Annotated in this window: 48 protein-coding genes, 1 tRNA gene and 1 pseudogene; 38 read left to right on the top strand and 12 right to left on the bottom strand. The window is 44.8% G+C overall.

Going from position 1 to position 57,671, the window contains the following annotated elements; translation table 11 throughout:
• Window positions 1–150 precede the first annotated feature (150 nt).
• The gene (locus tag AB4Z45_RS10880) at window positions 151–1,725 is read right to left on the bottom strand and encodes a catalase (protein ID WP_441909226.1); all 1,575 of its coding nucleotides are present in this window, start codon (window positions 1,723–1,725) and stop codon (window positions 151–153) included.
• Between the two features lie 214 nt (window positions 1,726–1,939).
• Here AB4Z45_RS10880 and AB4Z45_RS10885 point away from each other — a divergent pair, with 214 nt between their 5' ends.
• The 11 genes from AB4Z45_RS10885 to AB4Z45_RS10935 all read left to right on the top strand — a co-directional run bounded on the left by AB4Z45_RS10885 (window position 1,940) and on the right by AB4Z45_RS10935 (window position 17,873).
• The gene (locus AB4Z45_RS10885; protein ID WP_441909227.1) at window positions 1,940–2,614 is read left to right on the top strand and encodes a tetratricopeptide repeat protein; all 675 of its coding nucleotides are present in this window, start codon (window positions 1,940–1,942) and stop codon (window positions 2,612–2,614) included.
• A gap of 125 nt (window positions 2,615–2,739) precedes the next feature.
• Window positions 2,740–4,494 (top strand): sensor histidine kinase, encoded by a 1,755-nt coding sequence (locus tag AB4Z45_RS10890; RefSeq protein WP_441909228.1) that lies wholly within the window; start codon window positions 2,740–2,742, stop codon window positions 4,492–4,494.
• A gap of 169 nt (window positions 4,495–4,663) precedes the next feature.
• Window positions 4,664–6,274: an SWIM zinc finger family protein gene (locus tag AB4Z45_RS10895; RefSeq protein WP_441909229.1), complete on the top strand. Its 1,611-nt coding sequence runs from the start codon at window positions 4,664–4,666 to the stop codon at window positions 6,272–6,274.
• On the top strand, window positions 6,271–9,171 hold the full coding sequence (locus AB4Z45_RS10900; protein WP_441909230.1) for a DEAD/DEAH box helicase: 2,901 nt from the start codon (window positions 6,271–6,273) through the stop codon (window positions 9,169–9,171). The genes AB4Z45_RS10895 and AB4Z45_RS10900 overlap by 4 nt, the downstream gene beginning before the upstream one ends.
• Window positions 9,172–9,180: 9 nt before the next feature.
• On the top strand, window positions 9,181–9,372 hold the full coding sequence (locus tag AB4Z45_RS10905) for a hypothetical protein (RefSeq protein ID WP_441909232.1): 192 nt from the start codon (window positions 9,181–9,183) through the stop codon (window positions 9,370–9,372).
• Between the two features lie 193 nt (window positions 9,373–9,565).
• Window positions 9,566–10,936, top strand: a complete 1,371-nt coding sequence (locus AB4Z45_RS10910) for an extracellular solute-binding protein (RefSeq protein ID WP_339204019.1) — start codon at window positions 9,566–9,568, stop codon at window positions 10,934–10,936.
• 94 nt (window positions 10,937–11,030) lie between these two features.
• On the top strand, window positions 11,031–11,912 hold the full coding sequence (locus AB4Z45_RS10915) for a carbohydrate ABC transporter permease (protein ID WP_076270206.1): 882 nt from the start codon (window positions 11,031–11,033) through the stop codon (window positions 11,910–11,912).
• Window positions 11,912–12,757, top strand: coding sequence for a carbohydrate ABC transporter permease (locus tag AB4Z45_RS10920; RefSeq protein ID WP_076270205.1), 846 nt, complete (start codon window positions 11,912–11,914; stop codon window positions 12,755–12,757). Before AB4Z45_RS10915 ends, AB4Z45_RS10920 begins: the two co-directional genes overlap by 1 nt.
• Before the next feature lie 19 nt (window positions 12,758–12,776).
• Window positions 12,777–14,588 (top strand): cache domain-containing sensor histidine kinase, encoded by a 1,812-nt coding sequence (locus AB4Z45_RS10925; protein WP_076270204.1) that lies wholly within the window; start codon window positions 12,777–12,779, stop codon window positions 14,586–14,588.
• Window positions 14,585–16,225 (top strand): response regulator transcription factor, encoded by a 1,641-nt coding sequence (locus AB4Z45_RS10930; RefSeq protein ID WP_441909234.1) that lies wholly within the window; start codon window positions 14,585–14,587, stop codon window positions 16,223–16,225. The genes AB4Z45_RS10925 and AB4Z45_RS10930 overlap by 4 nt, the downstream gene beginning before the upstream one ends.
• A gap of 31 nt (window positions 16,226–16,256) precedes the next feature.
• The gene (locus AB4Z45_RS10935; RefSeq protein ID WP_441909235.1) at window positions 16,257–17,873 is read left to right on the top strand and encodes a glycoside hydrolase family 3 protein; all 1,617 of its coding nucleotides are present in this window, start codon (window positions 16,257–16,259) and stop codon (window positions 17,871–17,873) included.
• 55 nt (window positions 17,874–17,928) lie between these two features.
• Here the strand turns inward: AB4Z45_RS10935 and AB4Z45_RS10940 are convergent, their stop codons facing one another.
• Window positions 17,929–19,071 (bottom strand): YfbR-like 5'-deoxynucleotidase, encoded by a 1,143-nt coding sequence (locus AB4Z45_RS10940; protein WP_441909236.1) that lies wholly within the window; start codon window positions 19,069–19,071, stop codon window positions 17,929–17,931.
• A 115-nt stretch (window positions 19,072–19,186) separates the two neighbouring features.
• Here AB4Z45_RS10940 and AB4Z45_RS10945 point away from each other — a divergent pair, with 115 nt between their 5' ends.
• From AB4Z45_RS10945 to AB4Z45_RS10955, 3 genes are all read left to right on the top strand, one after another.
• Window positions 19,187–20,164, top strand: a complete 978-nt coding sequence (locus tag AB4Z45_RS10945; RefSeq protein ID WP_441909237.1) for a bile acid:sodium symporter family protein — start codon at window positions 19,187–19,189, stop codon at window positions 20,162–20,164.
• Between the two features lie 38 nt (window positions 20,165–20,202).
• The gene (gene pnpS / locus AB4Z45_RS10950) at window positions 20,203–21,978 is read left to right on the top strand and encodes a two-component system histidine kinase PnpS (protein WP_441909238.1); all 1,776 of its coding nucleotides are present in this window, start codon (window positions 20,203–20,205) and stop codon (window positions 21,976–21,978) included.
• Window positions 21,979–22,087: 109 nt separating this feature from the next.
• Complete coding sequence (locus AB4Z45_RS10955; RefSeq protein ID WP_076270199.1) at window positions 22,088–22,810, top strand: response regulator transcription factor; 723 nt, start codon at window positions 22,088–22,090, stop codon at window positions 22,808–22,810.
• Between the two features lie 102 nt (window positions 22,811–22,912).
• On the opposite strand, the gene AB4Z45_RS10960 is transcribed toward AB4Z45_RS10955, so the two are convergent.
• On the bottom strand, window positions 22,913–23,779 hold the full coding sequence (locus AB4Z45_RS10960) for an AraC family transcriptional regulator (protein ID WP_339204013.1): 867 nt from the start codon (window positions 23,777–23,779) through the stop codon (window positions 22,913–22,915).
• A 174-nt stretch (window positions 23,780–23,953) separates the two neighbouring features.
• Here AB4Z45_RS10960 and AB4Z45_RS10965 point away from each other — a divergent pair, with 174 nt between their 5' ends.
• Entirely contained in the window at window positions 23,954–24,805 is an 852-nt protein-coding gene (locus AB4Z45_RS10965; protein ID WP_441909240.1) for a lipoate--protein ligase family protein, read from the top strand.
• 6 nt (window positions 24,806–24,811) lie between these two features.
• On the opposite strand, the gene AB4Z45_RS10970 is transcribed toward AB4Z45_RS10965, so the two are convergent.
• The 4 genes from AB4Z45_RS10970 to AB4Z45_RS10985 form a co-directional block, all read right to left on the bottom strand.
• Window positions 24,812–25,288 carry a threonine/serine exporter family protein gene (locus tag AB4Z45_RS10970; protein ID WP_441909242.1) on the bottom strand — a complete coding sequence of 159 codons (477 nt, stop codon included), beginning with the start codon at window positions 25,286–25,288 and terminating at the stop codon, window positions 24,812–24,814.
• Between the two features lie 76 nt (window positions 25,289–25,364).
• Entirely contained in the window at window positions 25,365–26,123 is a 759-nt protein-coding gene (locus tag AB4Z45_RS10975) for a threonine/serine exporter family protein (RefSeq protein ID WP_441885909.1), read from the bottom strand.
• 47 nt (window positions 26,124–26,170) lie between these two features.
• On the bottom strand, window positions 26,171–27,358 hold the full coding sequence (locus AB4Z45_RS10980; RefSeq protein ID WP_441909244.1) for a M20 family metallopeptidase: 1,188 nt from the start codon (window positions 27,356–27,358) through the stop codon (window positions 26,171–26,173).
• Between the two features lie 594 nt (window positions 27,359–27,952).
• Window positions 27,953–28,801, bottom strand: a complete 849-nt coding sequence (locus AB4Z45_RS10985) for an AraC family transcriptional regulator (RefSeq protein ID WP_441909245.1) — start codon at window positions 28,799–28,801, stop codon at window positions 27,953–27,955.
• Window positions 28,802–28,922: 121 nt separating this feature from the next.
• Here AB4Z45_RS10985 and AB4Z45_RS10990 point away from each other — a divergent pair, with 121 nt between their 5' ends.
• From AB4Z45_RS10990 to AB4Z45_RS11055, 14 genes are all read left to right on the top strand, one after another.
• Window positions 28,923–30,992, top strand: a complete 2,070-nt coding sequence (locus tag AB4Z45_RS10990) for a beta-galactosidase (RefSeq protein WP_441909247.1) — start codon at window positions 28,923–28,925, stop codon at window positions 30,990–30,992.
• A 235-nt stretch (window positions 30,993–31,227) separates the two neighbouring features.
• Window positions 31,228–32,481, top strand: a complete 1,254-nt coding sequence (locus tag AB4Z45_RS10995; protein ID WP_441909248.1) for a methyl-accepting chemotaxis protein — start codon at window positions 31,228–31,230, stop codon at window positions 32,479–32,481.
• Window positions 32,482–32,581: 100 nt separating this feature from the next.
• A complete protein-coding gene (locus tag AB4Z45_RS11000) occupies window positions 32,582–33,577 on the top strand; it encodes a PstS family phosphate ABC transporter substrate-binding protein (protein ID WP_441909249.1) in 996 nt (331 codons plus the stop codon).
• 189 nt (window positions 33,578–33,766) lie between these two features.
• Window positions 33,767–34,630 carry a phosphate ABC transporter permease subunit PstC gene (gene pstC / locus AB4Z45_RS11005; RefSeq protein WP_256711019.1) on the top strand — a complete coding sequence of 288 codons (864 nt, stop codon included), beginning with the start codon at window positions 33,767–33,769 and terminating at the stop codon, window positions 34,628–34,630.
• A 1-nt stretch (window position 34,631) separates the two neighbouring features.
• A complete protein-coding gene (pstA, locus tag AB4Z45_RS11010; protein WP_441909250.1) occupies window positions 34,632–35,507 on the top strand; it encodes a phosphate ABC transporter permease PstA in 876 nt (291 codons plus the stop codon).
• A 12-nt stretch (window positions 35,508–35,519) separates the two neighbouring features.
• Complete coding sequence (gene pstB / locus AB4Z45_RS11015) at window positions 35,520–36,275, top strand: phosphate ABC transporter ATP-binding protein PstB (protein WP_308999341.1); 756 nt, start codon at window positions 35,520–35,522, stop codon at window positions 36,273–36,275.
• Between the two features lie 108 nt (window positions 36,276–36,383).
• Entirely contained in the window at window positions 36,384–37,043 is a 660-nt protein-coding gene (gene phoU / locus AB4Z45_RS11020) for a phosphate signaling complex protein PhoU (RefSeq protein WP_076270305.1), read from the top strand.
• A gap of 190 nt (window positions 37,044–37,233) precedes the next feature.
• Entirely contained in the window at window positions 37,234–38,772 is a 1,539-nt protein-coding gene (locus AB4Z45_RS11025; RefSeq protein WP_441909252.1) for a GGDEF domain-containing protein, read from the top strand.
• Window positions 38,769–39,989 carry an EAL domain-containing protein gene (locus AB4Z45_RS11030; RefSeq protein ID WP_441909254.1) on the top strand — a complete coding sequence of 407 codons (1,221 nt, stop codon included), beginning with the start codon at window positions 38,769–38,771 and terminating at the stop codon, window positions 39,987–39,989. The genes AB4Z45_RS11025 and AB4Z45_RS11030 overlap by 4 nt, the downstream gene beginning before the upstream one ends.
• A gap of 104 nt (window positions 39,990–40,093) precedes the next feature.
• A complete protein-coding gene (gene polA, locus AB4Z45_RS11035) occupies window positions 40,094–42,772 on the top strand; it encodes a DNA polymerase I (protein ID WP_441909256.1) in 2,679 nt (892 codons plus the stop codon).
• A 48-nt stretch (window positions 42,773–42,820) separates the two neighbouring features.
• Window positions 42,821–43,663 carry a DNA-formamidopyrimidine glycosylase gene (mutM, locus tag AB4Z45_RS11040; protein WP_441909258.1) on the top strand — a complete coding sequence of 281 codons (843 nt, stop codon included), beginning with the start codon at window positions 42,821–42,823 and terminating at the stop codon, window positions 43,661–43,663.
• Between the two features lie 140 nt (window positions 43,664–43,803).
• A complete protein-coding gene (locus AB4Z45_RS11045; RefSeq protein WP_441909260.1) occupies window positions 43,804–44,526 on the top strand; it encodes an MntP/YtaF family protein in 723 nt (240 codons plus the stop codon).
• 15 nt (window positions 44,527–44,541) lie between these two features.
• Entirely contained in the window at window positions 44,542–45,138 is a 597-nt protein-coding gene (gene coaE / locus AB4Z45_RS11050; protein ID WP_441909262.1) for a dephospho-CoA kinase, read from the top strand.
• A complete protein-coding gene (locus AB4Z45_RS11055; protein ID WP_441909528.1) occupies window positions 45,135–45,701 on the top strand; it encodes a lytic transglycosylase domain-containing protein in 567 nt (188 codons plus the stop codon). The genes coaE and AB4Z45_RS11055 overlap by 4 nt, the downstream gene beginning before the upstream one ends.
• Window positions 45,702–45,808: 107 nt before the next feature.
• On the opposite strand, the gene AB4Z45_RS11060 is transcribed toward AB4Z45_RS11055, so the two are convergent.
• Window positions 45,809–46,027, bottom strand: coding sequence for an alpha/beta-type small acid-soluble spore protein (locus tag AB4Z45_RS11060; protein WP_053377233.1), 219 nt, complete (start codon window positions 46,025–46,027; stop codon window positions 45,809–45,811).
• A 143-nt stretch (window positions 46,028–46,170) separates the two neighbouring features.
• On the opposite strand from AB4Z45_RS11060, the gene nrdR reads away from it, so the two are divergent.
• The 8 genes and pseudogenes from nrdR to AB4Z45_RS11100 all read left to right on the top strand — a co-directional run bounded on the left by nrdR (window position 46,171) and on the right by AB4Z45_RS11100 (window position 50,296).
• Window positions 46,171–46,653: a transcriptional regulator NrdR gene (gene nrdR, locus AB4Z45_RS11065; RefSeq protein ID WP_053377232.1), complete on the top strand. Its 483-nt coding sequence runs from the start codon at window positions 46,171–46,173 to the stop codon at window positions 46,651–46,653.
• 116 nt (window positions 46,654–46,769) lie between these two features.
• Window positions 46,770–46,846: transfer RNA gene (locus AB4Z45_RS11070), tRNA-Ala, on the top strand.
• Between the two features lie 55 nt (window positions 46,847–46,901).
• Window positions 46,902–47,405, top strand: a pseudogene (locus AB4Z45_RS11075) (ABC transporter permease); the annotation flags it as partial.
• A 21-nt stretch (window positions 47,406–47,426) separates the two neighbouring features.
• On the top strand, window positions 47,427–47,744 hold the full coding sequence (locus AB4Z45_RS11080) for an ATP-binding cassette domain-containing protein (protein ID WP_441909529.1): 318 nt from the start codon (window positions 47,427–47,429) through the stop codon (window positions 47,742–47,744).
• 10 nt (window positions 47,745–47,754) lie between these two features.
• Window positions 47,755–48,234 carry a DUF4265 domain-containing protein gene (locus AB4Z45_RS11085; protein ID WP_441909263.1) on the top strand — a complete coding sequence of 160 codons (480 nt, stop codon included), beginning with the start codon at window positions 47,755–47,757 and terminating at the stop codon, window positions 48,232–48,234.
• 377 nt (window positions 48,235–48,611) lie between these two features.
• Window positions 48,612–49,133, top strand: coding sequence for a DUF4303 domain-containing protein (locus AB4Z45_RS11090; protein ID WP_441909264.1), 522 nt, complete (start codon window positions 48,612–48,614; stop codon window positions 49,131–49,133).
• A 762-nt stretch (window positions 49,134–49,895) separates the two neighbouring features.
• Window positions 49,896–50,051, top strand: coding sequence for a helix-turn-helix domain-containing protein (locus AB4Z45_RS11095; RefSeq protein WP_430061641.1), 156 nt, complete (start codon window positions 49,896–49,898; stop codon window positions 50,049–50,051).
• 23 nt (window positions 50,052–50,074) lie between these two features.
• Entirely contained in the window at window positions 50,075–50,296 is a 222-nt protein-coding gene (locus AB4Z45_RS11100; protein WP_441909532.1) for a DDE-type integrase/transposase/recombinase, read from the top strand.
• Window positions 50,297–50,471: 175 nt separating this feature from the next.
• Here the strand turns inward: AB4Z45_RS11100 and AB4Z45_RS11105 are convergent, their stop codons facing one another.
• The 4 genes from AB4Z45_RS11105 to AB4Z45_RS11120 all read right to left on the bottom strand — a co-directional run bounded on the left by AB4Z45_RS11105 (window position 50,472) and on the right by AB4Z45_RS11120 (window position 56,144).
• The gene (locus AB4Z45_RS11105; RefSeq protein WP_441909265.1) at window positions 50,472–52,115 is read right to left on the bottom strand and encodes a M56 family metallopeptidase; all 1,644 of its coding nucleotides are present in this window, start codon (window positions 52,113–52,115) and stop codon (window positions 50,472–50,474) included.
• Between the two features lie 2 nt (window positions 52,116–52,117).
• Entirely contained in the window at window positions 52,118–52,510 is a 393-nt protein-coding gene (locus AB4Z45_RS11110) for a BlaI/MecI/CopY family transcriptional regulator (protein WP_441909266.1), read from the bottom strand.
• Between the two features lie 307 nt (window positions 52,511–52,817).
• Window positions 52,818–54,143, bottom strand: coding sequence for an MFS transporter (locus AB4Z45_RS11115; protein WP_441909268.1), 1,326 nt, complete (start codon window positions 54,141–54,143; stop codon window positions 52,818–52,820).
• Window positions 54,144–54,161: 18 nt separating this feature from the next.
• A complete protein-coding gene (locus AB4Z45_RS11120; RefSeq protein ID WP_441909533.1) occupies window positions 54,162–56,144 on the bottom strand; it encodes a beta-N-acetylhexosaminidase in 1,983 nt (660 codons plus the stop codon).
• An 88-nt stretch (window positions 56,145–56,232) separates the two neighbouring features.
• Here AB4Z45_RS11120 and AB4Z45_RS11125 point away from each other — a divergent pair, with 88 nt between their 5' ends.
• Window positions 56,233–57,444, top strand: coding sequence for a helix-turn-helix domain-containing protein (locus AB4Z45_RS11125; RefSeq protein WP_441909269.1), 1,212 nt, complete (start codon window positions 56,233–56,235; stop codon window positions 57,442–57,444).
• Window positions 57,445–57,671: the final 227 nt, after the last annotated feature.

Consider the following 57,671-nt stretch of genomic DNA (forward strand, 5'->3'; position numbering starts at 1 on the left):
TTTAGTGAGTAACACGCCAATTTCATGTGATTGATCGTTTTAATCGATAAAATGATGTTTAACACCATTCATTTGAATATTAACATCATATGAATGTAAAACGCTTTCGTCAAGAGGGTATTCACTTGAAAAATATCACTTTCATCATTTTCAATAACCGTCAGTGGAGTGACCGAGCTCCTCAGAAAGCTCCATTCCTTCGTTTGCAGGCGTTGTTCCAACGTGTTTTGTGCTGTTGCCGAGCTTATCGTTTGTCTTCAGCCCTTCCTTCACACGTTTGCCATATTCGGGATCCGCTTCTGTAAAATGCTGAATCATTTGATCACGAATAACGGTGCTGCATGTGCTGAGTGCATCTACCAAATTTTCGATGAGCTCATCCTTCTCCCAGTCCTCGAATTTGCGATAGGTCTCCCCAGCTTGTTTGAAATTGTTTTGACGATCGATAGGCTGTTTTACAAGTTTTGCGGAATAGGAGGGCTCATGAGGCTCACCCGACTTTGGAGCTTCCGTTAATCCGCCCATTGTAGACGGCTCATAATTGACATGCGGATTTTGGCCGGGTGCAATGTCAATATAGAAAGCCATTTGTCCGTCACGCTGATTGGTAGCGACACGTTTCTTCGGTGCGTTGATCGGCAATTGAAGGTAGTTGGAGCCGACGCGGTGGCGCTGAGTATCGGAATAGGAAAACGTCCGGCCCTGCAGCATCTTATCGTCAGAGAAATCTAGACCATCAACGAGTACGCCTGTGCCAAAAGCCGCTTGCTCGACTTCAGCAAAGTAGTTTTCCGGATTTTTGTTTAAGACCATCTTCCCAACGGGCAGCATCGGGAATAATTCAGGGTCCCAAAGCTTTGTGTCGTCCAGCGGGTCAAAATCAAGCTCTTCATGCTCGTCGTCGCTCATCCACTGCACTTGTAATTCCCAAGCGGGATATTCACCACGTTCGATGGCTTCATATAAATCTTGGGTTCCGTGATTGAAATTTTTCCCTTGAATTTGCTCTGCTTCACTTTGTTTTAGGTTGCGAATGCCTTGAAGCGGCTCCCAATGGTATTTGACGAGTACGCCTTCGCCTGCGGCATTAATCCATTTGTATGTATTGACGCCGGAGCCCTGCATTTGCCTATAGTTCGCGGGTATTCCCCAAGGCGAGAACAAAAAGGTAATCATATGGGTAGCTTCCGGCGATTGAGATACAAAATCAAAAAAACGTTCCATACTTTGTACATTGGTGACTGGGTCGGGCTTGAATGCATGAACCATGTCAGGAAATTTCATCGCATCCCGTATGAAAAATATTTTCAGATTGTTGCCGACAAGATCCCAGTTGCCATCTTCAGTATAAAACTTGGTAGCAAACCCGCGTGGATCGCGCAGCGTTTCTGGTGAATGGCCTCCGTGAATAACGCTGGAAAAACGAACGAATACGGGCGTACGCTTGCCCGGCTCTTGAAATAGCTTGGCTCTCGTATATTTTGCAATGGGCTCTTCGCCAAGCTTGCCGTAAGCCTCGAAATAACCGTGCGCACCTGCGCCGCGGCCGTGCACAACACGTTCTGGAATACGTTCTCTGTCAAAATGAGATATTTTCTCGATGAAATGATAGTTCTCCAGTGTAGACGGACCACGATTGCCAACGGTACGAATATTTTGATTGTCTGAGATCGGGTGACCTTGCCGATCAGTTAATGTCGAATCTGGTGTCTCATTCGTCGCCATGATGTTTTCATCCTCCAATTTAATGCAATTGATATTTCTAGCGTTTAGTTTAAGTCATACAAGTTTTTATTATTCATACATTAGATATAGTAATGAAATGCTATTTTTGCTCAAAAAATGTGAAGATTATGGTATGATAGAACCATATTTGTACAATAAATGATGGATTAGCTTACGAATTGAATGTTAATTACAAAGCGTGCAGGAGGACCATATGTTAAAATTTAGTCTTTTAATATTTTTATTTTGGTTGTTTGGCAATCCGTTTATAGCCATTCTTGTCATGCTTCTCCTGCTGTATGTGCTTGATCGTCGGTTTGTCGGGTTAATGCCAAGCATATTTAAACCACTAAAAAGAATATCCAGAATTAAAAAACTGAAACAGCAAATTGATCGTTCGCCAAATGATGTGTCCTCCAAGCATGAGTTGGCTCGTCTTTTAATGGAGAGAAAGAAGTATAAAGAAGCTTTAACCTGGCTTGTTCCGCTGCAGCCTATGCTTGATGAATCAGCTGAATTTTGGGATGACTTAGGGACTAGTTATTTATATTCCGGTGATGAGGAAAAGGGGGCAGCAAGCATACTTCGGGGACTGGAGCTTAATCCACGCGTCAAATACGGTGCACCATACTTGAATCTAGCGGCTCATTTCTCGAATGGCCAAACGGAGCAAGCGCTTAAGCATATCCAATCCTTTCAATCGATAAACTCCTCATCCTGCGAGGCATATGATCAACTTACTACGATTTATAAGAAATTAGGGAATACGGCTGAAGCCAAAAACGCCATTGAAGAAGGACTTCGAATTTATCGTATGCTTCCGCGTTATAAGAAGCGGCAGGAGCGCAAGTGGGCCGTTCGATTGTTTTTCAAAAAATGGACGGTTTAACCTAGAACGAAATACTAGCGCTTTGGTTGATATTCATGTATTTGTAATCATTTGTTAGTGATTGTCATATTGTCGTTTAGTTTAGGATGATCCATAATGGAAGCTATAATAAATAGAAGGGCAAGATGCTTGAGATGCAACGCAACATTTGGCTTGTGGCGATTAGTATTATCGTCGTTTTAGTTTTATTAAATAATACGGCTTATTATTTTCTCACAAAAAAAACGCTGGAAGATTCCTTTAATGAAGAGCTTCTGACACATGCCAAGCGGCTGGAGATTTCGCTCGAGCAATCCCGCGAAGGCTCGGAACAGTTTCAAAACCAAATTGGACGTGAACTTCGCGCCGCCTCGATTGCAATTCAATATGCGCTTGATCCCGATATTGAGAAAGTAACGACGGAGCAGCTCATGGAGCTGCGCGATAAGCTGGACCTAAGCCACATTACCCTTCTCAAAAAATTGCCTGATGACATTGTTTTATACAAATCATCCAACGCTAAGCAGACCAATATTAGTACAAAAGAATGGAAGCCATGGTACGAGGTGTTCAACCAGCTATTCGAAAACAAAAATGCATCGGTTAACTGGCTTGGACAATCCCTTCCGAACTTCTGGAGCGGACCTTATGAGGTTTCGGCAACAAATGTTGATAAGCTTAACAAATGGGGTTACTACTACGACGGAGCTACAAACTATATTATTGATCCTTATGTAGATTATGAGCGACAACAAAAGTATGAGAATGCGACAGGTGTTCACCGCATGATTGAAAATTCAATTCAAAGCAGCGATTCATTGCTTGAAATTGCTTTTATTAATCCGGAGACATTTCCTGATGGGAAAAATACGATTAATCCGCAAGGCGAGGTTCAAGGCCATAAAGTGCAGGAACCGATCTTTTACGGCACGTATAATATTAAATCAAAGCAGGATACGAATTTAGTCCGCAAAGCTTACTTCTCCAAGAAGACGGTTACCATAAGAGAGAATATCGGCGGCAAAGAGATATTCAAAATGTATATTCCGGTATTTGTTAATGAGCATGGTATTAATATTACCGATCGTGACGGTCAGCCTATGAATAGCTATGTGCTAATGATGACCTCTGATTATCACGTCATTCAGGATAAGCTGGACTCTCAGTTTCTGAATTTAGGCATTATCATTTTAAGTGTTACCTTTTTCAGTTTGTTGATAGCTGTATTTGCAATGAGATATTACAGGCATTCTCGCGACAAGGTTGTTCGCGTCACGCAGGAGACCTATGTCGAAGAGATTAATCAAATGTTCCAGTCTATTCGAGCGCAGAGGCATGATTTCTTGAATCATGTCCAGACCATTCACTCTCTCGCAGAGCTTAACAAATCGCATGAGCTCGTTGCTTATACGAAGGAGCTGACCGGTGATATTCGATTAATGAACGATATTATCAATATTGGCAATCCGGCCATAGCAGCTTTGGTTCGTTCCAAAATTTCACAAGCAGAAAGCAACAAAATTCAATTCAGCTGCTCCTTTACCGGACTGAATATGCAGGAAATGGGCGTTAGAACGCTTGATGTCAATCGTATGCTTGGCAATTTGATCGATAATGCTTTTGATGAGGTATTGAAATACTCGGAGGATCGACGCCATGTTACGCTTATCGGCAAACAAACGGCGGATATGCTGGAATTTACGGTAACAAATAATTGTGACGATGCGGAGCTTGCCATTTCGAATCCTATATTTGAAGCGGGTTATTCCACTAAGCAGCAGGATCATCAAGGCTTAGGTTTATCGATTGTAAAAACGATTGCAAAGCAATATAAAGGTGATGTTTATGTGGCTGCAGAGCCGGCTGGGAAATTAACATTTACTGTGAAGATGCCATTATAATATTGTTTTATGCCTTGCCGAGCGAAGATCTTCGTCGGTAAGGCTTTTTTTATCCTGCTGCTTATTTCATTTGCAATTGTAATCCAGCTTTTAACGTCAAATGATGGCACCAGCCTTTCTGGCTTGGTATAATAGAAAGAATGCAAGTGAACGGAAAGGAAGCGGGTGAATGTCTATGATGCACCTCAATGAAAAGCTGCACGCGCTAATTGAGCAACAACTGAACGTCCATGTTGAGACAACGATTATGAAGCGGGGCTGGCATTATTACATGGAAGGTAAAGTGAACAGCGCGAATGAGGGAAGCCATGATCATCTTTATGGGGTCGTGCAAGGATCGGATCTTTATGCGGTCATCCTTGATGCTGGTCAGTTGCGTTATAGCTCATGTACTTGTCCTTATACAGGATTTTGCAAGCATATGGCTGCTGTTTATTTTCAATATTGCAGTCAGCAGGAGGGGGGACATACACTGGCGGAGCGATCCTATTTTCGCTTGCTGGGGTTGTCTTCCGCGAGTGCGCTGCTCAAAAATACACAGGCTGCAGCACCGCCGCCCGAAGCTGCCCCTGTTTTGCCTCGTGAACCCGGTGAACAAGCGTCAGCTGAGGAGTGGCTGGAATGGATGGAAGCGACACATGGCGACGTATGGCGGAAATGCCGGCACTCTCTCCATGCCCTTCAACCATTATTGTCCTCATTAAAGGGGCTGGCTAAGGATTGGGAAAAAAGGATGCAGCGTTTGCATTGGTCAACAGCCATCATCTTTGTGCTGGAGCAAGCAGAGCGAGCGATCAATACGGTGGACTCGTTCAGCAGATATTATCATGAAATGTCGTTCATCCGGATGGCAGAGCCTTGGGTGGAGCATTTATATACATTGGTATCCGAGCTAACTCCCGAAGCAATGGAGCTGCGGGAAGAAGCTTGGGCGGATGCATTAATCGCTCGAGTGAAAGTATGGGCATCGAGTACCGAAAAGCAGCTTTTTGACTGGGAGTATATCTATTTAGTTTTATGCGAGAAGCTTTCAGAGAGCCGCAGCTGGTTTGAGCGGGAGTTAGCTTCTATGGTTGAGCTGTCGATGAATGAAAATGTCGAAGACGTCAATAAGGCATTTTTGCATACTGCGATTGGCATCATGTATTTTTTTGACAAGCAGGATGAGAAGGCAATTGCTCATTTTGCATTAACAAGCTTTGAGCGCTCTCAGAAAGTGATGTATCCTTGCGCCGCACAGCGGATGGAAGAAGGGAAATGGGAGCTTGTAGAGCAGTGGATGAGCTTCTTGTTCGAGCGAATCAATAAATCGAAAAATGGCCGTTCGGTGGGACCGTTCGTTACATTATGCCGAAGAGCAGATCTTGACCGGCCTGAAATGCCGATATGGACCGATTATATGAAACAATTGCTGCCCCATTCTTATTCAGAATTATCTGACCATTGGCTGGGTCAGAAGCGTTATGATGAATGGGCTGATTTACAAATGCTGATTGGATCAAGCCCTGAGGATGTCGGCGCTCATGCGCTTCGAGAAATTGCTAAGCTTGCGCCTCGCGCGCTAATGCCCATGTATCATCAATCGGTTGAATCGTCCATCCAATCACGGAACCGTCAAGGCTACCGAATTGCGGTAAAGCAGCTTAAGAAGCTGGAGCGGTTATATAAAGCAGATAAAGATGAAGTGAGATGGAATCAATATATTTCTGGACTTGTAAGTAAGCATCAGCGATTGCGAGCATTTCAGGAAGAGCTGTGGAAAGGGAAAATAGTTACATGAGAACTTACATTGGCGCGCGCAAGTTGACGATAGACGGATTTTGGAGCGAAGAAGAGGGTACGTCCATTTGGTTAAGCGCTGTCGATCGCAAGGATTCCGCGGATGGCAAGCTGCGATCCCTATTGTTCGCATGGCACAAGGCATCTTGGTATGGAGCGGATGTAGAGGAAGTCAGTGTTGGTGAGCGTAAGATGCTGAAGGTTCCGCCGCTCCTTGCCATTGATTATTTATCCTCGCCTCAGCATGTTCGCCTGCTTCAAGTAGAGTGGACGGAGCGTTTGACGGTCTTGATGCAAATGGCAGAGTTAATAAGAATTGCGCTTCTTAACGGTTGGTATATGCCTGATTGGGAGCGTTGGACGGAAGAGAAGCGAAGCTGGAGAATGGCTATTCCTGAGCAGGATACCGAGCGCAACCAGCAATGGAATGCTATTGTAGCAGCTGCTAATCAGAACGGCGATAAAGGAATTGAACAGTGGATTAGCGGAGCAATTGAACAAATGATTGAAGAAAACGAACAGGCGGCACAGGCTTGGAGGGAAATAGGAAATGCTTCTGGAGAAGCGGTGCTGAGGAGAAAAGCGGTTGATGAGGAAGATTGGCTCATTGCCATTGGGCTTAGGAAGGATGTCCTTCCATTCCGAATTGCGCTTCAGCTAGTGGAGCCGCAGGAGTCATCCATTTGGAGGCTTCGACCCGCTCTGCAAAATCGTGATGGCGGACCGTGGCTGCCTATTCGCCAGAATATCAGTGAGGACGGCTGGGAAGCGGATACGGATGATGGACAAATCATTCCGCAAGAATGGCTTCCGCTTCTAGATGGCAAACTGGCTAAGGAGCAGCAGAAATGGATGAATGCTCTTCCTGATCTAACAGAAGCGGAAAACGACGACAAGCTAAGATACACCTTATCGGATAATGAAGCATGGAAGTTTCTTGAGCATGCAAGCGTTCAACTGCTGGAGGCAGGTTGTCCGGTCTTATTGCCTAGCTGGTGGGAAGCGGTTCGCAATCGCAAGCTTCGTTTGAAGGCGAAGATGAAATCTTCAGTAGGCTCAGCGGCCCAGCCCATGTTTGGACTTGATCAAATCGTACAATTTGATTGGAAGCTGGCTCTTGGTGATGTGAATTTGACCGAAGCCGAATTTCTGCAGTTGGCAGAGCAAAACCGTCGTCTCTTCAATGTCGGCGGCGAATGGGTTCATTTGGACCCACAGGATGTGACGCAAATTAAACAGTGGCTGAAGCGGATGGGTAAACGCAAAGGACTATCTTTCCGTGATGTGCTGGAAATGCATTTAAGAGGCGGCATCCCGCTCGATGACAGCGGTGAGCTTGATTCGTCTATGGACACGGAAGTTGAGCTGAATGACCATTTAACGGCATGGCTCACGCAGCTGCAGCAAATTAAGGAAATACCGCAGGCGGAAATTCCAGCTACGTTTTTGGGAGAGCTTCGACCATACCAGTATGAAGGCGTATCGTGGCTGCTTTTTCTTAGGAAATTCGGGCTTGGCGGTGTGCTTGCAGATGATATGGGACTCGGAAAAACGATTCAATTTATGGCTTACCTTGTCTATATTAAGGAGAAGAAGCTTCAAATGGGAGGGCCTTCGCTGCTTATTTGCCCAACTTCAGTAATAGGCAACTGGGAGAAGGAGCTCGAGCGTTTTGCTCCCTCGCTTAATGTCATGCTGCATTACGGCAACAAACGGGAGAAAGGCGAATCATTCCGCGATTCCGTTTCAGGGGCAGATTTGGTCATAACTTCTTACTCCTTGGCACAGCTGGATGAAGATGATTTGTGTTTAGTGGATTGGGATGCTCTTTGCCTCGATGAAGCGCAAAATATTAAAAACGTATATACAAAACAATCTACAGCAATAAGGAGACTGCCTTCGAATCATCGCCTGGCTCTGACAGGAACGCCGATGGAAAATCGATTAACAGAGCTCTGGTCGATCTATGATTTTATAAATCCGGGTTATCTTGGCAATATGACCGAGTTCCGCAAGGAGATCGTCACACCGATAGAGAAAACACGAGATGAGAAGCTTATTGCTGGCCTTCAAAGCTGGGTAAAACCATTCATGCTGCGAAGAATTAAGAAGGACCCTTCAATTCAGCTGTCTTTGCCGGATAAAAATGAAACGAAGCTGTATATGACGTTGACAGCTGAACAAGGCGCGATGTATGAAAATTTAGTCGCAGATCTCCTTGAAAATTTGGATAAACTAGGTCCAATGCAGCGCAGAGGTCTCATTCTTGCAGCTTTAACCAAGCTGAAACAATTATGTGATCATCCTTCCCTGCTTAATCATGAGGATACCGCGGCTTTATGGGAAATAGAACGTTCGAATAAAGTAGCAAGGCTGCTTGAAATGTGCGAGGAAATAGCTGCCGAAGGTGAACGCTGCCTTATCTTTACCCAATATATCGATATGGGGCACCAACTGAAGCAACTGCTTGAGGAGCGAATAGGTTTGCCGGTTCCTTATTTGCATGGCGGCGTGCCTAAGGTCAAGCGGGATCAAATGATTGAGCAGTTTCAAAATGCGGAGGAGCCGTGCTGCGCATTTGTCCTTTCACTAAAAGCGGGGGGAACGGGTCTTAATCTGACCGCTGCAAACCATGTTTTCCATTTCGACCGGTGGTGGAATCCTGCCGTTGAGAACCAAGCGACCGACCGGGCATTCCGAATCGGCCAGACGAAGAAGGTTCAGGTGCATAAGTTTATTACACTCGGAACGCTTGAAGAGAAAATTGACGAGATGATTGAGCGAAAGCAGTCGCTTAACGATCAAGTGGTCGGTCAATCGGAGCAGTGGATTACGGAAATGTCTACTGAGGATCTTAGGGAGCTTTTTGCACTGCGCAAAGGCTGGCTAAAGGGATGAGGGATAAAATTGTCGGATGGCAGTTTACGTGCAAAGCAAGAAAAATTGCAGCTTGAAGGTCAAAAAACGAATAGTGAAGATAAAACATCACATAATGAAAACAATATTATAGTGGAAAATAACCATATACAAGGTTCTATTCCAGAATGGCAGCGATTTTATGAGGTTGTTAGAGGGATAACAAAGGATATGCGTTACTAAAACGTGAAATTAATTTACATAGCCCGTCGGGAAAAGTAACCCGACGGGCTATAAGATTTTATCCCTCTTTTGAAAAATGAGAGAATTGTCTCCCTAACTCGTCGTTTTTTTGACCTCCTTTGAATTGGTTCTGCAGGACTATAATAAATGTGCGAGGCAAACAAGCAACACCATAAACGAGGAGGTCTTCCCAATGAAAAAGAGATCTACACTAATTGCCACTACGCTGCTTTCCCTTATGATTGTCGCATCGGCGTGCGGCGGTAACAATGCTGGTAAAGGAAATGAAGGCGCTGCAACAAATGCACCAACGAATGCAGCAACTGATGCACCAGCAACCGATGCACCAGCAAAGGACGTAACATTGTCCCTTCGCCACACTCAAATTAAAGAAACAAGCAAAACTCGTTTGAAAATTCTTGAAGATGTTGTTGCAAAAACACAAGACGAAAATAAAGGTCTTACTTTCAAGCTTGAAGGTATCGACGAGATCGTTAACCGCGATCAAAAGCTGAAAGCTGAAATGGCTGCTGGCAACCCTCCTGATATTTTTGAAGTATTCGGTGGAGCAGACCTTAACCTTTACGTAAAAGCTAACCGCATGCTTGACTTGACACCAATCATTGCAGAACTTGGCCTTACAGACAAATTTGCAAGCTTGGACGAGTTCACTGTAGATGGCAAAGTATATGGCCTTCCTTTCGGCGGCTATAGCGAAGCGATTTTCTACAACAAGAAAATTTTCTCTGAGCTAGGCTTGGAAATTCCTACAACTTGGACGCAATTGGTTGAAATCTCCGAAAAAATCAAAACAGCTGGCTACACACCACTTGGTTTGGCTGCTAAAGACGGCTGGGTAAACGGTATGCTTTGGAACACAGTTATGGAGCGTAACGTTGGCATCCAAGCATTCAGCGATGTTGTTGCTGGTACTGCAAAATGGACTGATCCTAACTTCGTTAAAGGTCTAGCTTCTTATGCTGAGCTTGTTAACAAAGATTTCTTCACTAAAGGTGCTCTAGGTCTTGCATACGCAGATCAAGGTGCGCAATTGCTTTCCGGTAAAGCAGCAATGGTATTCACAGGAACTTGGGATGCTAACCGCTTCTCAGGCGACGAAGCAGGCGACCTTAAAGGTCAAATCGGTTACTTCGCATTCCCTTCAATCGAAGGCGGCGCTGGCGACCAAACATCAATCAACGCATCATACTCAAACGGCTTTGGTTTCTCTGCTACGCTAACTGAAGATCAAATTGCAGCAGTTAAGAAATTTATCGCTAACTTCTATTCCGAAGAGGTTCAAAAACGTACTTTGGTAGAAGACAAATTGCTTCCTTCTTTGAAACTAAGCGATCTATCTGGTGTTGACCCGCTTACAACTGAAATCTTGACGGTTATGGCTAACGCTTCCAGCTCATGGAAAGCTTATGATGCAATCGTTCAACCAGCAGTAGGCGCTGACATTAACGTTGGTATTCAAGAGCTTATCGGTAAAGTAAGCACACCAGAAAAAGTAGCTGCAAAAATTCAAGCATCGCAAGATAAAGCGAACGCAGCTAAGTAATCGCAACACATTACATTCGATCCTGCTATGCAAGAGGGTGTGCTTCCTTCCTGGAGGGCACCCTCTTTTAACGCTAGGACAAAAGGAGGACATTATGAACAGAGCGCTCAAAAATCCGATTACTTACGTGGCGTTCATTATTCCGACGCTTGCTTTATATGCTTTGTTTTTTGTTTATCCCGTTATCGTATCTTTTTTTTACGGTTTCTTTCGTTGGGATGGCATTACTGAGAAGGTGTTTATCGGATTTGATAACTTTACGAGATTGTGGCAGGATGAAATTTTTAGAAAAGCACTTTTAAACAACTTTTATTTCATGGCGTTTTCCCTAATCGTGAACATTCCGCTCGTCTTCTTGATTTCGATCATTATTAGTAAAGTTAGACGGATGCGTGACTTTTACAAATCGGCCGTATTTGTGCCGGTTGTTATATCGACGGCTACTGTAGCCATATTGTTCGGCGTTTTGTACAACTATGATTCAGGAATGATCAATCAATTAATTCGTCTTGTTGCACCAGAAAGCTGGGCGCGCGAATGGTTGTCGGATCCTAAGCTTGCAATGCTCTCGATTCTTATCGCGAATGCATGGCAAAATATCGGCTTCTTCATAGTACTTTGTTTGGCAGCAATTCTAAACATTCCGAAAGAAATTATCGAAGCTTCTAAGCTGGATGGCGTAACCGGCTGGCAAGAAACATGGATGATCACATTGCCGCTTGTAAGACCAATCCTATTTGTAATGCTGCTTCTTTCTGTTTCGGGAACGATGAAGGTGCTTGATATCGTACAAATCATGACGAACGGCGGTCCTTTCCAATCCACAGAAGTTATGGCGACTTATATGCTTAAAGTTGGCTTCCGCTCTCTTGAACTTGGATATGGCAGCGCGATCGGTGTTGCGATGTTCATTATTATTTTGATTCTTACGGGTATTTTACAGCGCATCACAAAAAGCGAGGAGGTGCAGTACTAATGGAACGTTCCCGAGGCACACAATGGTGGATGCATACATTTTTAATGGGGTATGTTGCAGTAGTGCTCTTCCCTCTGTTATGGTTATTCATGTCATCATTCAAAACAAACCGTGAAATAACTGTAAATACATGGTCTTTGCCAACTAGCTTTAACTTCGATAACTATATCGCTGCTTGGGAAACGGCTAATATTGGTAAATATGCGCTGAATAGTACAATTGTAACCGTTGCAGCTTGTGTATTGACGCTCCTTTTTGCAGCGATGACCTCATTTGCGATTGCGCGGATGAAATACACGAAGATGAATAAAGCTGTTTATAATTTCATTTTGCTTGGCCTAATCGTCCCAGCGGGTGCATTGTTTATCCCGTTGTACCGTTTAATTCAAAAGATCCATTTGTTTGGACAGCCATTATATGATACGCATTGGTCATTAATTTTGGTATACACCACATATGCTTTGCCGATAACCGTGTTTATTATTTATGCATTTATGCTTTCGATTCCAAATGAACTTGAGGAAGCTGGCATTATGGACGGGCTAGGCGCAAGCGGTCTGTTCTTCAGAATTATTATTCCGATTTCGATGCCGGCACTAGTTACTGTTTTTATTTTAAATTTCATTGGCAATTGGAACGAATATATTTTGTCCCAACTATTTATAACATCTGAATCACTCAAAACACTTCCAACGGGTATGGCAACCTTTAATGATGGCTATCGCACAAACTTTGCATCGCTGTCTGCTGCGGTAATCATAAGCATTATTCCGGTCCTGGTTGTGTATGTGTTTTTGCAGCGTCAAATCATTGAAGGTATGACTGCAGGCAGTGTGAAGGGATAAGAAAGAAGGAGCCTCCTAGATGAACTTGAGACCGAAATTGATGCTTGCATTCATATTTCTGATCGTCATTCCGATGATTGGCCTCGGCATATTCTCATTCATTAACTCTGAGACGCTGCTGGAGAAAAAGTATAGCGAGCAAACCGAAATTTCGCTCAGGGCTGTAGGAGGCAATATTCATTATTTCTTTCGAGAGCTTGATCAGCTATCCGATGGTAATTTAACGAGCACAGAAGTGCAGGATACACTGAAATACAGCTCGTATAATTCCAATGATGCTGGCACACTCATTCAAATTAACCAAGCAGAGAAAGAAATGAAACGGATTTTGTTCCAACACCCCGCTGTCAGCTTTGTTGTGCTGTATGCGAAGGATGGGACAATGTTCCGCTCTTACCGCAACGATCCGACGACGTTCAAGCCTATTTCCTTCGATATGCTCAAGCAGCATTCCGTTTATAAGGATGTAATGAATCTTGGCGGACGTCCGCTTTGGATTGGACCTTATGAGCAGCGTGAGCTGACAGGTGTTGAACCGCCTCTATTTACACAAATTCGTGTCGTTAAAGATATTGAGTCATTTAATGATTTGGGCGTAATGATTACGCAGTACAAAACGGAAGAAATATCGAGCATGCTCAAAACCTTTCAAAACCCGCAATCCAATGCAGCTGAAACAAGATACCTCATTGTCAATAAAGCAGGCCTTATTATGCTGGACAGCAAAAAAAAGATGGATGGTCATAATATAAATGAACAGACCGATTCATTGCCTCAGCACACGAATAACTACAATAGCTCGCGAGAAAAGTTTGAAGGTATAGACAGTCTTGTTTCTTCCTATCAATTGGATCGCAATGGTTGGATACTCGTGTCCATAAAGCCTTGGGATTCACTTACTAACGAAAATGTTCGGTTTGTCCAGTGGATTGGGATGATTACGGTCCTTGGTTTGCTATCGGCGGTATTGTTCAACGTCTTTTTTGTTAACCGAGTAGCGAAAACGATCATTAAAGTTGTTCGTAAAATGAGATTGGTTGAGCAGGGGTTGCTTGATATTCGAGTAACAGCTCAAGGTAAGGATGAAACCGTTCTACTGGCCAACAGCTTCAATAGTATGGTTGAGCGAATCGGCAATTTGCTAAGTGAAGTGCGCAGAGAGCAGGCACGTAAGCAGCATGCGGAAATGATGCTTATGCAGGCGCAGATTAAACCGCATTTCCTATTTAATACGCTCGAATCAATTAATGCTCTTGCAGCACAAAATGAAGGCGCAAAAATTATGTTGATGGTGCGCAGATTAAGCAATTTGCTTCGCACAAGCATGCATCAATCCGAAGAAATAAGGATCAGCCAAGAAATTGAGCATGTCCGCAGTTATTTGGAAATACAGAAATACCGCTTCGAGGAGCTTTTCTCATACGAATTGAATGTCCCGGCAGAAGCACTTGATTTCTCCATACTAAAGCTTTCGCTTCAACCGCTCGTAGAAAATAGCATTCAGCATGGGTTTGATGGTTATGAAGACGGACAAGGCAGGATATCAATTGACGTAACTGCTGAGCCTCATCAGATCGTCATTATGGTTCGTGACAACGGATTAGGCATGAGCTCCAGAGTGCTGACTAAGCTGTCAGCAGAGTCAGACTCTGAAAGCAAGCAGACGGATGCTGCGCAAATGGGTGAGAGAAGAGGACTTGGATTACGAAATGTTGCAGATCGCTTGCGCATACATTATGGTCCTGCGTTCGGTTTGTGGATTTGTAGTCAAGAGGGCAGCGGGACCGTTATTCGCTGTGTAATTCCGAAGAGCAGAGGTGATCAGCTATGACGGGTAAAGTACTCCTAGTTGACGATGAGGCACATATTACGAGAAATCTAGAAAAAGTTATTCCCTGGGAAATGCTAGGTCTTACCGTTGGCGGTACAGCTAAAAATGGTGTTGAAGCGTTAGAGCTAATGGAGCAGCAACATTTTGATTTATTGCTGTGCGATATTCGCATGCCGGTTATGGACGGCTTGGAGCTTGTTCGGCATATCCGTGATAAAGCAATGACTTGCGATATTATTATGCTGTCGGGATATCAGGATTTCGCTTATACGCGAACAGCAATTCAATTTGGCGTCAACGATTATGTGTTAAAGCCGATACCTTATGATGAATTGACTGGTGTTATTGCTAGAGTGATGTCTACTCAGCGCAGTAAGCAGAAGCTGCAGCAGGAAGAGAAGCAGAAGCTCGGACGGATGATCGATCTCGCTAGCGAGAAAATTTTGTACGATATTATTATGGATTATACCGATGTTACTGCAGATAATTGGCTCTTGACCGGAGATGAACAGCAGCTCAAGCGGCAGCAGTTCGTCTTAATTGTGCTTGATCTTGATGTAAGCTCGGAGAAGACGAAGGATTGGCGTGACTGGTCCGATAAGGAAAGAAAGCTGTGGAATTTTGCTGTATGTAATGTACTGCGGGAGAAGCTGCAGCAAAATGGGCTGCATCATGCGGTTATTCAAATTCGAGATGGTGAGTGGTGTGTACTCATTGAAACGGAGAAAACGGCTGAATTTGATATTGCCTTCATTAAAAACTGGGCAGACATGTTGTTGTCTGCGATTAAGAGCCATGTAAAGCTGAATTTATTTGCAGGTATTTATCATAAGTTTGCAGCGGTTGCTGACTTATCGCAAGCCTATAAGCTAGTACAGCAAGGGATGCAGCTTACGCCTGTCCATGACATTATCGCTATTTATCCATCCGCTCAGCAAAAATCATCGCAAGCAGATCAAGCGTTTTGGGATACTGCGGAGAAATTAATTGGAGCGGTTAAACGCGGGGATACGATAAGCGTAGACAGCGAGCTTCAAAGTATTACGCTGCTGTTGCAGAGAATGAATGAGCCTTCATTAAATCGTGTAAAGCCGCTGCTTCATTTCTTTGTCCTGCATCTTATGCGCGAGATGAAAGAAATGGGCGTATTTACTCGTGAGCAAGAGGATATGCTTTGGCGGAGATTGGATCGCCGCTTTGGCATTAAGGATTTATTATCAGTTATTCGTCAAGTTACGAATACGGTCTCGGAGAAATCTATGGATAAGAAAAAGCAATCGGAACGTTCAATGGCTGAAGCGAAAGCCTTTTTGGACCGCAATCTTTATCGCGATCTAAGTGTTGAAGAAACGGCAACTCATGTCGGTTTAAGCACCTCTTATTTTAGTTTATTGTTCAAGCAGACTTTTGGCGAAACGTTTATCGAATATGTAACTCGGCAGCGGATGGAGCGCGCGAAGGCGATGCTTGGGGAATCACTCAAGAGCGTTGCACAAATCGCGAAGGAAGTCGGTTATGCGGAGCGGCGATATTTTACAAAAGTATTTATGAAATATACAGGTGAGAATCCTACCGATTATCGTACGAGACGGCAAGAGGGCGGACAACATAACGAGGCTTTGAATGAGCCGTCGTAATAGGGTTGATAAGTGAAGGGACGGGGAAGCATTGACGACAACGCGTGAGTGGGATAACTGGAGCTTGAAGAAGAAGGTTGGACAATTATTTGTATTTGGTTTTCATGGCTTTGAGCCAACGGCGCAAATCAAGCAGTTAATTGAAACGAGCGGGATTGGCGGAACGATCTATTTTTCCCGCAATGTGAAAGATGCTAAGCAGGTGCACAAGCTTAGCGGCGAGCTTCAAAGCATCGCAAGAAAAGCTGGCAATCCGCCTCTATTCGTAGCGATCGATCAAGAAGGCGGCATGGTTGCAAGACTAGTTGACGGTGTAACGCTTATGCCGGGCAACATGGCACTTGGTGCAACCGGTGATAAGGAGAGCGCTAGAGAGACAGCATTTGTATGTGGTGAAGAGCTTCGTCAATTGGGTATTACGATGAATTATGCGCCTTGTATTGATGTTAACAATAATCCGGATAACCCCGTTATTAATGTGCGTTCGTATAGCGACCGTTCTGATGTTGTTGCAGAACTCGGAGCAGCCGCAGTAGCAGGCTATCAAGCTGCACGAGTTGCTGCGACAGTTAAACATTTTCCAGGGCATGGCGATACGGCGGTGGATTCCCATCATGCGCTGCCGATATTGATGCATGGGCGTGATCGATTAGATGCGATTGAGTTGAAGCCATTCCGCGCTGCAATTGAAGCAGGCACGGATTGCATTATGACAGCGCATGTTTGCTTGCCGGCGCTTGATCCATCAGGCGTGCCATCGACTTTGTCTGAGCCTGTCATCACGGGTTTACTGCGCAAAGAGCTTGGTTATGACGGGATTGTTGTGACAGATTGTTTAGAGATGGATGCGATTGATAAAACCTATGGTCCAGAGCAGGGAGCTATTAAAGCGCTGCAAGCGGGAGCCGATATGGTGCTGATCAGCCATACATTTGATAAACAATGGGCTGCCCTTGAAGCCGTTGTGCGTGCTGTTGAGAACGGTGAGCTTGCAGAAGCTCGTATTAACGAGGCGCTTAATCGGATTATGACACTTAAGGAGAAGCTTGTGCTTGAGGAGCCTTTGCTGCCGTGGTCACAAGTGGAATGGGGAATTGGTACGGAAGTAAATCGAGCGGTTGCAATTAAATGGAGCGAGGCTTCAGTTACATTAGTAAAAGACGATGGGCCATTGCTGCCATTAAGCCGCGAGAAAAGCACGCTCGTATTGTGGCCCAAAATTGTCCCTGTTTCGGTGGCTGACGAAATGCTTTCAGGCGACGGCTCATTAGGTCACTTTCTTGGGGAGTATGGAGCTAATATCGTCGAGCGTCAAATGGATGATGACCATCCACTCGCTGATTTGGAAACATTCTCACAAATTGTCGTTGTCACTTACGACGCTTCGAAGCATCCGGTAGAGCGCGATATTGCACGCGAGGTCGTAAAATTGGCACCGGAGCGTACGGTAGCTGTGTCGGTTCGGAACCCGCTTGATTTATTGCTTTATCCGGAAGTGAAAACCTATTTGGCAGTGTATGAGTGTCGTCCACTCGCGCTTGCTGCTGCAGCGAGAGTATTGTTAGGTGATCTCAAACCGCAAGGCAAGCTGCCGTTAGAAATATCGGCTGCTTATCCATTTGGCTGGAGTGCTGCTGTCCATAGCTAATATAAACCAAAGCTGGGCCGCGAGATATATCTCGCGGCTATTTTGTATGGAACACTTATTGTCCAATCAAATTGGAATAGGTTAAGTCATGCAAAATATAGGCAAGGAAAAAAACAACACAGTCATTCTCATAGCGATGCTGAACCTTCACCAGCTGGTTATAATAAGTATCAGCGTAATGTGGATTATTTCGCATCTCAAGGCTTGCTTTGATTAAGGCGTCCAGCTTGTCGGAAATATCAACAAGCTCACCATTTGCATCTGCTGACTTGCTGTGTACTATGAATTCTGTCATATCTTCATGAAAAAACGATGGAAGCTTATTAATCATGAACTGAGCGGTTTCTTTCTCGTATTGCTCGAAAGCGTGTTTAATGTTTGGATTATTGTGCTTGAAATTCGATACAACATCGCCGGATAAAGCTTCAGGCAAATCATGAAGGGCAGCTTTGGCGAGCAGCTTATAGAGATCGATATTTTTATTGCCGAAGCGCTCGATTTCAAGCAGCCCATTAAACAAAGCAAGTGAAGCGACTCGGAAGGAATGTGTCGCATCATTGTCTGGAACGAGATTATAGCTGCCGTTCCATCTTTTTACGGTATCGAGATTCATAATGTATTGGATAAATTCATAAATGCCATCATGTTTATCGTATTCATCGAGCAGCCAGTGTATGGATGGAAGCTCTGTGCTTCGCAGCACTTGTTCGAGCTCCTTATATTTGGCATGAAAAAAAGGATTCGTGTCATAACGAGATTCTCTGTGACAATACAAGTAGGCATCCAGCGTATCGATGGCATCAACTAATCGTCCAATAGGTGAATCATCTTGCGCATGGACGATAAAATCGAAAGCTTGAGCCTGTAGAGACTTGGATAGGTACGAGACAATCTCCTTGCTGAGTTCCATCTCGAAATCTCGGATATGATTCATAACGAGCGATTCTTTTTTGGTGACATGCTTAATGGAGCCGGTGCCCGTGTTTTTGAGATCACCCCATAAGCATCTTCCTACAAGCTTCAGCTTATCTAACGGCTGCTTGAATATTTTTTCTTCAATAATACCAATCAAAATAGACAATGCAGCGCATCTAAAGCTATGAGCGGAGGCGTTATCCTCAAATCGTGGAGCATATTCGCTCCATCTAGGTACATATTGCATCCGAATGATCGTATTGGTGAATTTGCCGTTTTTCATAAATCGGGCTCCTTTTTAGTCGAAGTTCAAGAGTTTCCGTTCATGTGCGTAATGACTATGTTATTATATAGCTTATGTACAAAATCGACTAGAAGAGGTAAATGAGGGAAAGATCATGCGTGAATGGGGTTTAGCTTTTAACCAGCAATTTGAGAGATGGATGTTCATCATTATTCCAGGATCGTTGATACTTGGCTTTCTATTTGCAACACAGCTTCAGCCTTTTATTGAAATGGTTCCTTACTTATTTGCCTATGTCACGCTAACGATGGCCATTGGCTGTGGATTAGGACAATTGCGAGAGGTACTGAAGCGGCCGGGCATTATGGGGCTTACCTTTTTGATTGCTCATGTCGTATCTCCGCTGGTAGCCTATGGACTTGGGGCACTCGCATTTGGTGCAGATTCGCCCTATGTGGTGGGCCTCGTTTTGTTTACGCTTATACCAATCGGAGTGTCTACCGTGCTATGGGTTGGCATGTCAGGAGGCAGTGTTCCGCTTATGCTAGCCATGGTTGTGCTCGATTCAGCGCTTAGTCCACTGGTAGTGCCGGCGGGTATCCATCTGTTTTTTGACTCTGCTGTTGAAGTGAAGGCAGGACCTATTATTGTTGATTTACTCGTTATTATTGTACTTCCTACGATCATTGGCGTCGCCCTTAATCAAATGAGCCGAGGACGTATTCAAAGTATCGTGCAGCCCTTTACAGCACCGCTTTCCAAGCTTTGTTTCGTCGGTGTTGTCGCGTTAAATGCATCGGCTATTGCGCCTCATTTAGGAGAGCTGAAGCAGGATATGCTGCTGCTCGTTCCAATTGTTGTGCTGCTGGTTAGTGCTTGTTACACCTTCGGCTACATTGGAACGGCGCCGCTTCGCAAACGCGAGCAGCAGGTGACCGTTTCCTATGCAACAGGAATGCGCAACATTTCTCTTGGCATTGTGCTGGCGCTCGGTTATTTCAGTCCAATAGCTGCTGTGCCTGTTGTGTTGTCGATTCTTATACAGCAGCCGTTAGCAACGGTGTACCATTATGTTTTACAAAAACTTAATAATAACAAGGGTAGCGAAAGTACTGCTACGCATGTACCATAAACGATGTGTGCATGATTAAACATAAGGAGTGAATTTTAATGAACAGCTTCCGCACTAGGCTGACGCTCATCATGATTGCGATGATCGCATTATCGGTCAGTGCAGCAGGATTATTTATGGTCAAAACGTTCAAAGAAAACCATATCAACGCGCTTGAAGACAATATGGTTCGTGAGATGCAGATCATCTCGGCAAAAATGAATTGGAAATCAGGCGAAATTTCCTCCTTATATGACTATTATACAAATGAGGCAAAGGAGCTCCAGCGTTATGCGGGTGCTCGAGTAACCTTTATTCGCAATGACGGTGTGGTGTTAGGTGATTCAAATGGAGATCCTCGGGATATGGACAATCATCTAAACCGTGCCGAAATTAAAGAAGCATTGGCTACAGGAACAGGAAGATCGATTCGGGCTAGTGAAACGGTTAAACAAAATATGATGTATGTGGCTATCCCTGTAACGGTGGTGCCGGGTCAATCGCCTGATGTCATTCGCCTTGCGATGAGTTTGAAGGAAGTTGATGAAAGCATACGTCAATTGACGATGATGCTGTTCTTAGGACTGCTTGTGCTTTTCCTTATTGCAGCTTTTATTAGCTACCGCCTTGCACTTGGTCTGACAAAACCCCTGGAGCAAATTACGAAGGTTGCCAAGCGCATCAAAAACATGGATTATTTGGCAAGAGTAAAAGTGACAAAGCAAGATGAAATTGGTGAGCTTGGAAATGCTATTAATGCAATGGCAGACAGCTTGCAAATTCAAATGACGCGTATCCAGCAAAATGAGAATCAGCTTGAGAGTGTTCTCGATAATATGATTAACGGAATCGTCATGATCGACCTGAATGGAAAAATCGTATTGATGAACAGACGTGCAGAGGAAGTGCTCGGCTTCTCGGCACGCGAGCTTGTCGGACGTCATTATGCGGAAGCGAAGCAGCAATACGAGCTGTCGCAAATGATTCAAGAGGGTCTTAAAAGCAAGCAGCATCTGCGCGAGGAGATTACATTTTATTTTCCGGAGGAGAGGCTGCTTGAGCTTAATCTCGTGCCGATACATCCGGAGGGGAATGATTTCTCTGGTGTGCTGCTTGTCCTGCAGGACGTTTCCGCTATTCGCAGGCTGGAGAGGATGCGCAGTGAATTTGTCGCAAACGTCTCCCATGAGCTGAAAACGCCGATTACCGCAGTAAAAGGTTTTGCTGAGACGCTGCTTGGCGGCGCGGTTAATGACGAAGAAACAGCGCGTTCTTTCTTGCAAATTATATTTGATGAGTCAGATCGGCTTAACCGATTGATCGGAGATATATTGGAGCTGTCCAAAATCGAGTCACGGCGAGTGCCGCTTGTCTTCTCGCCTGTAGAAGTGGATACGTTCGTTCACAAGTCGATTAAGCTGATGGAATCAGAAGCGGTACGCAAAAGAATTGAGCTCAGCATGAACATTGAGCCGGGACTTTATGTCGAAGCGGATGAGGATCGTTTGCGCCAAATCATTATGAATTTATTATCGAACGGGATTAACTATACGCCTGAAGGGGGCAGAGTATCCTTAAAGGTTGAAGCCTTGGGCGATGATCATATTCGCATCCAAATTAGCGATTCCGGCATCGGTATTCCGAAAAAGGATCTGCCGCGTATATTTGAACGGTTTTATCGCGTAGACAAAGCACGATCGCGCAGCTCAGGCGGTACAGGGCTTGGATTATCAATCGTTAAGCATCTCGTTGAGCTTCATAAAGGTACCATTACAGTAACAAGTGATGTTGGTGTAGGGTCTACATTCACGATCGAGCTGCCTGTACTGCAATAGAAAAAAAGATTTACCTATTCTTCATGAATCCGTGATAAACTAAAGATAAACGTTCTAAATATGCGGATGCGGCGTCTTTGGCGCCGCCATTCGCCAGGTTGGAGGTAACATGTCGCATAAAGTGCTCGTCATTGAAGATGAACCGACATTAGCAAGGCTTCTGTCGTATAATTTGACCCAAGAGGGCTATGAAACGACCGTTATCGATCATGGCGGGGAAGGCTTGCAGACAGCTTTGCAGCGTAATTTCGATTTGGTCATCTTAGATATCATGCTTCCTGGCATGAACGGCTTTGAAATATTAAACCGTCTTCGCCAAAATGGCGTAAGAACACCGGTCATTATTTTAACAGCTCGCAATGCGGAAGAAGAGGTTGTGCAAGGACTGAAGCATGGTGCTGATGATTATATTACGAAGCCGTTTGGCGTGGCTGAGCTTCTAGCACGCGTATCCGCGGTGCTTCGTCGGACACAGCTTGATGATAGCAAGCCGATCGAGTCTTCAGAGAAAGTCATTACAGCTGGTGATTTGTCCATCTATCCCGAGAAGTATGAGGTCATCTTAAACGGCGATACGATTCCGCTTAGACCGAAGGAGTTCGAGGTTCTGCTTTATTTAGTACAGCGTCCAGGCATGGTAATTACGCGGGATGATCTTATGAATGTCGTGTGGGGCTTCGATTATATCGGCGGCCAGCGTACGGTTGATGTTCATGTGAGCTCATTGCGGAAGAAGCTGGAGCTTGGTCAGCAATCTGTACAAATCGAATCGATCCGTGGTGTAGGTTATAAGCTCGTTATGCCAAAAAAGCTCGTTACCCCGAAATTATAGGGTAGACGAGCTTTTTCTAATATTTATACTTATCTTATTTTCTCCCTCAAAGCTGCTTCAGCATCCAAAGGACGCTGAAGGCATTTTTGGTTAATAAGCAGATTATTGCCGGTTAAGCACAAGCATCTTACGCTGGAATTGCTTAGGCGAGCAGTCATTGTATTTTTTAAACATTTTATAGAAATGTGCCATATTCGGCATCCCGATTCGCTCGCCAACCTCCGATATGCTCAAATCCTTCGTCAGCAATATTCGTTCAGCCCACTTCACCTTGCGATAATTCACATATTCCGTAAAAGAAAGCCCGATCGTTTTTTTGAAATATTTTACGAAGTAATAATAGCTCATATTGGCGATCTTGCATACTTCTTCAACTTGGATACGATCCGTCAGATGATTTTCGATATAATCGAGCACCGGCTTCAGGCGTATACGTTCAAAGTTATCTTGCTCAATCAACACTTTGCGGCTGTCGTTGCGAAGCAAAAGCAGCAATATTTGCTTGACTAAAACGCTAACTGCCAGCTCATAGCCTGTTTCCTTATGTGTTGTCTCGTGCAATAGCTGATGAATGTAAGAGACAGCTTGCTGCTTTGCCGTGTTGTTTTCTTGGAAAATATAATTCGCTTTACTGAGCGGTGTTTGGGTTTCTGAGAAGTACCGCATATAGGGAATCGTGCTTTGATCAAAAAACGGTTCCAGATCGAATTGAAGCACAATATAATCGAGCAAGTTATGGCTGCGATCGGAGTGCAGCTCCGAAGCTCCGATAAGCACGATGTCGCCAGAAGTCAGGTGAAAGCTTTCTTCATCGACGTAAACGTCCAGCTCACCCTCAAGAATGAGCAGCAGCTCAACCTGTTTATGATAATGCCAGTTTGTGTAACCGTCCAGACTGCGAATGGGGCGAAAAACGCGCAGCGACAGCAATGGGTTTTCGTATGCGACTTTTTCATTTATTGCTTCCAAATCAAATGTTACCCCCTTGGCGCTGCATGACAATATCCTTATTGTAGTGAATGCTTTCGCCATTAGCAATAAGGGAGCAGTATAAATGATGCGCGATTGCTCATTTATCGTTAAAATAGATATAACTTAGCAAGTATACGGAGTAAGGGAATAGCAGAGAGGGCTGGACGACATATGGAACGGGATTCGATAAGGAATTATGGATTGGAAAATGTGCTGCTGCTCGACCGAATGAATGAGCTGGATGAATTAGATGTGTTATATCCATTTGCGCTTGATGAGCTGCTTTGCAGAAAAACAGGGCAGGGAGGTCCAGCCATTTGCCATATTTGGCGTCACCCAAGAGCATTTGTAATGGGACTGCGCGACAGCCGATTGCCAGGCGCTGCCGACGCTGAAATGGCTCTTCAATCGGAAGGCTGGTCTACTGCTGTACGCAATTCGGGAGGAGCTGCGGTACCGCTTGATTTGGGGGTCATTAATATATCGCTCATCATGCCGAAAAAAGCGTTGGACTCTTTTCATTTTCATGATGATTTTGAAAAAATGTATGGGCTGATTCGTCATGCATTACAGGAGACGGGCTGCCAAGTAGATAAAGGGGAAATCAAAGGCGCTTATTGTCCTGGCGAATTTGATTTGAGCATTGGCGGGTATAAATTTTGCGGCATCGCACAGCGTCGGCAGACGCATGCCTTTATTGTACAAGCCTTTATTGTAGCGGATGGATCTGGCCAGGAGCGAGCCAGCTTCGTTCGATCCTTCTATGATAAAGCTGCACAGGGGAAAAGCGAAAACGATTATCCGCTTGTGGCTGCTGAAAGCACGGCTAGTTTGGAGCAATTGACACCGCTTGGCGCAGGAGCCGGAGAAGCTTTTGTCAAAGCGGTCAAACGAGTCATAGCTTCGCAGCAGACGGAAGCGGGTATGAGAGAAGCAGAGTCGAAGCTTGTAATGCCGACAAAAGAACAAATCATAGAAATGGCCAATATATTGCGTTCCAGGTATGTGATTCCATCTCAATAAATTACGCTAACGTTCCGTTTTACGGATGAGCTGGTTGACGACCTCTGAGAAAATAAGTCCAATGGCAATGGCTCCTGAGAGCATGAATGCTTTTACGGCTAGCTGCACGGCAATGTCATAATTGTCTTCCACGACGTTTCTCATTGCATCGTAGGCGAGTCCGCCGGGAACTAAAGGAATAATGCCGGATACGCTGAAGACGATTATGGGCGTTTTGTATAGCTTAGAGAATAGCTGGCTCACCACGGTTACGATAAAAGCAGCAATTAGCGTCGCAGGAATGGTATCCAGCGACAGCTCTGTGCAGGAAATATAAATGTACCAGCCTATCATGCCAACAACGCCGCAGTGCACAAGCGTTCGCTTCGGTACGTTGAAGATGAGGCCGAAGGCTGCTGAAGCTATAAAGCTAGTGACTAGCTGTTCTAATATCGACAACGTAATACACCTCCGAATTTTGCGAAATATAAGAAAGTATATCATTTTCTATTACTTATCTTATATTTCACCGTCAAAGCTGCTTCAGCGTCTAAAGTACGCCGAAGGCGTTTTTGCATGATTAATAAAACGAGAGCACCGCGGCGATCCCCGCGCCCACTGCGAATGCTGTGAGAAAAGCTTCTGCTCCCTTTGAAAGCCCTGATACAAGGTGGCCTGCCATCAGGTCTCTAACTGCTGCTGTAATATGCAAGCCGGGCACAAGAGGCATAACAGAGCCGATAATAATTTTATCGAGGTCAAATCCATATCCTTTATGTACAAACAGCACGGACAAGGTGCCGATCAGCAAAGCTGTAATAAACTCGGAGAAAAACTTGATTGGCACGATTCGATGCAGCTTAACTGAAAAACCGAAGCTAATGCCGCTGATGAGCACAACAGGGATGAAGTCGCGCCAGCTGCCTTGGAACATGATAAGAAAACAGCCGCTCGCTATAGCAGCTGCTATGATTTTCATCCAAACCGGATAAACGAAAGCGTTAGAGTCTATTTCCTGCAAAAGTCGGTGTGCATCTCCAGCAGCCAGTGTGCCGGTGCTAATTTTTCTGGAAATATCGTTAACTAAGGATACCTTAAGCAAATTCGTCGAACGCTCGGAAATACGAATGAGCTTCGTCATCTGGGATGAACCGTCAATGGCAAATATAATACCGGTCGGCGTGACGAAGCTATGGGAGTTCTCTATGCCGTAAGCAGCTGCAATTCGGGACATCGTATCTTCGACACGATAGGTTTCGCCGCCGTTTTGCAAAATGATTTTGCCGGCCAATAAACAAATTTGTGTAATCTCGTGGCTATTGATGATGCTTTTATCCATTGCGGCCTGCCTCCCTATTCCGAGCGAAGTTGTACTTTATCCTGTTCTTACTTACTGCTTTTGGTTTGATGCTCGAATTCAGTGCGAATACGTGCGAGCAGCGCAGGATCGACAAATACGTCGTATGCGGTTGCAGCTAGCATTTTGGCACCAAATAACATGCCGTCCAGCGCATATTCGGTCATTGCCGCATCACGAAACGCCTCCGTATGAAGCAGAAAACGATCCTGTACCACCTTGACGTAAGGATGAATAGCTGGACAGCGAACGGAGACGTTGCCTAAATCAAGCGAGCCATGATCCTTGCCGATTTCCATATCCTCAGGGCGAATGCCTGCCTCGATCAGATTCGTATTGAATTGCTCGGACAATGCTTCATTAGTAAGCAGCTCGTCATAAGAGTATTCGAAATGACTTGTTGTAACGGTGCAGCCCGTCTGCAATGCGGCCCCTTCTGCACAGCGCAGCACTTTCGCAGTGAGCTCGTTTGTATAAGTACGTGAAGCCGAGCGGACATAAAATTTGGCCGATGCATAATCAGGAATGATGTTCGGCGCCTTGCCGCCGTTGTCAATAATACCATGAATGCGCGCATCGCTGCGTGTTTGTTGGCGCAGCGCATTAACGCTATTGAACAGCTGAAGCACAGCATCCAGCGCATTAATTCCTTCATATGGACTTGCAGCTGCATGCGCGGCTAGACCATGAAATTCAAACTGCACAGCATCCAGCGCTAGTGATTCGCCTGAACGTTCAAACGTATAGTATGGATGCGCCATTAAAGCGAAGTCGCAGTCATCGAATAAACCTGCCTCTGCCATTGGTACTTTCGCTCCGCGTGTTTCCTCAGCTGGCGTACCATAGATGCGAATTTTTCCGCCAATGCCGCTGTTTATCAAAACCGCTTTAAGTCCGACAGCTGCCGCCATGCTCATAGAGCAGATGAGATGATGTCCACAAGCATGTCCGATTTCTGGCAGAGCATCATACTCGCATAAGAAGCCAACTGTCGGACCAGGGTTTCCTGTATCATAAACACCGATAAAAGATGTCTCAATGCCTAAAATACCACGTTCAACCTCAAACCCGTATTTTGCAAGCTCCGTACAGAGCAGCTCAGAAGCAAAAAACTCCTCATGGCCAAGCTCTGGCCGGCTGCCGACCGATCGTGATACCGTGCGAAAAGCATCCGCATATAGATCAATTTCATTAAATATAAGATTTTTATCGGTCATTATATTTTTACCTCCTGAAATGAAGTGAAACCTATGAATTTGGCTATATGTTCGGAACAGGTCAGCTGCAAATAGCGGAAAGTCTGCTGTTAGCACGTATGTGCTCTTACAGCCTCCAAAGTAACCTAGATGAGCGTCCATAAGAACCTATAGGTTCTTATGGCTCCTTCAGGCGTGCTGCCAACAGCGGAAAGTCTGCTGTTAGCACGTATATGTTCTTACAGCCTCCGAAGTAACCTAGCTATGTGCCTGTAAGAACCTATAGGTTCTTACGGAGCCCGTCAGACGTGCTGCCAACAGCGGAAAGTCTGCTGTTAGCACGTATGTGTTCTTACAACCTCCGAAGTAACCTAGCTATGTGCCTGTAAGAACCTATAGGTTCTTATGGCTCCTTCAGGTGTGCTGCCAACAGCGGAAAGTCTGCTGTTAGCACGTATGTGCTCTTACAGCCTCCAAAGTAACCTAGCTGAGCGTCTGTAAGAACCTATAGGTTCTTATGGAGCCCGTCAGGCGTGCTGCCAACAGCGGTAAGTCTGCTGTTAGCACGTATGTGATCTTACGGAACCAGCCCCGAGCTGCCCAATTACCCCCACATCAGCGCATGCCGTGAATTTTTTTAAACTGCTCCGGGCTTAACCCTTCAAGCCGCCTAAAGACGGAGCTGAAGTAGCTGGGGGAGTCGAAGCCGACGCGCTGGGAGATCTCGTGCATCTTGATCTCGCTTTCGCGGAACATAAGCTCCTTGCTCCGATTGACGCGCTCCCGGTTAACGTATGCCATTGGTCGCATTTTCAAAGCTTTCTTAAAAAGCAAGCATAGGTACTGCGGCGTTACATCGATACAGCCTGCTAAATCCTTTATCGTAATAAGCTTGCTGTAATTAGCTTCAATATAATGAAGAACAGGCTGCAGCTTCAAGTAGTTTTGTTCTACCGAGTGTGAGCTTACAAGAATAACCTTCATTAAATCAAGTAAAAACATGTAAACCAGCTTTGAGCATTCGAGACCTAGAAAAGATCGGCCGGATTGCGTCATTGCGTAAATGTTTTTCATGTGGGTAACAATCATATCATGATCAGCAGTCGAATAGACACCGGATTGTGTAATTCCAGCCTGCCTAAACAGCTTGTCGGACAAATCGCCTCTAAAGCTCATCCAAATGATTTCCCAAGGCGCTTGTATTGAAAAATATTGATGCTGCTCGTTCGGAAACAGGCAGAACCCTTGCCCAGCTCGAACGGTCATTTGTTGATCGCCAACATGGAGCTCGCCCGAGCCGCTAATGACTTGCAGCCATTGAAAATGAGGATAGCCGTTTGGACGGTCAATCGGTTCTTGATCGCTCCAATGCCCGATACTCGTGAGATAAACGGGGAGTGACTTGTCTGTCTCTGTCAAAATCGGAAAAACCATCGTGTCGATAGCGGTGGCCTCCTGTTTCATATTTTTATAATGATGCGAAAATACTGTTATATAGTTGGTTTGAGGAACAAGCTATAATATGAATATCATTATAGTATAACCAATAATAGCTGCAAGCAAGACGAAAATGGAGGCAGATGAGATGAGTATGAAATTTCCCCCGATAAGCGCAAAAATTCCGCAAATGCTGCATGGTGCAGATTATAATCCAGATCAATGGCAGAAGTATCCTGAGGTGCTGGAGGAAGACATCCGCCTCATGAAGCTTGCACATTGCAACGTGATGTCTGTAGGCATTTTTGCATGGATGGCGATCGAGCCTGAGGAAGGCGTATTTACATTTGAATGGCTGGACACGTTGCTTGATAAATTTGCTGCTAACGGCATATATGCCTTGCTTGCTACACCAAGCGGTGCGCGCCCGGTATGGATGTCTCAAAAATATCCGGAAGTGCTGCGCGTTGCACCTAACGGAATTCGTAATTTGCATGGTGCGCGCCACAACCACTGCTTCAGCTCACCTGTATATCGCGAGAAAGTAACGATCATGAACTCGAAGCTGGCTGAACGTTATTCGGATCATCCTGCGGTAATCGGCTGGCATATATCAAATGAATATGGCGGCGAATGTCACTGCTCGTATTGTGAAGACGCTTTCCGCGAGTGGCTGAAAAATAAATACGGAACACTAGAAGCGCTTAACGATGCATGGTGGACGACGTTCTGGAGCCATACGTATACCGATTGGAGCCAAGTCGAGTCGCCAACCGAGCGTGGCGAGAAAGCGGTTCACGGCCAGAATGTTGACTGGAGAAGATTCGTTACGGATCAAACGGTTGATTTCTGCCGCAACGAAATTGCTCCGCTGCGCGCCGCTAACAGCGAGCTTCCCATTACGACGAACTTCATGCTTGATTTTGAGCCGCTTAACTATTGGAAGTTTACAGAGCTGCTCGATATGATTTCGTGGGATGCTTATCCAACTTGGCACGATAATGGCGGAGACGACAGCGAGCAAGCGGCGTGGATCGGCTTCAACCATGATGTGTTTCGTTCGCTTGGCGGCGGAAAGCCGTTCATGCTGATGGAAAGCACGCCGAGCATGACGAACTGGCAGCCAATCAGCAAAGTGAAGCGTCCAGGCATGCACATGCTGTCATCGCTTCAAGCGGTGGCACATGGCTCAGATACTGTTCAGTATTTCCAGTGGCGCAAGAGCAGAGGCTCAAGCGAGAAGCTGCATGGTGCAGTAGTGGATCATGTCGGCCATGAGCATACTCGCGTTTTCCGCGATGTGGCTGAGCTTGGCGAAGCTTTGGAGAAACTGACTGAAGTAGTAGGTACAACTGTGAAGCCAGAGGTAGCGCTCATCTATGATTGGGAAAATCGTTGGGCAGTAAAGGATTCGCAAGGCCCGCGCAATAGCGGTCTTCATTATGAGGAAACGGCTAAACGCCATTATCGACCGTTCTGGGATCTGGGTGTGCCAGTGGACATTATTGATTCGGAATGCAGCTTTGATTCATACAAGCTTCTTATGGCTCCTATGTTATACATGGTGCGTCCAGGTGTAGGCGAGCGCATTGAACGTTTTGTTGAAAATGGCGGTACTTTCATCGCTACTTATTGGACAGGTATCGTCGATGAGAATGACCTATGCTTCCTAACAGGTTTCCCAGGACCACTGCGCAAGACGCTTGGGATCTGGTCCGAGGAGATCGATTCGCTGCATGATCATGATTCCAATCAGGTCGTGCTGAAGGACGGAAATAAGCTTGGACTGAGCGGCCAATATACAGCACGCGAGCTGTGTGATCTCATCCATCTTGAAGGGGCGGAGGCACTTGCTGTTTACGGTGAGGATTTTTATGCGGGTCGCCCTGCCTTAACGGTAAATCATTTGGGTGCAGGCAAAGCCTACTATGTTGCATCGCGCAACGAAGCAGCTTTTACAAACGATTTTCTGACTCGGATTATAGAGCAAGAGGGGATCAAGCGTGTTCTTGATTCCGAGCTGCCGCATGGCGTAACTGCACAATTAAGAACGGATGGCGTGAACGACTACGTCTTTGTATCCAACTTCAGTGCAAATGAGGTTTCTGTTGCTTTAGATGCACAGCAGTATACAGATTTGTTGACGGGTGCGGCTCTAAACAACAGTGTTGAATTGAAGCCTTACGGCTGCCGGATCTTGAAACGAGCTTCGAAATAATACTAGTCTCATAGAAAAGCTGTGTGAAGCGTACAGGAAACTGTATGTGGATCACAGCTTTTTTGTTGTATAGTCATAAAGACTCTCTTATTGGAAAATTCAATAGGCATGTTTTTACGGAAATTAAAAAATATATTGTCGAATTTAACATTCCGATAACATTTCTACCTAATTCAATTGATGCTTACGACCTATAGTGAGTGCATAAGGAAAAAGAAGGAAGGGTGAGGGTGAAGTGACAGCGACTGTTCTAGATAAAGAAAAACAATCAGCTATCGAGAAAAATGAGCGTACTGCTCCAAACACACCACTTAACGGAAAAGAACAACAACCGATTGAGGTAAAAGGAACCGATGAAAGGACTGTTAAGCAAGCGGAGCAGCGTGCTGATGAAATAACTATTCGTCCGGTAAAAGCAGAAGCAACGCGCCTGCATCATTTTTTGCGTCAGGCTCCAACAATAGACGCAGAGCATACATGCCGGCAGACGATCGCTGTGTTTAAGAAGCATCCGGAAAGTGAGTGCATTATCGTAACTGGGGAGCAAGGGGCTCCTATCGGTCTGATGATGCGCAATCGTTTCTTCCTGAAGCTGGGCCATCGCTTTAGCGCAGATTTGTATGATGACAAACCGATTACAAAGCTTATGGATGCGAGTCCGCTCGTAGTCGATTATGATTATGCACCGCAGCAGCTCATTGACAGCGCATTAAGCCGCCACGAGAGTGTGCTTTACGATTGTGTCATCGTTACGTTAAAAAATAAGCTTGCAGGTATATTGACTGTGTCGGACATGCTCAAGATTTCCCGCCTGCTGCAGCAGGAAGCCGTTGATGCGCAAATGAGTACGATTCGCTCAGCAGAGCAGCGGGTGAGAGAGATCGAACAAGCCGTCAGCAGCGTTCGCAAGTCAACTGAACAAGGCGAGTCAATGTCTGTAGATATGGTCGATTTGACCCTAACCGGCAAAAACGAGCTGGATAAAGTAACAAAAGCTTTTAACGCCATGACGCTGAATTCTGAGCTTCAGGAGAAACGGATGAATGAGCTTCAATCTGAGGCGGGGTCTATCAGCAAAGTTTCTTTATTAATAAAAGAACTGGCAGAGATGAGTAATCTACTCGCGCTGAATGCTTCTATAGAAGCAGCCCGTGCGGGGGAGCATGGGCGCGGTTTTGCGGTTGTCGCTGGCGAAGTGATGAAGCTTGCAGGCCAAACGAAGCAATTTGCGAACGAAATAACGACGTTAACAAAAACGATAGTTGATGCCATTACGCAAACGACAAGTCTTGCTCATTCAGGACGAATGGAGACGATCGCAAGCGAAGCGAATATCAATGAAGCCGTGGAGGTGTTTAATCATCTATTCCGAGCGGCAGCTGATAATCGCAATAGCGCGAAGCAAATTGGCATTTTATCGGAGCAGGCACATCAGCAAGCTGTTCATATCGCAGTCGAAATGAAAAAATTACAGCAATCTTATTTTTAACATGGAGTTTACAAAAACAGAATACGAGGTTTACAAACGGCTAGTAGTATAAGAGGCACGGGGATGAACCCTTACAGACATAATAAGAGGAGTGGTAGAGTTGTTAAAGAAAAAAGGGTTTAAAGGAATTCTAATGTTGTCGATGGTGACGCTGCTCGTATTCGCAGCTGCATGTGGTAATAATAGCGGAAATAAAGGTTCTGAAAATACAGGATCTACGAATAACACTGCAACTAACGCACCAGCTGGTGAAGATGTGAAATTGTCAGGCGAGATTAAAATTGATGGTTCAAGCACAGTGTTCCCACTTACAGAAGCAGCAGCTGAAGAATTCAACAAAGAGCACAAAGACGTTCGCGTTCCTGTAGGCGTATCTGGCACAGGCGGCGGCTTCAAACAATTTTGCGCAGGCGAGATTGCCATTGCAGATGCTTCCCGTCACATCAAGGATGAAGAAGCAGCAGCTTGTAAAGCAGCTGGAATCGAATACACTGAATTGTCTGTAGCATTTGACGGCTTGTCCGTTGTAGTAAGCAAAGACAATGACTTCATCGACCACTTGACAGTAGAAGAGCTGAACAAAATCTTTACAACTGGCAGCACAGTAACAACTTGGAAAGACGTTCGCGACACTTTCCCTGCTGAGCCGATTGTAATGTTCTCACCAGGCGCTGATTCCGGAACTTATGACTACTTTAATGAAGCTATTCTTGAAAAAGCAGGTATTCGCAACGATAAAGCAATCAGCTTCTCTGAAGATGACAACGCACTTGTTCAAGGCGTAGCAGGCAGCAAATACGGCATTGGCTACTTCGGTTTTGCTTACTTTGAAGAAAACCAAGATAAATTGAAAGTTGTTCCTGTAGACGCTGGCAAAGGTGCAGTTTCACCAACGTATGACACTATCAAAGACGGTTCATATGCGCCATTGTCCCGTCCGCTCTTCATCTATGCAAACAATAAAGAGCTTGAGCGTCCAGAAGTGAACGCATTCGTTAAATACTACATCAACAACATCGGTACTTTTGCTGGCGAAGTTGGTTATGTATCACTTCCAGATGAGCAATACGCAACAGAAGCAGCAAAAATTAAATAAGCAACAAACGACCTGATGAAAATGTGTGGTGTCTCGAGGGACATCACCTTTTTATCGGCACAAATGTAAACGAATTGTAAAGGCAAGAAGGAGGACGCTGCAATGCCAAGCCAAGGGCTGCAAACGGTCATTAAGGCTCAAACAAACAGCAAGGAAGTCTATGATTTCAAAAATAAACGCGTAAGCATCATGAACAAATTGATGCCAATCCTATTGTTCCTGTGTGCATCCGTATCTGTTCTAACTACAATAGGTATTGTCGTCACACTCATCTCAGAGACCTATCAGTTTTTTCAAAAAATACCGATTTTTGATTTCTTGTTTGGGACCAAATGGTCACCGTTAATTCCGCCCAAAAGCTTCGGCGTTTTGCCGCTCCTGTCAGGCACGCTCATGATCACGTTTATCGCTTGTTTAGTCGCTATCCCACTAGGGCTTGCAAGTGCCATTTACTTATCAGAATATGCACCGAAGCGAGTTCGTAAAGTAATTAAACCGATATTGGAGGTACTCGCAGGAGTTCCAACCATCGTATATGGTTACTTTGCTCTTAGCTTGGTTACACCGCTTATTCAAAGCATCTTTCATAGCGCCGGCGTGTTCAACGCATTAAGTGCCGGTATTGTTGTCGGTATTATGATTATTCCTATGGTTTGCTCGCTAAGCGAGGATGCGATGTCCTCTGTACCGCGCAGCTTGCGTGACGGCGCTTATGCGCTTGGCGCAACACGGTTCGAGGTTGCTTTGAAAATCGTTGTGCCAGCAGCCTTCTCGGGTATCGTGGCTTCTGCCGTACTTGCTTTCTCAAGGGCGATCGGCGAGACGATGATCGTTACGGTAGCGGCAGGCTCTACACCTAATATGACGGCTAATCCGCTCGAGAGCATCCAGACGATGACCGCTTATATCGTTCAGGTCAGCCTTGGGGATACGCCGCATGGAACGGTTGAGTATGGATCGATCTTCGCGGTCGGCATGACGTTGTTCGTCATTACATTCCTGCTCAATATTCTTGCCCAGTACATTGCAAGAAGATTCAGAGAGGAGTACTAAGATGAACATATTTCTAGATGCAAACCGCAAGCAAATTGCTAATCGGCGGAAAAAGGATTGGATGCTTCATATCCTGTTCGTCGCCGCCACTTCTATCGGCGTTCTCGCGCTTTGCGCGTTAATCGTAGATATTTTGATCGACGGTATTGCAAGGCTCCAGCCTGATCTATTCACGAACTTCCCGTCTCGCAAAGCGGACGGTTCCGGAATGAAGTCGGCGCTGGTTGGTACGATTTACATGCTGCTTATTATGGCGCCTATTTCCTTTATTTTTGGAGTAGGAGCTGCGATTTACTTGGAGGAATACGCGAAGAAGGGCCGGATTACCCGGATGATTCAGCTTAATATCAGTACACTAGCGGGCGTTCCGTCCATCGTATACGGTATTTTGGGCTTAACCTTGTTCGTACGCCTGCTTGCGCTTGACCGCAGCCTCATTGCAGGGGCGCTCACGATGACGCTGCTTGTGCTTCCTATTATTATCGTTTCCGCACAAGAGGCAATTCGTGCCGTTCCAAAATCACGCCGTGATGCTTCGTTCGCTCTAGGCGCGACCAAGTGGCAGACCGTTTCTCGCTCTGTTATGCCTTCAGCTCTTCCGGGCGTACTAACTGGCGTCATTCTTGCTATGTCTCGTGCAATTGGAGAAACGGCACCGCTAGTTATGATCGGAGCATTAACGTATGTTGCCTTTTTGCCAGAAGGTCTTAAGGATTCGTTTACGGTTATTCCTATTCAAGTGTACAACTGGTTGTCTAAGCCACAGCTTGAATTTAAGGAGCTTGCTGCCAGCGGAATTATCGTTTTACTAGCGCTGCTGTTGCTAATGAACTTTTCGGCTATTTTGCTTCGCAACAAGTATCAGAAGAATATTTAGGAGGAAAACGATATGGAAGCACTTATTAATATTAACAAGCTGAATTTGTTTTACGGCGCTTTCCACGCTTTGAAGGATGTAACGCTAACGATACCTGAGAAAGCAATCACTGCATTCATCGGTCCATCCGGCTGCGGAAAGTCAACTTTGCTTCGTACACTAAACCGTATGAACGATATGATTCCGGGCACTCGGATTGAGGGAGGTATCGCCATTGGCGGTACTGAAATTTACTCGAATGAAGTGGATGTTGAAACACTGCGCAAAAAGGTCGGCATGGTATTCCAACAGCCAAATCCGTTCCCGAAATCGATCTATGATAACGTGGCATACGGTCCTCGCCTGCATGGTATTACTAGCAAGCGCGAGCTCGATGAAATTGTAGAAACAAGCTTGAAATCCGCGGTATTGTGGGATGAAGTAAAGGATCACTTGAAACGTTCTGCATTCGGTTTATCTGGTGGACAGCAGCAGCGCCTTTGTATTGCCCGCGCACTTGCAGTAAACCCGAATATTTTGCTTATGGATGAGGCGACATCAGCGCTTGACCCGATTTCCACGCTGAAAATTGAAGAGCTTGCTCAAGAATTGAAAGATAAATACACAATCGTGATGGTTACTCACAACATGCATCAGGCAGCCCGCGTATCCAATCAAACGGTGTTTTTCTTGAATGGCGAGGTCGTTGAGTACTCGGATACGGAGAAGCTGTTCTCCAATCCAACCGATCAGCGCACAGAAGATTATATAAGCGGACGTTTCGGCTAAGCCAGACGGATCGTGGGAGAAAACTTCAATTCAAGAGGCTGAATCATATGATTTTGGCCTTGCGAAAGATGTTGTTTTACAAACCTTGTAGGGGGAATGCCGTTCATGATGACCACGCGTAAAGAGTTTGACCAAGGACTAGAGCATCTTCATAATTTGCTGATTGATATGGGTACTTTTGTTGAAAAAGCGCTCGTAGAATCGATGGAAGCATTAAAAACCGTTGATGTTGACCGTGCGAAGCAGGTCATAAAGCTGGACCCGTCGCTTAACCAAATGGAAGAAAAGATTACGGAAATCGGCTCGAAGCTGATCGCTACGCAGCAGCCTGTTGCCAAGGATTTGAGAAGAATTCTGTCCTCGTTTAAAATCGCAAGCGATTTGGAGCGTATGGGCGATCTCTCCGTTGATATAGCTAAGGTTGTATTGCGTTTAGAGGGTCAGGAGCTAATAAAACCGTTAATCGATTTGCCGCGTATGGCTGAAATTGTTCAGCTTATGACATACGAATCCATTCAATCGTTTATTCAAGAAAACGTGGACCTTGCTTACAAAATGGCGAAGGACGACGATCAGGTTGATGCCCTGTATGGACAAATTACGCGCGAGCTTTATTCCCTTATGATGGAAAACCCTCGCAACATTACACAGTCATCGCTTCTTACTCTCGTCGGACGTTACCTCGAAAGATTCGGTGATCACGCGACGAACATCGGTGAGAGCGTCGTTTATCTCGTAACGGGAAATCGTCCGGATTTGAACGTATAACCTACTGAAAACATACTTAAGACCGCCCACGCTTAGCTGCTGGACGGTTTTTTTGTTTAGGAGAAAAGAACTAAGAAAAATGTCGAATTTTACCGCAAGTTAATCCTTTTATGCATCTCTATTCACAATTCGCTGGTAAAGTAATACATAAAGGAACTGAAATAGACGATAGTCGATTGAGGGGATTGGCATGAATGGAGTCGGGGTTGGTTTATTCAATCGAGATATGCTCCGCAGCATAAAAGAGCGCTGGCATGAAGGCGGAATTGGTGTCATCTACGTCCGTTTTCGCCTCGGGAATACAGCAGCAGAATCAGCATTGCAGCTATGGGAGGGCACGGAGGCAAGGCTTTTCTGGCGTCAGCGCCTTGAATGGGATTACTTTTATTTATTTGATCGGCAGCAGAAGGATGAACCGATCATTCGAGTGGTCGAGAAAGCGATGGAGCGGCTTATTGATAGGCTTAGGAAGTCTGAGGCAAAAAAGGAAGACGGGGCTTTCTCAGACACCGATTTGGAGGTAAGCATAGGTCTTTCAACGGCATACCCTCCAGCAACCGGCCGTTCCTCGGAGTCGGTTGTTTATCGGATGATTCTTGATGCGATGGAGCAAAGCGCATATAACGTTACTCTCGGAAGGAACCGCCAAGAATCTCTAGCCGAAGGCAAACCGAAAATAGAAAACTACGGTCAGATTATCGGAGCAGGCGAGCCAGTGCAGCAGCTGCATTTGCCGGGGAACCACAGCCGAACCGTTCGAATTGGCGGGCTTGCTGCACCTTTTCCAATATTTCCTGCTCGGGCCAGGGTGTCCGAGGTTGCTTATTTTTTCGATACGAATGCGAAGGCGCAAGGCGCGGTCATTGTCGATAAAGGCAGACCAATTGGCATCTTAATGAAAGAGAAGCTGCATCAAATGTTAGCCGGACAATTCGGGCTGCCTCTTTATTGGAACAGACCGATTGAGCGGATTATGAACAATCAACCGCTTATTGTGGATGAGCAGCTTACTGTCGAACATGTATCTCAGCTGGCAATGGCAAGGGATTTCTCGCAGCTATACGATGTCGTTCTTATTACGAAGGATGGACAGATGGCAGGAGCAGCTACGATCAGGTCTATCTTGGAATGCATGACGGCGCTTCGCACAGAGGCAGCACGAACAGCTAATCCGCTTACGGGGCTGCCGGGAAACGAGGAAATTCAGCTTGAACTGAGCCAGCGGATCGGACAAGGTGAGCCGTTTGCTGTCGTTTATGCGGACTTGGACTATTTTAAATGGTATAACGATTCCTTTGGTTTTGGGCTCGGAGATAATTTGATCCGCTATTTGGGAGATATTCTGCGCATGGAGCTTGATCAGCTCGGAGCAGGCAACGATTTTGTCGGACATATAGGCGGAGATGATTTCATCGTGGTAATGAGAGCAGATTCGGCGGAGCAACTATGTCAGGCTATGATTAAGCGTTTCGATAGCGGGATTAAAGCATTTTACGGCGGAGCCCAAGTAACGACGGTTGAGGATCGAGAGGGCAATCTCATTGATCAGGAGGGTGTAACGCTTTCTTTGTCACTCATGTTATGGGATGGCAGAGTAGCGCTAGCGGCAGATGATATTCCGAGGATTGCGGCAAAGCTAAAGAAACAAGCGAAAGCTCTTAAAGGCAGCGTCTATGTCATGGATCAAATTATAGGAATGCATCATGGAGAGGAACGGAACGGAAATTGAGACAACTACGGGACATATGGCGGCTAAACGATACGGAAAACGTGAGCTCGGGTCATCTTGGTATTATTTATTTATCATGGCAGTTTCCTACGGATGTTCGGAAAAATCATTTATCCGCGCAGCATGAGAAATGGCGTGTTTTTGCAGAGAATGAGGTGAAGGCTGCATTTGGAAGCTCTCTACTATATGAAGGGCTGCAATGGATGAAGGAGGATTTATTTATCCATATGCGCTTGCCGGCCGGGCATCAACTGCTGCAGGAGGACTGGCTGCTTGAGCTGGCCTATAAGCATACCGCTGATTGGGAGAAAAAATTTGCAGAGGAGATTTGTTTTGAGGGGCTAGCTGATGTGCTTGGGAAGCTCCATGTTGGCGTATCTGTCGTACCCAATGACAATGACCCTGTGGATGGACTAGTCTGGTATGATGCGATGAAAAAAGCAATTTTGCACGGGCAATCCGCCGGATCGATGGAACGAAGCTTGAAGCGCCGAGCGCTGGAACGAGTCATTAGCGAGCGGCTTATTCAGCCAGTATATCAGCCTATCGTATCGCTGCTGCGCGAAGGAGAGGTATTTGGCTTCGAAGCGCTATCGCGTACGCAGGATCAAACTTGGTTCTCCGGACCAATGGAGCTCTTTCAGTGTGCTGAGCAGGAGGGTTTGACTTATAGCCTGGATAGGCTGGCTAGAGAAAAAGCGATAGACGGCTGTCTGCGGCTCATGCCAGGGCAAAAGCTATTCATCAATGTGATGGCGCAAATTATGGAGGATCCAAGCTTCTCGCCTGGCCAAACGCTCAGTCTGCTGGAGCAGCATAAGCTATCGCCCCATCATGTTGTATTTGAAATTACAGAACGAAGCTCAATCGCGGATTTTGGTTCTGTGAAGAAGGCGCTGGAGCATTACCGAAGCCAAGGTTATCAAATTGCAATTGATGATGTTGGAGCGGGTTATTCGTCCTTGCAATCTATCGCTGAGCTGCGTCCTGATTATTTGAAGGTGGATCGGTCGATTATTCAGAATATCCACTTGGATGAGATGAAGGAGCATATTTTGTACACGCTGGTTCAGATTGCAGCAAAAATGGATATTTCCATTATCGCCGAAGGCATAGAACTTGAAGCAGAGCTTGCGAAGGTGCGTGAGATGGGGATTGAATACGCTCAAGGGTATTTATTAGGCAGGCCTGCTCCTTTTCACTCCATGATGATGTAACCGATACAAAAAAGGGCTATCCTATGGCTGCGATGCTTGGGAATAGCCCTTTTTGTGGTATACTTAAAGGTATGAATGTTACATAAAGAAGGTGTTGATTCCTTATGGAAAAATGGATGCTAATTGACGGAAACAGTATAATCTACCGTGCGTTTTTTGCTTTGCCGCCGCTCACGAATTCGGCGGGCAATCACACGAATGCGATTTTTGGGTTTACAACGATGCTGCTTAAGCTGCTTGAACAAGAAAAGCCGACTCATGTGCTGGTGGCATTTGATGCCGGCAAGGTCACTTTTCGCCATGAAGGTTATGCAGAATATAAAGGCGGAAGACAAAAGACACCGCCAGAGCTGTCAGAGCAATTCCCAGTGCTTAAGGAACTGCTTCAAGCCTTTAGCATTTCGCAGTTTGAGCTGTCCGGTTACGAGGCCGATGATATTATCGGTACGCTAACGAAGGCAGCCGACGAGAAAGGTGTAGAAGCTTTTGTCGTTACTGGAGATAAAGATATGCTGCAGCTTGCTTCAGACAAAGTAACCATTGCGGTAACACGCAAAGGCGTTAGTGATGTTGAACTTTATACACCAGAGACGATCCAAGAGAAATACGGCCTTGTGCCGATGCAAATTATCGATCTTAAGGGGCTCATGGGGGATACCTCAGACAACATCCCTGGAGTTCCGGGTGTAGGCGAGAAAACGGCGCTTAAGCTGCTTCATGAGCATGGATCGGTTGAAAGCGTGCTTGATAACTTGGACAAGCTGAAGGGCAAGCTGAAGGAAAACATTGAGAGCCATAAAGATGATGCTACGATGAGCAAGCGCTTGGCGACGATCTTCCGAGAAGTGCCTATAGAAAAGTCTATCGATGACATTCGTTATGACGGGTATGATGGTTCGAAGCTGGCTGAGGCGTTCCGCAAGCTGGAATTCAAATCATTAATTGATCGGTTGGAGCTAGGTGCTGAAGCAGGCGATATGGATAAGGAAGCCGAAGCTGCTGCTGCTGATTTGAATATTAATGTGATCGAATCAGAAAAAGACGCAGAGATGCTGGAGAAGCTTATTCAGCTGCTCCAGAAGTCGGACAAAAATGGCTTGTATATCGAAGCCATTGGGGAGAATCCACATCATGCCGAGCTGATTGGCCTTGCTATCGCCACCGATGAAGCGGTGTATGTAATGCCATATTCAGTGCTTAAGCAGCCTTTCGCAGCAAAGCTTCGCGACTGGCTCGAACAAGCGGACAAGCCGAAATACGGCTTTGATCTCCATAAGGTGGAGCTCGCACTCAAATGGAGCGGAATCAGCTTCGAGGGTTCTGCTTTTGATGTGCAGCTGGCAGCCTATTTGCTCGATCCTACAGAAGCAAGCCAGACATTAAGCGGCATTAATGAGAAGCAAGGGTTGTCGACACTGCCGCCGGATGAAGCTGTTTATGGCAAAGGAGCGAAATTCAGAGTGCCTGATGCCGATACCCTTTACCGCCATTTATCGCTGAAAGCGGAAGCTGTTCGGAAGCTCGTGCCTTTGTTAACCGAAGAGCTAAGCAATACGGGCATGAGCAAGCTTTATTTTGATATGGAGCATCCATTGTCCCGCATTCTTGCAGGAATGGAGTTTCAGGGCATTAAAGTAAAGTCCGAGGAGTTGGAGGCGCTGGGCCGTAACTTGGAGAGTAAGCTGACAACAATCATTAGCAGTGTGTACAAGCTTGCTGGTACGGAATTTAATATCGGATCGCCAAAACAGCTGGGTGAGATTTTATTCGAGAAGCTTGGCCTGCCTGCTAAGAAAAAGACGAAAACAGGTTATTCGACGGATGCTGAAGTGCTGGAGGAGCTTGCGCCTTATCACGAGATTATTCCGCTTATTCTGCATTATCGTCAGCTCTCGAAGCTGCAATCTACTTATGTAGAGGGCTTGCTCAAAGAAGTGCGCAAGGAAACAGGCAAAATTCACACGTATTATCGCCAGACCATTGCAGCTACCGGTCGTCTAAGCAGTCAGTTCCCTAACTTGCAGAACATTCCGATTCGTCTTGAGGAAGGACGCCAAATTAGGAAAGCCTTTGTACCGTCCGAGCCGGGCTGGTCCATCGTAGCAGCTGACTATTCACAAATTGAGCTTCGTGTGCTCGCACATATTGCTGATGATGAGAATATGAAGGAAGCGTTCATTAAGGACATGGATATTCATACCAAAACCGCGATGGATGTATTCGGTGTAACTGCCGAGGAGGTAGATTCCAACATGCGTCGTTCGGCAAAAGCGGTCAACTTCGGCATCGTTTATGGCATCAGCGATTTTGGCTTATCGCAAAACCTTGGCATTTCCCGTAATGAAGCTGGGAAGTTTATTGCGGATTACAAGGAGGTTTTCAAAGGCGTTCGCCAATATATGCACGATATCGTTCAGCAAGCGAAGCGCGACGGGTATGTGGCCACACTGCTTGAGCGCAGGCGTTATCTGAATGACATCAATGCTTCTAATTTCAACTTGCGATCCTTTGCTGAACGTACGGCGATGAATACACCGATTCAAGGTACTGCGGCAGATATTATTAAGCTGGCCATGGTTCATATGGACGCTGCGCTGCGCGAACGCAAGCTGAAGAGCCGCATGCTGCTGCAGGTGCACGATGAGCTCGTGTTTGAAGTGCCGCAAGAGGAGCTGGAGCTGATGAAGACGCTTGTGCCTGAAGTGATGGCTGGAGCGCTCAAACTTGATGTTCCTTTGAAGGCCGATATGAGTTTCGGTGACAATTGGTATGAAGCAAAGTAACCCACTGGCGGGCAGTTTCGGGTATAATGGTTGTTGAGGTGAGGAGAAATGCCTGAATTGCCAGAGGTAGAAACAGTTAGAAGAACACTAATTGAACTTGTAGCGGGAAAACGAATCCAATCCGTAACCGTTAGACTCCCGCGTATTATACAGCGTCCAGCAGAACCTGAACAGTTCGCGGATGCGCTTGTCGGACATACGATCCAGACGGTTGAGCGGCGCGGCAAGTTTTTGCGGATCATCTTGGACGGGCTCGTACTTGTATCGCATTTGCGAATGGAAGGCCGATATGGGGTTTTCCCATCGGAAGAGCCGATTGAGCTGCATACCCATGTTATCTTTCATTTCGAAGATGGCACGGATTTGCGTTATAAGGACGTTCGCCAGTTCGGTACAATGCATTTATTTGAGGAAGGGCAGGAGCTTGAGCTTCCGCCGCTTAACAAGCTTGGTATAGAGCCGCTTGAGCCAGCCTTTACGCTTGAAGCGCTTCGCGGTAAGCTCGAGAAACGCGCGACTAAGATTAAGCCGCTATTGCTTAATCAAGAGCATATTGTCGGTTTGGGCAACATTTATGTAGACGAAGCTTTATTTCAAGCACGCATCCATCCGGAGCGAACACCTAACACATTGAAGCCGGCCGAATGGAAGCGACTTTATGAAGCGATACGCTCGACACTGGGAAATGCGGTTGAAGCAGGCGGTTCGTCTATTAAATCGTACGTTAATGGACAAGGTGAGATGGGAATGTTTCAGCATCAGCTGCTTGTATACGGCAAGAAGGATGAGCCTTGTCCAACTTGTTCAAGACCGATCCATAAATTTGTTGTTGGCGGCCGCGGCACGCATATTTGCAATAAATGCCAGACACTGCAAGCATCAGGAAAATAATACGAATCTCAGCAAATGTTAACCAACATGCACAGTCAAATACTCCCCGCATATGATAAGTGTGTTACGAACAATAGGCGGATGTCTACTTACAGCTTCTTGTGAGCCGGATCGCCGCTGTGCGGGGAGGGACTAAAACATTGTTCGCGCATGTAGTTTCATTATTAGTTCTTGCTGTTGCTGTTAGCGTAGACGGTTTTGGTGTTGGCGTTACTTACGGTTTGCGGAGAATCCGCATACCGATTGTGTCAATACTGATTATTGCTTGCTGCTCTGGTATTATTATTTATTTGTCCATGCAGGTTGGCGGATTGATAACCACGTTCCTGTCTGAATTCGTTGCGCGTCTCATTGGCGCATGTGTCCTCATGCTGATTGGTGTCTGGGCGCTATTGCAGCTTAGACGAAACAAACAGCAGCAGGATGATGTGAGGCATGAGCACGTAGAAACTGCAGTACAAGAAAGTGCTGCTACGGCAGAAGCTGGCGCAAAAACACATGCCGGAGAGATCGCGAATGCTGCGCTTGTCGTTATGGTAGAGCTGAAGCGTCTAGGGCTCGTTATTCAGATTTTGCGCACGCCACAGTCGGCTGACGTCGATAAATCAGGCACCATCTCTGCATCGGAGGCCGTCATGCTTGGCTTTGCATTATCACTTGATGCATTTGGAGCTGGACTTGGGGCTGCGTTGATCGGATTGCCTTCCTTACTTACGGCTTTAACCATAGCGGCGGCGAGTGCGCTTTTTCTTGTAGGCGGCATCCGTTTTGGCTTTCGTTTCTCCGCATGGAAAGGCATGCAGACATTAGCTATGCTGCCAGGCATATTATTAATCATAATCGGAATCATGAAGCTGTTATAATTTGAGGTGAAAAGGATGATAATCGGATTAACCGGCGGTATTGCCAGCGGCAAAAGCACAATCGCAAACATGCTCGTCGAACGCGGTGCGCTGCTGGTCGATGCCGATCAAGTCGCAAGGGAGGTTGTACTTCCCGGGGAACCAGCATTAGAGGCAATCGCCTCTACGTTTGGACAAGCTGTCCTTGAAACGGACGGTTCTCTTAACCGCAAAGCTCTCGGCGAAATTGTGTTTCGCGATAAACAATCATTAGCAAAGCTTGAATCCATAACCCATCCTGCTATACGGGCGCGGATGAAGCAAACCATACATACTTACGCGCAGCAGTATCCAGAACGATTAGTAGTAGCTGACGTGCCGCTGCTATACGAGACGAAGCAGGAGCATCTGTACGAAGGCATATTGGTCGTATATGTACCCGCTGAGCTTCAGAAAAAACGTTTAATGGAACGAAACCAATTGCCTGAGGAAGAAGCAAGCCGGCGTATCGCATTGCAAATGGATATTGAGCAAAAGAGACTGAAAGCGGATTGGGTCATCGATAACAGCGGATCGCTGGAGGAGACACAGCGTCAGCTGGATGAATTTTGGAAAAGTATGTGTTTGCCATGAGGGTATTCCAAAAGAAAAGGGTGTTGCTCGTCCTCCTGCTTGGTTTATTGATGATTTTATTTCTCAAATCAGATTGGCTTGCGGAGTGGATGTATCCGGTTCATTACAAAGAAGACATTCGTGCAAGTGCTTCTAACTATGGCGTTGAGTCGCATTTAGTGGCCGCGATTATTCGCAGTGAAAGCAATTTTCAGACTGGCAAGGAATCGAAGAAGGGTGCACTGGGCTTAATGCAAATTATGCCTGATACGGCTGCATGGGTCGTTCAAAAAGCAGGATTTCAAGCCGTAACGGATGACATGCTTATGAATCGTGCAGACGTTAGCATTGAGGTTGGCGCGTGGTATTTAAGATCTCTTAATCAACAATTTGATCAAAATAAGATAGCTGCAATTGCTGCATACAACGCGGGTCCAGGGAATGTTCGCAAGTGGCTTGACTCGGGGACTTGGGATGGAACGATCGAATCGGTTAAAGAAATTCCGTTTGGAGAAACTAGACACTATGTGCAGCGAGTCATTTACTATTATAATAAGTATAAGGACTTATATCCGAGTCTTTAATGGATGATCCTTAACGATAACGAAAATAAATGAAGCCTTGGAGGCTCGTCTCTTCATGGACGAGCACTGCCAAAGCTTCGGTTATTCATACAACTTTTAATGAATCATTATTTGTATTGACCAGCAAGGGATTGCTCGGCAATTTGCACTAGGCGACGGGTAATGTATCCCCCGATGGAGCCTGCGTCTTTTGTAGCCATGTTGCCGTAGTATCCGTCTTGCGGAATTGCGATGCCTAGCTCTTGAGCAACTTCATATTTCATTTGGTCAAGGGCAGCTGTCGCTTGTGGCACTACCAATTGGTTACTGCTGCGGGATGCGCTCATGTATGTTCACCTCCTTGCGGTTGGTAAAAGTATTATGTGCAAAAATCTGAACTTCATTACAGGAATTACATGGAAATTCAAATTTTTTTTCGAAGAGTTCATTTTTGAGGCTCAAGCGACTAAGAAAGGAGGCAATACGCATCATGAAATGCCCATACTGTGACTATGCCGGAACGAAAGTATTAGATTCAAGGCCCGCCAACGAAAACAAATCCATTCGTCGCCGCCGTGAATGCGAAAAGTGCAGCCGCCGCTTCACGACATTCGAAATGATTGAAGAGACGCCTCTGATCGTCATCAAAAAAGATGGCAGCCGTGAAGAGTTCAGCCGTGACAAAATATTGCGGGGTCTTATCCGCGCCTGCGAGAAGCGTCCGGTTCCTGTGGAGCGCCTAGAGGTAATCGTATCCGAGGTTGAGAAGGAGCTGCGCACAACGGCACATGCCGAAGTTGATAGCAGCGATATTGGTGGAATCGTTATGAACGAGCTTTATCCTGTAGATGAGGTAGCTTATGTCAGGTTCGCATCTGTTTATCGCCAATTCAAGGACATTGATATGTTCATGAAGGAGCTTAATAATTTGCTGTCCAAACACCCGCTCAATGGTATGATAGATAAGGATTGACAGTTTTGACGACCCTATGCTAAGATCAATCTTGTCGTCATTTGGGGACTTAGCTCAGCTGGGAGTCCACTTATGGTTGGTTACACTACCATAAAGAACTGCATAAGAATGATCACGGGGAATTAGCTCAGTCTGGGAGAGCGCTTCGCTGGCAGCGAAGAGGTCAGGGGTTCGAGCCCCCTATTCTCCACCAACACTTTAAACTTAAACGGCAGAGATGCCGTTTTTTTTTTTTGTATTGATTTGATTTTGTTGCACTGCTAGCTGTGCTGGTGATTTCGGCATTTATCATGATTGTTCCGCAGAACCTGTACAACACGATTTCCTCAAAAAGCTTTATCAGTTATATGGAGATTGGAAACTACGATCTGCGCATACAGACCAACAATATCGATAATATCTCTGGAAAAGTCACTGAAATCGTTGAGACGATGAAAAGCGATCAAGCCATATCAAAGGTTGGCGTTCTTACAACAAAAACATTCAAGGCAAAAACGGAAAACGGATCAGAGGAAAATATTAAAATTGAGCTTGGCGACCATTCGATATTTCCTATCGTATATTCCAAGGGCAAAGCACCCGCAGCAAATGATGAAATTGCATTTTCGACTATATATGCCGATGTGATGAGCAAAAAGGTTGGCGATGACATTACGCTGGTGATTGAGGGACTGGAGAAAGATCTCACGGTTAGCGGAATCTATTCCGACATTACCAACGGTGGCAAAACCGCCAAGGCTGTATTTGCCGACAAAGAGAATGAGCTTTCAGATATACGTAGAACAAAAATGGTATTTGTTTTTCAACAGCCGACTATGCTAAAAAATCTAAATATCCTCGACAACATCATTCTTCCATCAATGCGCGACAACAGAAAAAACGCCGAAAAAATATCAGAGAAGGCAAGAGTGCTTATGAAAAGGGTGGGCATTGCGGAGCTTGAAAAGCGAGATGTTACACAGGTTTCGGGCGGTCAGCTTCAACGTGCGGGAATATTCTGTTTTAAAATAAATGATCTAACCGGACTCAAATATACAAACGACTCAACGAGGTCCGTTATGTTAGCGGAATTTATCCTAAGAGGTAGATGAGGAGCATCGTATGGAAGATAAATTAACATTGATCAAGGTTATTGCTGACACAAATTCACAAGGAACTGTTTTAGAAGAGCTTCCTGCAGAATACCTAAGCGATCAAAAATTCAAATTATGTGCATCACCAGGGCTAGCTCTAGGCCTTGCGAAAGGAGATACAATAAAACTCCATCCGAGCGGAGATTTTGAATTAATAAAACATGGCGGAAATTTCTGCATTCAAATTTACAACGAACAGCCTATCAAAGAAAAGATAAAAGTAGCTGAATCTATAGTCAAGCGAGAGCTTTCGGGTTCTTTAGATGGATTTCATAATGGTTCACTTGCCTTCACCGCTCCCATCAGCAATGGATTTCATGCCACCAATAATGTTTTCAATAAAATTAGAAATTTATTGGAATCTGAATACTATTACTCTAATATTTACAAAAATCCATATAATTTAGAAGATGAAGAGTTAGTTAGTTGGGCTAGAGATCTGGATTAATTGGTTCGACAGATTGCAGATATGCAATCTTAACCCTCCATAAATACATCGAATATCCTAAAAACATCAATAACAAAAAAAGTATAGAAAAACTCGAAGACATCGAATTATTCGCCGAAACGGAATTATGCCTAGGAGATAAAAATCTTGGCCTTTTTTTATTGAAGGCACTAGCATCTATTGAGCGTCAGTTTTCCGATGTGGATGATATTGTCCTTAGAGCAAAAGAAGCTGTCATTAAGCAACAATCATCGAAAGGAAACTAAGTAACTTCGTATATAAGCACTCAAGGGTAGAATCCAGATTCTGCTAACGACTTGCATACTGCGACATAAACTCTATTTGCTAGGCAGAGACATATTCTTATGAGGTGAAAAATGCTAGAAAATATCGATCTTGTGAAATTAATTAGAGACTCAGCTCAAAACTCCTTTTCCGAATTACGAAAATCTAACCCAACCGATGAGTTTTGCGCCTTCGGACTCTATTCAGATGAAGGAGCAATGACTGTTTGCCCTTCTGCAAACACAAAAGAATATCTGAAGGAGAAATGCGAAAAAGACCCGGACGAACCCTTGTACTACAAATGGAGTCCCGCCGAGTGGAAGTATGAATTCTCTGGTCATGAGTGGTTTAATGACGTACAGCAAGTCATCGAGCAGTTTCATAAATCACACCATACAGATGAACAGTTTACCAATTTTCAGGGATACCTATATGATTCATGCATACTCGCTCTGGAACTGTTGAGATCAGATGGATTTTTTCAAAAATGTATAGTTGTTTTTTCCGTAACAGATTATTTAGATGATGAAAAAGAGATTTCTTGGATCTATCGTCTAAATGATCCCAAAGAGGCATCCGAATTCGAAAATTGGGTTAAAGATCAAGAAGATTGATTATTTCACCATACCTTTAGAAAAGGTGGTTTAGGCAACACTGCAAAGTTTCATTGATATCCGCCGGCATTACAGATCCACGCTGATGGCCAGTACAAGCAGGGCACCCTCGAAAGCTAGTACGGCTGGTGTCAGTTGACAGAAACTTTGTTCCATAACAAGTTGCGTAAATCGTGGCTTTTTTGATTTATGGGCTCAAGTTCTTGTCATTTGATGGTGACAAGAGCATTGTCCCATTCCCGACGGATGATCAACAGTGGGAGGGAAGGGTAGTTAGCCTGAGCGGCACTTAAATAACTAGGGTTTGATGAATCCCCGCTTATCTGTGACTAAGCGGGGATCGAAATCACTTCTCATAGACCTAGATAAACGCCTGTAAGTCCAAAAGCATGAAGAGTATTGGGGAAGATGGGATTTATCCCTTGTATATAGTCTTTATGCTAAGATGAAATAGATGAAAATTGAGGAAGAAAAGGAGAGGCGAACACCGGATAGGCGCACATGGCGCCTTGTCTCATAAGGTCGCCGGGCATGTCCTCATGGGGACGGGAATCGAGCTAGGTGGAGCCTAGCAAGGGACAGACCGCGCGCACGAAGGTGGATTATCTCGAGCAATGTGGTTATTTAATATGCAAAGCTCATCCCACTGATAATAGAGGGGAAATTGTTATTTTGACCGAACGAGGTTTTAGGGGGTGTTTGGCATTGGCTACAAAAGGACAGAAGTTTAAACGTTACAGTTAGGAGACCAAGCTAAAAGCAATCGAGCTAAAGCTAGGTGGCAAAACAAAAAGGGAGATAATAAAGGAATTGGGGATTGAAGATGAAGGTCAGATTAAGAAATGGATGCGTAAATACAAGCAACTCGGAGAGTACAGGCTTATGGATAATAGAGGGCGCCGTATGCAGGACGTGTAGCGTATAATAGACTTAATCATGATATTACAGCAGACAAACCCAATCAGAAATGTGTCACGGATATTACTCAGTACCGCGTGTTCAATCAGAAGATTTACCTGTCCGTAATTAAGGATTTGTTTAATACTGAAATTATTGCTAATCACGTGAGTTTCAACAATGAAAATCCGTTGGTATTAAAAACGTTCGAAAAGGCATTTAACAAGCTGACTCCGGTTGAGTACCGTCGCCAGCTTGTTTCCTAGGGCTTTTTTCAATGTCTATAAAATCGGGGGCTTGACCATGCAGCATAGGTTTTTTTTGTCTACAGAATGGGGTCTTGTTCAGACTGCTGCAATAGTTATTTAACTATCGTTCTCCAATTTTACATTTGTTGCCCTAAGGCCTTGCGGTAGCAGAGCCTCTAGTCGTTCAGCTCATTCACATAAAAGGGTTAATATTTGTAATATCTCCAGTGGATCGGTCCACTGTTATAAGAAACCGGCCATCGCTAGTAAGATTGCCCTCGTAAGAAGGTCTAATTTCAAATAAAACAAGTGAGTCATTGGCGTAGCTATGTTCTGTTGTTGTAATTTGTACTTCTTGAACACTAACATCCAAGAATTGTTGAGCCAATTGAGTCGCTTTCTCTTTACTTTGGTCTATTGAAATCCATTGTTCTTTTTGTATTTCATTGCTTTTGTTTGATTCTTTAGCTGCCTTCATATCATTAATACCAATTATTTTATTATTTTGACCAACCCATACACGCATACTGTCGTCTGCAGTTACATAAGTCGCAGTTTCTCTTTCATCTTTTATAAGTGAAAATCCAGTTAGGTTAAAATACTTCTGCAATACGAGAGTAGCTTCTTCTGCAGTATTGACTGTCAGGCTTTGGATTTGGCCGCCTCCAGGCTTCGATAGCTTTGCCACTTCTACTGTTTCATTTGAATGGGTATTCCCTTGAGCATTTACTAATGAGAATGAGCAGACAGTTAATAGCGTTGCTAATCCTAATACAGATAAGCGCATAGAATTTTTCTTAAAATGTTTAATCATGAGTATTCTCCTCTTGAGATGCTTGTAATTACTCGATAATCCGACCAAACCTGGATATCTCCGGGCTCCTGTATAATGCTCCAATAAATTAATGATCGTCTGGCCGTAAGCTGCTTTGTGTTCAGCATGGATGTAGGACAAGGCTAATGCATCACAGGCTACCTCTTGATCTGCTCGCATTCGTGCGTAGACAACCCACATTATCGGATTAAACCAATGTAAAATAACCAGAACATGCATGAGCCAATTCATCGCAACGTCCCTGCGCTTGATATGTGCCAGTTCATGATTGAAAATATAACGGAATTGATCGGCATCCATCGAACGAATCAACGAACTGGATAATAAAATCCTTGGTTTCATAAACCCATAAACCGCAGGACTTGGCACTGCATCTGTTACGGTCAGAAGAATCGGTTGTTTGACCGACATTTGGCGCTTGCATTGCTCGAATACTTGTAATACCGCCGGATGGGTTACATTGGGCTGTTTTTTAATTCGTCTATACACGTTGATATTGGCTATAAGGGTTACAAGGCTCAAGATTATGACCCCTAGCAACCAACCAAACAACAGGATGTCTCGCAGCGTTATTTTGGATAATAGATCCACAAACGATTGCTTTGCAAGGACTTGTTTTTCAGGAACATTCGCAGAGGAATGAACTATGACATCGGATGGATCTTTGAGTGTCCATTCGCTCGGTGAATCCACGTTGTTCTTTAACTGATTCTTTCGTTCATAAAGATTGGAAATATCATCGAGCGATCCTAAAAGGGATTCATTAGACAACTGCTGCTTCATTGGCAATAGATTGTATACGCTGTACGAGCTTTCTGGCGCCCAAGGCAATACGAGCCGAATGACAACAGGAAACCATAGGAGATAATGCCACTTCGGCTGCAACTTGTTTCTGAGCATCCATTTGATCATGACAATGAGAACAACCAGCATACTTGCCATCAACGAAGCGCGAATCACCCAGTCGAAAAACACCTGCATATACATCTGCACATATGTCATGGCTATTTGCCTATCTTCGATTTGTTATCATCGAATAATTGTTTCAGCTCATTGATTTCCTGTTCCGTCAGTTTTTTCTCCTGAAGGAAGTTCGCAAGCATCGGTTTAATAGCTCCACCGTACAATTTTTGCAAAAAACTTTTGGTTTCACTTTGCAAATACTCATTTTCTGAAACCAATGGATAAAACATTTGGGCTCGTCGAGATTCGTCTTTGTTGATTCCAACCGCTTCTTTCTGCACCAGACGGTTAAGCAGCGTACGAATCGTCTTCGGACTCCAGTCCATTGTTTCCGTTAGTTGTTTAACAATTTCGCTGGATGGACATTCCTTCCTCGCCCAGAGGATTTTCATAACTTCCCATTCTGCATCTGTGATTTGTGGTAATTTAGTCATACTCGAAACCTCCCGTTACATGTAAAAGGATCACATTTGTAGGCCTACAACTCATATACTACACGTGTAATCCTATTGTGTCAACGAACATCTCTTACCATTCACTTCCTATAACGACGAAAATAATAATAATTATGATGTGTAATACCTTTAGGTGGGAGATCGCATAGCTGGCAGCGATTAGGTCAGGGGTGAGGGTTCCCCTAGGCTCGACCAATAAAATAGAAAACCACGTCCTCTGGACGTGGTTTTCTATTTTATTGGTGGTTAGCCTAGTCCATTAGCATGTATCCTTCAAGCGGGCACCCTATGCCTTAAGGTCTGCTACAATCTCGGCATACTTCTTTTCAGATAGATCATAGAACGAAATGATAACTATACTGAGCACAATCCCCATTGCCGGAATGATTGACATCATCAAATTTATCCCAGTCAAAGCAGTATCCGATTGCGTCACGTTCGGTGAATAATCAAAGAGAGTTAATCCATATCCCGCCACGGCACCGGCAATGGCTGTACCTATCTTTCCATTGAACGTTCCTACAGCCGTAACAATACTTTCTGATCTCTTCCCTGTTTTCCACTGGGCATATTCGATTGTATCCGCTTGCATGGAAGCGGCAAGAACGATACTAAAACCAACGCCGAACATACTGATTGCATTCATTGCAAACAAGAACAAGATTTGATCCGATTGTCCGAAGAAAAACAATACATTTGCAGTTATACAGATTATGCCACCAGCAATAAACGTTTTCTTCTTACCAAATTTAGCGGATATTCTAGGCATGATTCCTATTGCAAGAAGCATAAACAACATACTGCTCAACGAAAAAGCAGTAAACAGCCCTTCATTCCCGAGATTGTATCTTACATAATATAGAGTAACCGTCTGCTTCAATATCAACGAGGTCCCGGTAAATAAACCAGCAAGCGTAAGGATGAGCAGAGGTTTGTTTTTCAACACAACATTCAGACTCGCCTTTAGCGATTCATGCTCGGGTTTGACTTCATAAATATGTTCCTTCGTATTACGGAACAAGATGATGGTGAACAAAATACAGAGAGCAGCAAATATAACAGCCGTCCAAAAGTATCCCTTACTGGCATTCCCATTCCCAATAGCATTTATTATAGGTAGAGAAGCTCCGCCAGCTACTACACCACCGATAATGCCAAGCATCTTCGCGATAGCAATTACTTTAGTGCGTTCTATGGGATCACTCGTCATGGCAGGCGCCAGTGACCAGAAAGGAACGTCGAACAAGGCATATGCCGTATTCCACAGCGCATACGTAATGATTACATAGGTAATTTTCATAGCAGGACTAAAATCTGGTGCATATAAACACAGAACGGTCAATATCGAGACTAGAATTCCTCCCGCTAAAATAAAAGGTCTGAATTTACCCCAACGCGTGTGAATTCGATCGACGACCACAGCAATGACCGGATCCAGCAATGCATCCCAAATTCTTACTAGGAGAAATAAGGTACCAACAAACACCGCGCTAATTCCAAGTACATCGGTATAAAATACCATGAGTAAGAATGTCATTAGTCCATAAACTAAGTTCTGTCCCATGGCCCCTGCACCGTAGGACCATTTCTCTTTCGCACTCACTTGATGCATGACACTCTCTCCCTATTTTTAAATAGACTTTAACTCTTTAAGCTTCATCTCATATTGTTTTTTGAGAGTGTTAAATTGTTGTATGCTTCGATCCAAGCCGCCAATCCGATTTCTTTTCAACCATACGGCAATGTAACGGCCGCTGAATGTTGTAATTGAATCAATCAATCCAGCAAGTCTTTCTTGGCTCCATTTCTCACTCTCGTTTTGCTCTAGCAAAATAAACTCAAAGAGGTCAATACCATGTTGTAGAAGACGAATCGTAGACGAGAACTCTTCACGAATTAGCTGATTATCCGCGCACTTCATATCACTTTCTTTAAGCTTGTTCTCCATTTCATCCAGAAAACACCTCATCTCTTCATATTGGTAATTCCTCATAAAATCAATAGTCTCATTTTTAGGTAATTTAGCCAATGAATAGACAATTGTCTCGAAGAGAGAATTTAGTATATGATTTAGCACTTCGCTTGAACTCAAACCGCCCATTGGAGACAATAGAATGAACGTGCCCGTCATATTTAGCATCGGGAAATTCTCGTATCGGTAGTAGTTCCCCAGCTCAAATACAAAGCTACCCATAACCTTGTTGACATCTTCAAAAACGAATAGGTTTAAATAGTTCGCAGTATCTGCTTCAGCCGTTGCAATAGAATCTACATTCCAACTCAAGCTTGCGCTATAAACGTAACTTGCATAGCTGATGGGAGCGTACTGCCAATGTCCCATATCCCCCCAGTCGGTCACAATGAGGCCTTTTGCATCGTATTTTTTGCCGTTAATCGCAGCATCAGCAATATTGCCGAGCATGTTATCCGTCCGGCCTGCAATAGAACTCCAACTGCTTGTGCCTGGGCAGACCATATAAGGCTGACCGGATTCCATCAACGTCTTGCAGTTACTTTCGAAAGAGCTTACATTTTCATACATCCAATCCAACACAACGCAATCTTTAGGCAGATCTTTGATCATTTCAGGATGTTTGAGAATAGTATCCCCCCAGTAAAGAGGCTTCTTCCCATGTTTTTGTACGATTTGTATGACTTTATTCAGAAATTCCAGGTAAAGATCGCAGGTATTTGATTCCGTATCTGCTTCACGGCTTTTACCTTTTCCCAGTTCAAACGGTTCATCAAAGTTGATATTAACAAACGGTGATGAATAATTCGGAAGCAGCTCATTAAGCATGTTCTCGACTAATTCCAGCGACTTGGGATCTTTCACGTTCAAGGTAGAAGCCGGAAATGTGAGGCCAGATGCAAGCTCGAAGCCATCCGGGCATTCGGCCAATTCATTGAACCGCTCTTTTTCAAGCCATTGTGTCATATGCCCCAAACTGTTCTGATTCGGAACGAAATCAATAAACTGTTCAGCGGCGTATCGATCCAATGCTTGAATTTCAGCTGCTGTCAGCGGCGTTTCGTCTGGGAAGAAACTCTCGTAGCGTTTGTACTCGAAGCAGTAGCCTTCCATATAAAGCTGCAGATGATTCATTTTGAGATCGGCCATCAGATCGATAAGCTTATACAGAGAATGCATGGAGGGGATTTTGTCTCGCCCAATATCCAGCATCAAGCCTCTTACTTTCAAATCCGGAACATCCTCAATCTTCACGTAAGGTATTACTGCCCCGCACTGATTGTAAATCTGCTTCAAAGTAGTCAGCGCATAGCTTAGGCCAGCCAGATCCGCATATTGAATCGCAACACCTGTCTCTTGAACCGAAAGGTAATATCCTTGCTCATCGATCGTATCATTATATACAAATGAAAATGCTGCTTCGTGTTCTTGATTCTGGTCTACTACTACGCATGACTTTCCTGTGATTTCGAGTAACCGATGCTTAATCATAGCCTCGCTCTTTTCAGGCAACGGAGATGAACGGAGTCGAACGAACAACTGATCCGGTTTCAGCCATTGCCCCGATTCTAGAACTACATGCCGAGGTACGGGAAACAGGAATAAACTATAAGTGTTTACCAAATTTGAAACCCCTTTCATTTTCAGATAAAACAAAGTATACTATCATCGAAATGAATACTTGGATAATTTCTTTGAGTTTTAGATAAAAATATTGGGGTGTTTAAGAATGATTGAGAAAAATCAAATAGATATCCGTTTGTTAGAGGAAAAAGCTAGCAGCTTTCATTTGATTTCCGGGGAAGGCGTTACAGGTGTGGACCTGGAGCTTAATATCTATTTCTCTTACATGGATTCCAAGACATCATCCAAACTTGACGACCAGAGGGCACTCACAGATCTCTTGGCATGGATAAAGAATAACCAGAATGAAATGCTGGAGACCAATCACTCCTATATTTTATTTCTTTCATCCTATTCATGGATGTTTTATGTCCAACTGTTAAAAAATACTGGCCATTATATCATCTTAGGTCCAATTCAAGAACTCCCAGGTACGGAGAAAACTCAACATTTGATTCGGTTATGCTCCTGGCTGTTTCAATCGAATGATACATTTTCCATGCCTCAGCCAACAACATATGCGATTCCATATGAAAGCGAGCTTCCTGCATCGCCCGATGTGTCCCTTCTCCAGATTTACTATGAGCAGGAATTTATCCACTTTCCTCTGGAGAAAGGCATGTATTTGAAAGCAAAAATGTTAGCGGGAGATATCAAGGCTATTCAGGACTTTTTCGATTCGTATAAGAATATTCAATCTGAACTTGTCTATGACCATATTGAGCTTGCTAAAGGCGACTTAGTCCGATCAACTAAAAATCATTTTATTGCTCTTTGCGCGGTCGCATCTACTATCGCCATGGAAGCTGGAACCGATGATGAATACGCTAGAACGATCGCCGATAAGTACATCCTTCAAGTTGAGAATATGCATTCAAGGGTGGAGATTATTAAACTAATAAGAGAGGTGTTCTTGAAGTTTACAGCCATAATTAATGAATATTCTAATCCAAATTATTCAGCTCTGGTCAAAAGCACGATTCAATATATGAATACTCACTTCTTTGAAAAAATTACTTTGAACGAAGTAGCAACAAAACTAGAAAAAAACCCTTCTTATATATCGGATAAAGTGAATAAAGAAACCGGGCAGTCGTTCAATGCAAATCTAAATCAAATACGGATCAAGGAGAGCAAGCAATTATTGACTCAGACACAAAAATCCGTTCATGATATCGCGATTGCAGTAGGGTTTGAATATCAGAATTATTTTGCTAAAGTGTTTAAGAAAATAGTCGGGGTCACGCCTGTCCAATATCGTAATAAAAGGTCGATAGGCGTAGAGGTTCCGGAGGCTTCATCAATGAAAAGCAAGTAACTAATATGTTTGAAATAATGAAATGTCTTTCGCAATCAAACCAACAACTTCTGGGTTAAATATGAATACGTACAAACTTGCGTCGAAACCGATTGGCCTACGAACATGCGCTGAACATATTCCATCACCACACCCTACAAGATAGACGAGTACATGTGGCTTTTATCGTTTGAAATTCAAGCAAGAAGGAATATGGGCAATTAAGCTCAAATTCGCGAAATCTTTAT

This window comes from Paenibacillus sp. MCAF9, from assembly GCF_052114265.1.
Lineage (GTDB): Bacteria > Bacillota > Bacilli > Paenibacillales > Paenibacillaceae > Pristimantibacillus.

What these genes read in the sequence shown, in the direction of transcription:
- AB4Z45_RS10880 (WP_441909226.1), bottom strand. Translation starts at nt 1,725, where the DNA reads ATGGCGACGAATGAGACACCAGATTCGACATTAACTGATCGGCAAGGT.
- AB4Z45_RS10885 (WP_441909227.1), top strand. Translation starts at nt 1,940, where the DNA reads ATGTTAAAATTTAGTCTTTTAATATTTTTATTTTGGTTGTTTGGCAAT.
- AB4Z45_RS10890 (WP_441909228.1), top strand. Translation starts at nt 2,740, where the DNA reads ATGCTTGAGATGCAACGCAACATTTGGCTTGTGGCGATTAGTATTATC.
- AB4Z45_RS10895 (WP_441909229.1), top strand. Translation starts at nt 4,664, where the DNA reads ATGTCTATGATGCACCTCAATGAAAAGCTGCACGCGCTAATTGAGCAA.
- AB4Z45_RS10900 (WP_441909230.1), top strand. Translation starts at nt 6,271, where the DNA reads ATGAGAACTTACATTGGCGCGCGCAAGTTGACGATAGACGGATTTTGG.
- AB4Z45_RS10910 (WP_339204019.1), top strand. Translation starts at nt 9,566, where the DNA reads ATGAAAAAGAGATCTACACTAATTGCCACTACGCTGCTTTCCCTTATG.
- AB4Z45_RS10915 (WP_076270206.1), top strand. Translation starts at nt 11,031, where the DNA reads ATGAACAGAGCGCTCAAAAATCCGATTACTTACGTGGCGTTCATTATT.
- AB4Z45_RS10920 (WP_076270205.1), top strand. Translation starts at nt 11,912, where the DNA reads ATGGAACGTTCCCGAGGCACACAATGGTGGATGCATACATTTTTAATG.
- AB4Z45_RS10925 (WP_076270204.1), top strand. Translation starts at nt 12,777, where the DNA reads ATGAACTTGAGACCGAAATTGATGCTTGCATTCATATTTCTGATCGTC.
- AB4Z45_RS10930 (WP_441909234.1), top strand. Translation starts at nt 14,585, where the DNA reads ATGACGGGTAAAGTACTCCTAGTTGACGATGAGGCACATATTACGAGA.
- AB4Z45_RS10940 (WP_441909236.1), bottom strand. Translation starts at nt 19,071, where the DNA reads ATGAAAAACGGCAAATTCACCAATACGATCATTCGGATGCAATATGTA.
- AB4Z45_RS10945 (WP_441909237.1), top strand. Translation starts at nt 19,187, where the DNA reads ATGCGTGAATGGGGTTTAGCTTTTAACCAGCAATTTGAGAGATGGATG.
- pnpS (WP_441909238.1), top strand. Translation starts at nt 20,203, where the DNA reads ATGAACAGCTTCCGCACTAGGCTGACGCTCATCATGATTGCGATGATC.
- AB4Z45_RS10955 (WP_076270199.1), top strand. Translation starts at nt 22,088, where the DNA reads ATGTCGCATAAAGTGCTCGTCATTGAAGATGAACCGACATTAGCAAGG.
- AB4Z45_RS10965 (WP_441909240.1), top strand. Translation starts at nt 23,954, where the DNA reads ATGGAACGGGATTCGATAAGGAATTATGGATTGGAAAATGTGCTGCTG.
- AB4Z45_RS10970 (WP_441909242.1), bottom strand. Translation starts at nt 25,288, where the DNA reads ATGATATACTTTCTTATATTTCGCAAAATTCGGAGGTGTATTACGTTG.
- AB4Z45_RS10975 (WP_441885909.1), bottom strand. Translation starts at nt 26,123, where the DNA reads ATGGATAAAAGCATCATCAATAGCCACGAGATTACACAAATTTGTTTA.
- AB4Z45_RS10980 (WP_441909244.1), bottom strand. Translation starts at nt 27,358, where the DNA reads ATGACCGATAAAAATCTTATATTTAATGAAATTGATCTATATGCGGAT.
- AB4Z45_RS10985 (WP_441909245.1), bottom strand. Translation starts at nt 28,801, where the DNA reads ATGAAACAGGAGGCCACCGCTATCGACACGATGGTTTTTCCGATTTTG.
- AB4Z45_RS10990 (WP_441909247.1), top strand. Translation starts at nt 28,923, where the DNA reads ATGAGTATGAAATTTCCCCCGATAAGCGCAAAAATTCCGCAAATGCTG.
- pstC (WP_256711019.1), top strand. Translation starts at nt 33,767, where the DNA reads ATGAACAAATTGATGCCAATCCTATTGTTCCTGTGTGCATCCGTATCT.
- pstA (WP_441909250.1), top strand. Translation starts at nt 34,632, where the DNA reads ATGAACATATTTCTAGATGCAAACCGCAAGCAAATTGCTAATCGGCGG.
- pstB (WP_308999341.1), top strand. Translation starts at nt 35,520, where the DNA reads ATGGAAGCACTTATTAATATTAACAAGCTGAATTTGTTTTACGGCGCT.
- phoU (WP_076270305.1), top strand. Translation starts at nt 36,384, where the DNA reads ATGACCACGCGTAAAGAGTTTGACCAAGGACTAGAGCATCTTCATAAT.
- AB4Z45_RS11025 (WP_441909252.1), top strand. Translation starts at nt 37,234, where the DNA reads ATGAATGGAGTCGGGGTTGGTTTATTCAATCGAGATATGCTCCGCAGC.
- polA (WP_441909256.1), top strand. Translation starts at nt 40,094, where the DNA reads ATGGAAAAATGGATGCTAATTGACGGAAACAGTATAATCTACCGTGCG.
- mutM (WP_441909258.1), top strand. Translation starts at nt 42,821, where the DNA reads ATGCCTGAATTGCCAGAGGTAGAAACAGTTAGAAGAACACTAATTGAA.
- coaE (WP_441909262.1), top strand. Translation starts at nt 44,542, where the DNA reads ATGATAATCGGATTAACCGGCGGTATTGCCAGCGGCAAAAGCACAATC.
- AB4Z45_RS11055 (WP_441909528.1), top strand. Translation starts at nt 45,135, where the DNA reads ATGAGGGTATTCCAAAAGAAAAGGGTGTTGCTCGTCCTCCTGCTTGGT.
- AB4Z45_RS11060 (WP_053377233.1), bottom strand. Translation starts at nt 46,027, where the DNA reads ATGAGCGCATCCCGCAGCAGTAACCAATTGGTAGTGCCACAAGCGACA.
- nrdR (WP_053377232.1), top strand. Translation starts at nt 46,171, where the DNA reads ATGAAATGCCCATACTGTGACTATGCCGGAACGAAAGTATTAGATTCA.
- AB4Z45_RS11085 (WP_441909263.1), top strand. Translation starts at nt 47,755, where the DNA reads ATGGAAGATAAATTAACATTGATCAAGGTTATTGCTGACACAAATTCA.
- AB4Z45_RS11090 (WP_441909264.1), top strand. Translation starts at nt 48,612, where the DNA reads ATGCTAGAAAATATCGATCTTGTGAAATTAATTAGAGACTCAGCTCAA.
- AB4Z45_RS11105 (WP_441909265.1), bottom strand. Translation starts at nt 52,115, where the DNA reads ATGACATATGTGCAGATGTATATGCAGGTGTTTTTCGACTGGGTGATT.
- AB4Z45_RS11110 (WP_441909266.1), bottom strand. Translation starts at nt 52,510, where the DNA reads ATGACTAAATTACCACAAATCACAGATGCAGAATGGGAAGTTATGAAA.
- AB4Z45_RS11115 (WP_441909268.1), bottom strand. Translation starts at nt 54,143, where the DNA reads ATGCATCAAGTGAGTGCGAAAGAGAAATGGTCCTACGGTGCAGGGGCC.
- AB4Z45_RS11120 (WP_441909533.1), bottom strand. Translation starts at nt 56,144, where the DNA reads ATGAAAGGGGTTTCAAATTTGGTAAACACTTATAGTTTATTCCTGTTT.
- AB4Z45_RS11125 (WP_441909269.1), top strand. Translation starts at nt 56,233, where the DNA reads ATGATTGAGAAAAATCAAATAGATATCCGTTTGTTAGAGGAAAAAGCT.